Source organism: Chryseobacterium sp. MMS23-Vi53, assembly GCF_047651245.1.
In the GTDB taxonomy this organism is placed as follows: Bacteria; Bacteroidota; Bacteroidia; order Flavobacteriales; family Weeksellaceae; genus Chryseobacterium.
This window is the reverse complement of record NZ_CP180265.1, coordinates 3,327,672-3,385,342: the sequence shown is the minus strand read 5'-3', so window position 1 is coordinate 3,385,342 and position 57,671 is coordinate 3,327,672. Positions and strand designations below refer to the sequence as shown.

The window sequence follows — 57,671 nt, the reverse complement described above, 5'->3', positions numbered from 1 at the left end:
TGGACTGCTGCCACAGACAACATTGGTGTAGTTGCTTATGACATTTATAAAGATGGAGTTTTATATTCTACCGTTACAGGAACAACGGCAACTGTTTCAGGATTAAACCCTTCTACAACATACAATTTCTATATTATTGCTAAAGACGCATCGGGAAATTCTTCTGTAGCTAGTAACACAGCTCAAGGAACTACTCTTGCGGGTGGACAACCAGGTGGAAGCTGTGGAACAGAGGATTTCTCTACAATTCCAGCAGCTGCTTCTAGCTATGCAACTCAGAACTGGACAAATAACAGCATTACTTGGACAGCAACTGATTCAAGAACAGATCAAACAATCAATGGAAAAGCTATAACAGTAAGAAATGGAAATCTTACAAGTTCTAGTGTGTCAGGAGGAATTAAAAGCTTAACTGTTACTACAAAACTTCCATTTTCTGATACTGCCGGAAATCTTACTTTACAGATCAACGGAAATAATGTTGGTGTTATTCCTTTTAACAGTTCAAGTACAACAACTACTATTGACAATATAAATGTATCGGGTAATATTGTTATTAAAATCATAAATTCAGAATCAGGAAAAAGAATTTCCATTGATGATTTAAGCTGGACTTGTTACACAGGTATTTTAGCAACAACTGAAGCCACAAAAGAAAAAGCATTTGCTGTTTATCCAAACCCAATAAGAAACAACGAATTGTTTGTAAAAGGTGAAAACATCAGCAAAATTTCAAAAGCTCAGATCTATGATCTTTCTGGGAAGTTGATCGAAACGATTGAAAATCCTTTTAAAAACTCAAACAAAATTAATTTAAAAGGTTTATCAAAAGGAAATTACATCCTTAAAACAGATAGCTTCTCTACTAAATTTATTGTAGACTAAAACTTAAAAAATATTTTACATGAAAGGCCGATTTTTATCGGTCTTTTTTTTATTTTTGATAGTATGGAATCCAATAAAAAATTAGGCTTAATAGGAAGAAATATTTCATACTCTTTCTCAAAAAAATACTTTGAAGACAAGTTTCAAAAGCTCATGTTGAAAGGCTATTCTTACAATATTTTTGATCTTGGTGAAATAAATGAAGTTGAAAATCTGCTATCGACTCCGGATCTTTTAGGCTTTAACGTAACGATTCCTTACAAAGAAAAAATCATCGATTATTTGGATGAATTGAGTGATGAAGCAGAAAAAATTGGTGCTGTAAATTGTGTTTTAATTCAAAACGGGAAAAAAACCGGATACAATACAGATGCTTTCGGATTCGAAAAAACATTGCTTCTTCATAAAAAACCGCATCACACTTCTGCCCTTATCTTAGGAAACGGTGGTGCTGCAAAAGCTGTAAAATATGCTTTGGATAAAAATGGAATCGACTCAATTATTGTTTCCAGAAATTCTGAAATCAATTTTGAAAATTTAGACAAAGAAACCGTTAAAAATCATAAAATTATCATTCAATGTACGCCCGTCGGCACGTTTCCGAATGTCGAAGACTGCCTTAATTTTCCGTTCGATGGGCTTTCAAAAGATCATTTAATTATTGATTTAATTTACAATCCAAACTACACACAATTTATCATTAAAGCCTCAGAAAAAGGCGCAAAAACAGTGAACGGCTACTACATGCTTGAACAACAGGCAGAAAAAGCTTGGGAAATTTGGAATTTTCAAAAAAAATAACATAAATTAGTACTTTAATTGGCTTTTTAGCTATATTTAAAGGATAATAACGCCATTCACATAAACGATTTGCTATGACTACAGAAAACAATCTTTCTGAAAACGAAGAAAAGAAAAATCCTATCGAAGTATCTCCAGAAGAAACGTCGGAAAACATCGTGCCACACGACGAAGTTCCGCATGAAGAGGAAACTGAACATGAAGAGGAACATCACGATGCAGACATCACTTTAGCCGATGCTTTGAAGGAAATGGAAAAAATCATCAACGCACCAAATGCTGGTGAAGATTTCAAAAAATTCAATTCACTCAAAGAAAAAGCAAGTCATTATATCCACGATGAAGTGGAAGACAAAAAGCATGAATACGTAGAAGCCGGAAATGCTGCTGAAAATTTCAGTTACGAGCATCCTTCTCAGGCTAAGTTTTCTGCATTGGTGAATATCTTCCGTGAAAAGCACGACACTTTCCAGAAAGGTCAGGAAGAGGAGCAAAAGAAAAATCTTGAGCACCGCCAGAACATTATCGAAAGACTTAAAAATCTTTATACAAACTCGGAGCCGGGAACAAATCTTTTTAAATCCATCAGAGAAATTAAAGAAGAATGGTCGAAGGCAGGACAGGTTCCGAAATCTGAATTCAAAATTCTTAATAACAATTATTTCCACCATCTGAATCAGTTTTATCAGATGCTGGATCTTAACAAAGAATTTTTGGAGCAGGAATATAGCCACAATCTTGAAAAAAGACAGCACATTATCGAACGTGCGAAAGAGCTGGAAAACGAACCTGTTATTCAAAAAGCATTAAACGAGCTACAATATCTTCATAAACTTTGGAAGGAAGAAGCAGAGCCGGTTGCAGAAGAATTCCGTGAAAAAACTTGGGAAGAATTCAAAGAAATTTCCAATAAAATTCACGAAAGAAAATCTGAACTTTCTGCTGCGATCGAAGGTGAACAAAATTCAAATCTTGAAAAGAAAAACCAGATCATCGCTGAAATCAAGAAACTTTCTGAGCCAGCTGAAACGCCAAACCACAATTATTGGCAAAATGCGATCAGAAGAGTTGAAGATCTTCGTTCGGAATTCCTTAAAACTGGAAGCGTTCCAAGAAAACTATCCAACCAAAATTGGAATGAATTCAAAACAATTCTAAGAGGTTTCAATACTACAAAAAATACGTATTACAAATCTCTGAAAGGTTCTCAACAGGCGAATCTGGAGGAAAAATTGAAATTAATACAGACTGCACAGGACAACCAGAATAATGAAGAATGGGACATCGCTGTTCCATTGTTTAAAAAGCTTCAGGACGACTGGAAGAAAATCGGTCACGTTCCAAAGAGCATGACGAATAAAATCTGGGACGAGTTTCGCGATGCTTGTAACGCCTTTTTCAACAATTACAGAGAAAAAAGCAACACTTCTACTGATAACTGGAAAGAAAATTACAAGAATAAAAAAGCGATTCTTGATGAATTGAAAACCGTTACTGATGAAGACGGAAGCATCGAAAGAATCGAGGCCATTAAAACAGCATGGAACAATATTGGGAAAGTTCCGAGAGATAAAATTTCAATCAACTCTGAGTTTAATAAAACATTGAGAGAGAAATTGAAATTAAACAAAATCAATGAGTTAGAATTAAAAGAAGAAGGTCTTTCTGAAAATCAACTAACAGATAAAGCAAGAAAAATTAAGAGCCAAATCTCTGATCTTGAAGCTGAAATCGTGAAATTGGAAAACAATTTGGCATTCTTCAAAAATCCATCGAAAGACAATCCATTGTTGAAAGATACTTTCGACTCGATCGACGAGAAAAAGGCTCATTTGGAAACTTTAAAACAAAATCTACACAGCATCATCGCTGGAGAATAAAATAATTTTAAAATCTAAAAAGGCGGAGCAAAGCAATTTGACTTCGCTTTTTTCTTTCATATGCAAGACGAATTTTATATCAAAAGATGCATCGAACTGGCGCAGAAAGCCATCGGCAAAACGTATCCTAATCCGTTAGTGGGAAGTGTAATTGTACATAACGGCGAAATTATTGGTGAAGGTTATCATCACAAGGCAGGTGAAAATCATGCAGAAATCAACGCGATTAATTCAGTAAAAGATAAAAGCCTGATTCCGGAATCGACAATTTATGTTTCTTTGGAACCTTGTGCTCATTATGGAAAAACGCCACCTTGTGCTTTAAAAATTAAAGAATTAGGTTTCAAAAAAGTGGTAATCGGCGCAATGGATTCTCATGATAAAGTAAACGGAAAAGGAAAAAAAATCATTCAGGACTCTGGAATTGACGTAGTTTCAGGGATTCTGGAAAAAGAATGTATTGATTTGAATAAAAGATTTTTCACGTATCATGAAAAGAAAAGACCTTACATCATTCTAAAATGGGCAGAATCCGGCGACCAGTTTTTGGATAAAGATTTTAATCCTACTTCGATTTCAAATTCTTTAGTGAATCAATTCGTTCATCAATTAAGAGCTGATGAACATGCAATTTTGGTGGGAACTCAAACAGCCTTGAATGACAATCCGAGTTTGACGGTAAGAAATGTAAAAGGTGAAAATCCTGTAAGAATCTTAATTGATTTTGATTTAAGAGTTCCGAAAGATTTCCGTTTGTACAGTAATAAAGCAAAGACTTTAATTTTTAATTCAGTTAAAGATGAAGTTGTGGAAAATATTCACTTCATTAAAATTGGAAAAGAAAATTTTCTACAAAACCTGATGAATGCTTTATATAAAGAACAAATTCAATCATTAATTATTGAGGGCGGAAGATTTACTTTACAGGAATTCATTAATGAAGATCTTTGGGATGAAGCTATTGTCATTAAAAATGAAAATCTGAAGTTGGAAAATGGTACGAAATCACCTGAGTTTAATTTTGAACCTAACGAAACTTTAAGCTTTAGAGATAATATGATAGAAAAATATTTAAATAAAAACAAATAACCATAGAGATTCAACATGAGCAGAAAAGTATTCTACATTTTATTCTTCTTACAATCTATTTTTCCTTATTCTCAACAGATAACGATCATTAATAATATTGAAGAACCTTTTGACGTAAAATATTTTTCTAAAGTTGTAACTTTAAAAAAGAAGGAAAAGCAGATTATTTCAGGGGAAGGAAAACTCAACTCAATTATTATTAATAATCATCGTTTAAATCTTTATCTTGAACCTTCCGAAAAGCTAGATATTTCAGTCGCAAAAGATGGATTGCGCTATAAAGGAGATAAAGATTCGATTTATTCTCTTATCGCGAAAATTCATCTGATAAATTACAGCAAAATAAAAGAATACCAACAGATTATTGAAAAGAATAATCCACAACAATACATCAATAATTCTGAGCTTACCCTTTCTGATGATTTGAAAAAAGTTGATGATTTTTGGAATTTTGATAAATCTACAAAAAGTTATAAAAGACTTAGAGAATATGTTATTTATAATTGGCTTACCACTTGTACACTGGGACTCTTTCCGGGAACAACCGGTTTTCAAAAAGATGTAGTCGATAATTATTACAAAAAATATATTGAAAAAGATATACAAACTTTCCAATGTGATAGTACATTTAAATATGCTGTTATTGAGTATTTAGCACAAAATAAAAAGAAACTGGGAATCAATCTTCCGACCTATCCAATCATTATGGCAAGTCATGACGATGAAATTTTACAATATTTTCCGACAAGCTGCCAGCAGAATTATTTTGAATCTAAATATCAATTTTTAAAATCAAAAAAAGATTCCAGACAGGATATTTTCAAAAAGGCTTTAAAGGAAAAATTCCATCATAATGTCGATTAAAATTGTAAATATTATTTTTGCAGAATCAAAGCCGGAATAAATGACGTTCGAATACAAAACCATAGAAAAACCGATAGAAAACACTTTATTAAAAGAAAAAGGAAGCAAGTTCATCGGATTTGCATTCCCTGTAAATAATGAAGTTGAGCTAAAAAACGCTTTAGAAAAAATAAGGGCGGAACATCCGAAAGCAACGCATCATTGTTACGCCTTCAGAATAGGTTTGAATGGTGAAAATTATCGCGCAAATGATGATGGAGAACCCTCAGGAAGTGCCGGTTTACCCATTTACAATCAGCTTTTGGCAAATGAAATTACTAATGTTTTGGTAATTTCTGTTCGTTATTATGGCGGAACAAAATTGGGTGTTTCGGGTTTGGTGAAAACTTACAAAGAATCTGCAAAAATCACTTTGGAAGAAGCGAATATTATTACGAAAGAACTAGAAATTGAAATTGAAATTCAGTTTAATTTTAATCAGCAGAATGTAATTTTTACTTTGCTCTCAAAATTTGATGCGAAAATTATCAACTTCGATTCTCAGGAAAAAGCTTCGATTGTAGCTAAAATTAAATTAAAATATAAAGACGAAATTGTAGAATCTTTACAAAATATGCAGTTTGTGGAATATGAATTTTTAAGCTAAAATCTTATAATTCGATTCGTGTACGCGCTTGTGGATAATAAAGAAAAACTTTCACTTTGTCTTTTCCATATTTTTCTTTGAGATCAATTGCAACCTTCTTGTAAATTTCGGTTTCAGGAATTGGTGCAGATTTTATTTCTTCCAGTGCCCAGTTTTGTAAATTAACACTTGCTTTTCCTTTGCAAAAAATATTGGGTTGAGACTCAAAAAAAGGTTTAAGTTCTTTCTCATCCGGAGAAACGCAGATATACATTTGATCACCTTTTCCGGAATATAAATTGAAAGAAAAATATTGATACCAACTTCCAAAAAGACTGAAAACAGGCATCACAACCCAAAGAATCAGCCAATAAAAATTAGGTATAATAATTTTCTTATCTAAAGTTTCAACAGGTCTTGAATAGACAATAAGCAAAATAAATATCATCGTCAAATTCCACGGCCAGACTACCGAATTATATTTCAAACCAAACGGCCCGATGAAAATCAAAATCGATAAATGCATCAAAATTAACAGATAACTGATCTTCTTTTTTGATTTTGAAACCAGAAGCAATATTGCTAAAGTAACTTCGATAATTGGAATGAGTAAACCAATGAAAAAGAGTTTATACTTTAAAATAAATTCCATTGAAAGTCCGAGAAAATCTGTCAGGAACATATTAAGCCAAATTACAGAAAGAAAATCTCTGCTAAATTTGTGCAAACCACTGAATAAATAAATTGAGACTAAAAATATATGGCTTAATAATAAGATATTTTTGGGTTTGGAAAAATTAATGATTGTTATCAATAAAAAACACAAATACATATATTCCCACGGTTGCCATCTTACCGTATCGAGCGCACAGCTTATTATTTCAGTAAAAAATAAAGCAATGAGCAACCATCGATTGATTTTAAAACACAAAATCGCCAATAAAGCTAAAAGAGAAAACCCAAATAAAAATTGATGAAAAAAAGCCGGAACGTTTTTTAAAACTTCAATCGGAGGAATTATGGGATAAATTCTTTCCGTAATCCAAGTTTTGTAACTCCAAATTTTCGTCAAAAGCCAGAAAAAAGCAATGATTTTAATTAAATAATGAATTTCTTTTTCAGATAAATCTTTTTCCTGCATCGATGTTTCAAGATTATGTTTCATCAAAAATATCAAATTCAACTGAATTTTTCTCCATCATTAATTTAAATAAAAAACACCCCAGAAAATTTCCGAGATGCAATATATTTCTTTTGAATTTAAAGATTAATCTCTTCTTCCGCCCATCAATAATGATGCCCAGTAAAGAAGTTGCGCCAATGAACCGATAGCTGCTACAACATACGTTCTTGCTGCCCATTTCAAACTATCCTGAACTCCCACATATTCTTCGGAAGTCACTGTTCCTGTATCTTTCAGCCATTTCATTGCTCTGTTACTTGCGTCGTATTCTACAGGAAGCGTGATGAATGCAAACAATGTTGTGAATGCAAACATTAAAACACCGATACCCAATACCAATCTGTTCCCCGTTGGATTTTCAATGGACTGTGTCGCAGCCATAATCATAATACCCGCAATAAGAACAAATTGCATTAAATTTGAACTAATTTGTACAACAGGAACCAATTTGGATCTCAGTTGTAACATAGAATATCCCACCGCATGTTGCACGGCATGACCACATTCGTGAGCAGCAACAGCCGCAGCCGCAGCATTTCGTTGCATATAGACGCCTTCTGAAAGATTCACTGTTTTATTTTCAGGATTGTAATGATCTGTTAATTGTCCCGGAACCGAAATTACCTGAACGTCGTTAATACCATTATCCCTCAACATTTTTTCTGCCACTTCTTTCCCCGAAAGTCCGTTTCGAAGATGTACTTTGGAATAATACTCAAATTTCGATTTCAATCTGGATGAAACCCACCAGCTCACCAGCATTGATATTCCGATAATTATGTAATAACCCACCATTTTTTCTTAATTTTAATTGTATATTTTCACCCTTTAAGATGTAAAAACTGTGCCAAAGTATTGCATTTAATTATTTATATTTGTTGATTAATTACCCTCACCAAGCTATGTCAAAAGTTTCAATTATAGAAATCAAAAACGCCGATCAATTAAAGCAATTCGTAAGATTTCCGATGGATTTATATAAAAGCAATCCGCATTATGTTCCTCCGTTCATTAATGAGGAATTAAATGTTTGGAATGCAAAAGAAAATCCGGCTCTTAATTATTCTGATGCAAAACAGTTTTTAGCTTACAAAGACAATAAAATTGTAGGCAGAATTGCTGTTATTATCAATCATAAAGAGGAAAAAGAAATGGGAATCCGAAAAGTTCGTTTCGGATGGATCGACTTTATTGATGATGAGGAAGTTTCACAAGCTTTAATGCAAACTGCGATTGATTTTGCTAAAGAAAAAAACATCAACAAAGTCGAGGGACCAATGGGATTCACCAATCTCGACAAAGCAGGAATGCTGACTTTAGGCTTTGACAAACTGGCTACAATGATTGGCATTTATAATCATGCATATTATCCGAAACATCTTGAAAAATTAGGACTGGTGAAAGAAAAAGAATGGGTAGAATTCGAACTTGTCTTCCCCGAGATTTTGCCGGAAAAAATTCATAAATTCAATGAATTAATTTCTCAGAAATATAAGCTTAAAGTATTAGATTTCAAATCAAAAGATGAAATTCTGGAGTATGTTGAACCCATGTTTGATCTTTTGGATGAAACTTATAAGCATCTTTCGACATACACTCCTATTTCCGATGAGGAAAGAAAAACTTACAAGGAAAAATACTTTCCGTACATAAATAAAGATTTTATTGTTTGTGTTGCGGATGACCAAAATCAGCTGGTTGCGTTTGCAATCACAATGCCCTCATACTCAAAGGCTTTACAAAAATCTAATGGTAAATTATTTCCGTTTGGTTGGTGGCATTTTCTAAAAGCCGGAAAGAAAAATGAGAGAGCCAATTTCTATTTAATTGGAATTCACCCAGATTATCAAAGACGAGGCGTAACGTCTATTATTTTCAAGGAAATCTGGAAATTATTTAGACAAAAAGGAGTAAAATATTTGGAAACCAACCCCGAATTGGAGGAAAATAAAAGTGTTCAACTTCTTTGGCAAGATTACAATCCTGTAAATCATAAGAGAAGAAGAACGTATTCTTTGAATATTAGCAATGAGTAATGGTAATGAGTAATTTTTTAACTCAAAAAATCAAACAATAAAACTCTCAAACCCTACAACTCAATAATGAAGCCACAACTTATTATTTTCGGTATTTTGGTCGCCGGATATATTGTTTACAATCTTTTTTTTCAGATAGAAGATGATAGAACCAACACTGCATTTAACATAATTTATGCAAGTGTTGTTTTCGCATACATTTCTTACATGGCGTTTTCTCTACTAAGAAAAATGAAGAAGTAATATAAAATTCACAAATAATTAAAAGATAATCACCTTTCAATGAAATAAATATTTATTTTTACATTTACTAATAATCCTATACCATGAACAAAATATTGAAAAGCTTTTCCTTAGGAATTCTACTTATTTCAATACAATTATATTCTCAGGAGTTTTATGTAAATACAATAAATTTCCCTTCAGTTATCCCTCCTATTCCTCCATCCAATGGCGTTTACAAGTTTGATGTTTCAAGCCCTGTAGAAACTCCGGAATCCTTTTGCCTTCCGACAATGGTCACAAACGAAGCATATACAGATATTGCCATAGATAAATTTGAAAATTTTTATTACGTAACAAGTACAGGTCTGTTATATCGAAAAAACAAATTAGAATCCGGGTGCGAATTTTTAGGTGATTTTTCCAATTGGGATATAAACTCATTGGTAGCAGATTCCGAAAACTTTTTATATGCTATCGGAACGATGGGAATACTATATAGATATGATAGCAGTTCCGGCACTTTCAGTGAAATTGGAAATATCCCGACAGGACAAATTTCTGGAGGAGATCTTTTCTTTTACGAAAACCGTCTTTTCTTAACTACTGTTGGTGGAATAATGGAAATAAATATGGTAACTCCTTCACAAAGTTGCCCCTTTATGAGCATAGACATACAATACCCAAGCTTATATGCTGGTTTTTCTATAAACTATGGAACTTATTCGAAAGCATATATAATAAGTAACGTTTCTCAAAACTCTACCATGTATGAACTAGATATGATAAATAAACAAATTGGTCCACCAATAAGAACTTATAATCATCGTATTTATGGGGCTGCGACAGCGTATAGTTTAACATCCAACAATTCTACATGCTCACAAACACCCTTAGCTGTTCAGGAAAACAATACCCACGATATCTTTTTTAGTGTTATTAATCCTGCAAAGAACAATATAGTTTGTAAAACAAATATTGACAGAAAACAAATAATATCCATTCGTTTATTTGATAATTCAGCAAGGCTTATTAGAGACTTTTCAAATCAGGATAACCTAGAAAACTTGGAAATCTCTGATGTACCTTCCGGAAACTACTTATTGACGGTGACTACAAAAAAAGGTGAAACCTACACAAAAAAAATTATCATTAAAGGCTAATTTTTATTGATTCTAAATTACCGATTTTACGCATTTTCGTTCCACTTTTAAGCTGATTAATTTCATGCTTTCTTGTTTATTCTGTAAATTTGCAAATTGAGATAATAATGCAAAAATGAATTTACCTGAAAGTTATATTCCAATCCTATTACAAGCAGGTGTTGCGGTAGCATTCGTAGCCGTTTCTTTGCTTGGAGCGCATTTTTTAGGGCCAAAACAGAAAAAAGGAAATTCTGTGAAAAACCAAAGCTGGGAATGTGGTGTCCCGGTAGAAGGAAATGCAAGAACGCCGTTTTCCATCAAATACTTTTTGACAGCGGTATTATTCGTATTATTCGATATTGAAATCGTATTTTTTTATCCATATGCTGTAAACTTCAGAGAATTCGGAATGGAAGGATTCTTGGCAGTACTTACATTCGTGGCGATTTTCTTCATGGCATTTTTCTATGTCTGGAAACGTGGCGCATTAGATTGGGATAAATAAATTTTAACATTAAAAGATGAGTTTTATTTAAGCTAAATTTTAAATTTAAATCGTCTTTAAATATTTATAAAAAAATGTCAGACAACAAACCAGTAATAAGAACAGATGCACCTGCTCCGGAAGGATTTGAAGGAGAAGGGTTTTTCGCAACGAAACTGAGCAGTGTAATCGGGATGGCTAGAAAGTTTTCGCTTTGGCCGTTGCCTTTTGCAACCTCTTGTTGTGGTATCGAGTTTATGGCTACCCTGAACCCGACATATGATGCTTCAAGATTTGGTATGGAAAGAAACTCTTTCTCACCAAGACAGGCAGATATGTTGATGGTTTGCGGAACTATATCTAAGAAATTAGGACCAGTCCTAAAAGAAGTTTACACTCAGATGGCAGAGCCGAAATGGGTGGTTGCAGTGGGAGCTTGTGCTTCCAGCGGTGGTATTTTTGATACGTATTCTGTATTACAAGGTATCGATAAAATTATTCCTGTGGATGTTTACGTTCCGGGATGTCCTCCAAGACCGGAGCAGATTATCGAAGGAGTAATGCAGGTTCAGGCTTTGGCAGAAAGCGAAAGCATCAGAAGAAGAGATATGCCTGAATATCAGAAATTATTAGATTCTTACAACATAAGCAACTAACGGAAATGACAAACGAATTTGTATTAGAAGCAATCACAAGAGAATTTCCGGAGTCTGTAATCGCAAGTTCAGAACCTTATGGAATGCTTACGATTGAGGTGAAGAAAGAAGATTTGAAAAAAATTGTTCATTATCTTAAAGATTCATCGCTTGAATTTAATTTCCTTACAGATATTTGTGGAATCCATTACCCTGAGTTTCCAGAAAAAGAAATAGGCGTTGTTTATCATTTACATAATATGATGTCTAATTTCAGATTGCGACTGAAAATCTTTATGTCCAGAGAAAATATCGAGGTAGATTCTTTAGTAGAATTATATGCCGGAGCTAACTGGATGGAGAGAGAAACTTTTGATTTCTTCGGAATTAAATTTAAAGGACATCCGGATCTTAGAGCTATATTAAATATGGAAGATCTTGGATACCACCCAATGTTGAAGGAATATCGTTTGGAAGACGGAACGAGAACCGACAAGAACGATAGCATGTTCGGAAGATAAAAGCGGAAGGCAATTAGCCAAAAGCAAATAGCTAAAAGCAAACATTATGAAAGATAACTCATTATCTAATATACTAAACCAGTACGACAGTAAGGAGCAGATTGACGGTCAATTATACACCCTCAATTTAGGACCAACCCACCCTGCAACGCACGGGATTTTCCAGAATATCTTAACGATGGACGGGGAAAGAATCCTTCACGCCGAGCAAACAGTGGGATATATCCACAGAGCATTTGAAAAGATTTCTGAAAGAAGAAATTATTCTCAGATCACTACCCTTACCGATCGTATGAATTACTGTTCTGCACCAATTAATAACTTAGGTTGGCACATGACAGTTGAGAAGCTAATCGGAGTTAAAGTTCCAAAGCGTGTAGATTATATGCGTGTTATTTTAATGGAATTAGCAAGAATCGGTGACCACCTTATCTGTAATGGTGTAACCGGGATGGACTCCGGAGCAATTACTGGTCTTACATACATGTTCATCGAAAGAGAGCGTATTTATGATATGTACGAACAGATCTGTGGAGCGAGAATGACAACCAATATGGGAAGAATCGGAGGTTTTGAGAGAGATTTCACTCCAAAATTCCATGAGTTATTAAAGGATTTTCTTAAAACTTTCCCACCAAGATTTAAAGAATTCTGTACTTTATTAGAAAGAAACAGAATTTTCATGGACAGAACCATCGGCGCAGGAGCAATCTCTGCGGAGAGAGCATTAAGCTATGGCTTCACCGGTCCAAACTTACGTGCAACAGGTGTAGATTACGACGTAAGAGTTGCACAACCTTATTCTTCTTACGAGGATTTCGACTTTATTATTCCTGTGGGAACATCAGGAGATACTTACGACCGTTTCATGGTTCGTCAACAGGAAATCTGGGAATCCATTAAAATCATCAAACAAGCATACGAAAATCTTCCTGAAGGACCATTCCACGCGGATGTACCTGATTTCTATCTTCCTGAAAAGGCAGATGTTTATCAAAAAATGGAAGCTTTGATTTACCATTTCAAAATCGTAATGGGAGAAACGGATGTGCCTAAAGGTGAAGTTTACCACGCTGTAGAAGGTGGAAACGGAGAATTAGGGTTCTATTTAGTGAGTGATGGTGGAAGAAGTCCTTACAGACTGCACTTCAGAAGACCATGTTTTATCTACTACCAGGCATATCCTGAGATGATTACAGGTTCTGTAATTTCCGATGCGATCGTAACGATGTGTAGTATGAATATTATTGCAGGAGAATTGGACGCATAATTAGAATTTAGATAATAGATGAAAGATAAAAGACTTTCATCACCCAATATAAAATTGAATTTAGAACACGAATCTCAGAGTCTTTTCTCTTTTTTCTATGTTCTTTAATCTTAGATAAAAAATGAGCGAAACAATAGCTTTTAAACCGGAAAGTTTAGCACAGGTACACAAAATTATCGCAAGATATCCTGAAGGAAGACAAAAATCTGCTCTTCTTCCTGTACTGCATTTGGCACAGAAAGAATTCGGAGGATGGTTAGACGTTCCTGTGATGGATTATGTTGCGGAATTATTGAGTATTAAGCCAATTGAAGTATATGAAGTTGCAACTTTCTATACGATGTTCAATATGAAGCCGGTTGGTAAATATGTTTTGGAAGTTTGCAGAACGGGACCTTGCATGGTTTGCGGAAGTGAAAAAATCCTAGACCATATCAGAACTAAACTGAACATTAAGGACGGACAAACTACGGAAGACGGGATGTTCACATTAAAACCCGCTGAATGTCTTGGTGCTTGTGGATATGCTCCAATGATGCAGTTAGGAAAATTCTTTCACGAAAATTTAACGATAGAAAAAGTTGACGAAATCCTTGATCTTTGCAGAGAAGGACAGGTTGATTTGGGCTAAAATAAATTTAAACAAAAATAGCAAGGAGCTAAAAGCCAAAAGCAAGAAGCTAAATGCTAAAAGCATAATAAAAAATGAGTAAAAAACTTTTACTTAAAGACGCACATATAGAAGGTATTCGCTACTTTAAAACATACCGTAAACAGGGAGGTTACACAGCAGCAGAGAAAGCCTTGAAAATGACACCGGACGAAATTCTTGAAGAAGTAAAGGTTTCAGGACTTCGTGGACGTGGTGGAGCCGGATTCCCGACTGGGATGAAATGGAGCTTTTTGGCAAAACCAGAAGGTGTTCCAAGACATTTGGTCGTAAATGCCGATGAATCTGAACCGGGAACTTTCAAAGACAGATATCTGATGGAGTTTCTTCCTCATTTATTGATCGAAGGAATGTTGATTTCATCTTACTGTTTAGGCTCAAACGTTTCTTATATCTACATCCGTGGAGAATATTCTTGGATTCCTGATATTTTAGAAGAGGCGATTGAAGAAGCTAAAGCAGCAGGATTTTTAGGTAAAAATATTTTAGGAACAGGTTTCGATTGCGAAATTTACGTTCAAAGAGGAGGTGGAGCATATATCTGCGGTGAAGAAACTGCATTGCTTGAATCTCTTGAAGGTAAAAGAGGAAATCCGAGACTAAAACCGCCATTCCCTGCTGTAAAAGGACTTTGGGAAAGACCAACGGTAGTAAATAACGTTGAATCTATCGCGGCAGTCGTTCCAATTATTGATATTACAGGAGCTGAATACGCAAAAATCGGAGTGGGAAGATCTACAGGAACGAAATTAATTTCTGCTTGTGGAAACATTAACAAACCGGGAGTTTATGAAATTGACATGACAATCACTGTTGAAGAATTCATTTACTCTGAAGAATATTGCGGAGGAATTAAAGACGGAAAAAGATTAAAAGCTTGTATCCCTGGAGGAAGCTCAGTTCCGATCGTTCCTGCTAATTTATTATTAAAAACCGTAAACGGAGAACCAAGATATATGAACTACGAATCATTAGCAGATGGTGGTTTTGCTACCGGAACAATGATGGGTTCAGGAGGTTTCATCGTATTGGATGAAGATCAGTGTATTGTAGAACACACCATGACTTTGGCAAGATTCTATAATCACGAAAGTTGTGGACAATGTACGCCTTGCCGTGAGGGAACGGGCTGGATGTACAAGATTTTAAAGAAAATCGAGAAAGGAGAAGGAAAAATGGAAGATATCGATCTGCTTTGGGATATCCAGAGAAAAATCGAAGGAAATACGATTTGTCCATTGGGTGATGCAGCAGCTTGGCCTGTTGCAGCAGCTATTCGTCACTTCAGAGATGAGTTCGAATGGCACATCAAAAATCCTGAGTTGTCACAGACTCAAAACTACGGATTAGCACATTATGCAGATCCAATTCCTGCAGTTGAAAATAATGCTTAGAATGAAAAATTTATTGGTAGCCGGCCTATTGATGTCGGGGATTGCCTTTGGACAAGTCAAAAAAGATACATTAGAGAAAGAGTATAAACTGGAAGTCGCTTCTAAGCCGGAAAGGAAACAAAAGCCTTTACCTTTAAGCAAAAAAGGACAGGTTTTCGCTTTTTTTGGTTGGAACAGAGGAGCCTACAGCAATTCTGATATTCATTTTACCGGAAACGGTTATGATTTTCAGTTGAATAATGTATCATCAAGAGATAAACCTACAAAATTTGGGATCGTTTATTTTGATCCAAGTTGGTTTACCGTGACGCAATATAATTTCAGATTGGGATATTTTATTAAAGATAATTTAGCTCTTGTTCTTGGAATTGACCATATGAAATATGTGATGAAACAAAACCAAACAGTTGATTTTTCAGGATATATTTCAGATCCGAAATATGCAGGAATGGTACAGAACGGCCAGGTAAATTTAGCTGATGAACAGTTTCTTACTTTCGAGCATACGGACGGATTGAATTATGAAAATTTAGGTTTAGAAAAATATAAAAACCTTATTCATAAGAAAAATATAGATTTAGTATGGTCTTACGGAGCCGGAATCGGAGTAATGTTCCCGAAAAGTAATATTAAGCTTTTTGGAAATGAAAGAAGCGACCGTTTTCATGTGGCAGGTATGGGAACCGATCTTAGATCCAGCTTAAACATGGTTTTCTGGAAAAACTGGATGTTAAGAGCAGAAGTAAAAGCCGGATACATTAATATGTGGGATATTAAAACTACATTAAACAATAAGCCGGACAAAGCTCGTCAGGATTTTGTTTTCGGAGAGGTACTTGCTGGGATCGGATATACATTTAATACAAAAAAGTATAATTAAAATAGAGCTTAATTGCTAAGGCATAAGCGAAAAGCATAGAATATGAGCGAAGAGGTTAAAAAATTCAAAATAACTATAGACGGACAGACTACCGAAGTTTTGCCGGGTACTTCTATTTTGGAAGCTGCAAGACAAATCGGTGGAAAATCTGTACCTCCTGCAATGTGCTATTACAGCAAATTGGAAACCAGTGGAGGAAGATGCAGAACTTGTCTTGTAGAAGTTTCTAAAGGGTCGGAAGCAGATCCTCGTCCTATGCCAAAATTGGTTGCAAGTTGCAGAACCAATGTAATGGATGGTATGGAAGTAAAAAATCTTACTTCTGAAAAAACTCAGGAAGGTAGAAAAGCTGTCACTGAGTTTTTGTTGGTTAATCACCCATTAGATTGCCCTGTTTGTGATCAGGCCGGTGAATGTCACCTTCAGGATTTGGGTTATGAGCATGGAAATCTTCAGACAAGAACCGAGTTTGAAAGAAATACTTACGAAGCAGACGATCTTGGTCCTCACATCAAATTGAACATGAACCGTTGTATTCTTTGTGCAAGATGTGTATTAGCTGCCAATCAATTGACTGGTGAAAGAGAGCACGGAATTCTTTTCAGAGGAGATCACGCTGAAATTTCAACCTATTTAAATAAGGCTTTAGATAATGATTTTATCGGAAACGTAATCGACGTTTGTCCGGTTGGAGCCTTAACAGACAGAACTTCTCGTTTTGCAAGCAGAGTTTGGTTCACAAAGCCAATGAACGCTACTTGTAAGTGCGATAAATGTTCAGGAAAAGCTACCGTTTGGATGAAAGGTGACGAAATCGTGAGAGTTACTGCAAGAAAAGATCAGTGGGGTGAAGTTGAAGAATTCATCTGTGATACTTGCCGTTTCGAAAGAAAAGAACTTTCTGACTGGAACATCGAAGGTCCTAGACACATCGACAGACATTCAGTTATTTCATTGAATCACTATGAAAAACCAAAGGATGAACTAAGAGTATTGGACAATCCGATGGCGAAAGAAATCAGTGAAAAAGACGAAAAATAATTAATTAAAGACAATTAGATCTTAGACACTAGACATCAGACTTTTATCTTATATCTAGCATCTGACATCTCATATCTAAAAATCTTTACAAATAAAAATGGATTTACTTACATTTAAACTTATACTTGTACTAGCGCTTTTCCTGCTTTCGTTAACGATCGCAGCCTACTCTACCTGGGCAGAAAGAAAAGTTGCCTCTATCATGCAGGATAGAATTGGTCCCAACAGAGCAGGACCTTTCGGATTGCTGCAGCCTCTTGCTGACGGTGGAAAGTTCTTTTTTAAAGAAGATTTTACACCTGCCAACGCAGAAAAATTCCTTTTCGTATTGGGACCGGCTTTGGTAATGTTTATTTCATTAATCACGGGAGCGGTTATTCCTTGGGGTAAAAGTTTAAATATTGCAGGTACTTCTTATGATCTTCAGGTGGCTAACATCGATGTTGGTGTACTTTTCATCATCGGAATGGCTTCAATTGGTGTTTACGGAATCATGATCGGAGGTTGGGCTTCGAACAACAAATATTCATTATTAGGGGCTATCCGTGCTTCTTCTCAGATGATTTCTTACGAATTGGCAATGGGATTGGCTTTGCTTTCTATCATTATGATGACGGGAAGTTTAGATTTAAAAGAAATTACGGCAAGTCAGACCAACGGAAAACTTTGGGGATTCATTCCATGGGTTTCTGGTCTTAACTGGAATATTTTCTATCAGCCGATTGCTTTCCTTGTTTTCTTTGTAGCAGCTTTAGCAGAAACAAACAGACACCCTTTCGATTTACCTGAGTGTGAATCTGAATTGGTAACAGGATATTCTACAGAATACTCATCCATGAAATTAGGTTTATACATGTTCGGTGAATACGTGAATATGTTTATCTCTAACGCTTTCATGGTGGTTCTTTTCTTTGGAGGGTACAACTATCCTGGAATTGAATGGGTAACTCAAAACTGGGGTGAAAACACTGCAGGAATCTTGAGTATCGTAGCATTTTTAGCTAAAACAGTGATCGGAATTTTGATCTTCATGTGGATCAGATGGACGCTTCCAAGATTTAGATATGACCAATTAATGCACTTAGGTTGGAAAACGTTAATTCCAATGGCATTGGTAAACTTATTAATTACAGGTGCTGTAATTTTAGCGTTTGCAAACTAAGAGATAAGAATATATTTTTAAATGCTGAATAGAAGTTCAGCCTAAAAAATTACAATAAATGAAACTTACGAACAGATCAAAAGTTGTTTCTAACAAAGAAATGACCCTTGCTGAAAAAATCTACTTACCTGCGATTTTTACAGGAATGGGGATTACATTTAAGCATGCTGTAAGAACCGTATTGAAAGGTGCTCCCGCAGTATATTCGTATCCGGAAGTACAGAAACCGAGAGCAGATATCTGGAGAGGTCAGCACGTTTTGAAAAGAGACGAGGAAGGCAGAGAAAGATGTACCGCTTGCGGACTTTGTGCAGTGGCGTGTCCTGCAGAAGCAATTACAATGACTGCTGCTGAAAGAACTAAGGAAGAAAGAGATCTTTACAGAGAAGAAAAATACGCATCGGTATATGAAATCAATATGCTGAGATGTATTTTCTGCGGTATGTGTGAAGAAGCTTGTCCGAAATCTGCGATCTATCTTACCGACAGATTGGTAGATGTGGAAACTAACAGAGGTTCTTTCATTTACGGAAAAGATAAATTGGTTGAAAAAATAAATGAAAGGATTGATATCACTGAAAGACAATCCGAGAAACAAAAAAATGCGGTAAAATAATGGATCAGTTTTTATTTTTCTTGGTGGCGTTTTTAGCAGTGGCAAGTGCGGTTTATTTCGTATTTGCTAGAAATCCTTTATATGCTATTTTGTCATTAATTGTTACGATGTTTTCTATTGCAGGTATGTACATTCTTCTGAATGCACAATTCCTTGCGATTATCCAGATTATTGTTTACGCCGGAGCGATCATGGTATTATTCCTTTATATCCTGATGATGCTTAACCTTAATAAGCAAGACGAAAGTAAGAAGAACAATACTTTAAAATTTATTGGAGTTTTTACGGCAGGTCTTTTATTAACAGGAATTTTAGGCGTATTCAGAGGTGTTCAGCAAAACCACATTGTTGTTGAAAATGTAGACAAAGGCGTTGGTTTAACGAAAAATCTGGGTAGACTTTTGTTTAATGAATATGTTTTACCGTTTGAGCTTGCATCCATCCTTATTTTGGCAGGTATTGTAGGTGCGGTATTAATCGGTAAAAAAGATTTATAAAATTATGGGAGAAGTAAATACATTTATACAAAGCATCCCTCTGAATTATTTCATCATTCTTTCTTCTGTATTGTTCAGTTTAGGAGTGTTGGGCGTATTGTTGAGAAAAAATGCTATTGTTATTTTGGGTTGTGTTGAGCTTATGCTAAATTCTACGAACCTTTTATTAGCTGCATTTTCTGCGTACAAAGGTAACGGAGACGGACAACTTTTAGTTTTCTTCATTATGGTGGTTGCTGCTGCGGAAGTAGCGGTTGGTTTGGCAATTATTGCTATGCTATATAGAAATACCCGTTCTGTTGATGTAAGTATATTTAATAAATTAAGAGGATAAGAATGGAGAATTTAATATATGCAATAGTACTTTTACCACTTTTAGGTTTTCTTATTAACGGTCTTTTCGGGAAAAATCTTCCTAAAATTGTTGTGGGTAGCTTGGCTACAGCAATGGTTTTCGGATCTTTCTGTATTGCAGTAAGTCTTTTCATGAATTTCGATTCTGAAAGTCCTGCTGTTATCGTAAAGGCTTTCAAATGGTTCACAGTAAACGGAGTTCAGATTGATTTTGGATTCCAGATCGATCAGCTTTCATTAATGATGGTAATGATTATCACAGGAATCGGATCTTTAATTCACCTGTACTCTATCGGATACATGAGCCACGATAAAGGTTTTTATAAGTTTTTCACTTATTTAAATCTATTCATCTTCTCTATGTTATTATTGGTAATGGGATGTAACTACCTGATCTTATTCATTGGATGGGAAGGTGTAGGATTATGTTCTTATTTACTAATCGGATTCTGGTATACTAACGAAGAATACGGTAAAGCAGCGAGAAAAGCATTCATCATGAACAGAATCGGTGATCTTGCTTTATTGATCGGTATTTTCATGATTGCAGCACAGACAAATTCATTAGATTATATTTCTGTAGCGCAAAACGCTGGAAAATTTGAATTAGACGGAACAGTAATTATCTTTATTACAGCGAGTTTATTTATCGGTGCAACTGGTAAATCAGCTCAGGTTCCTTTATATACTTGGTTACCGGACGCGATGGCTGGTCCGACCCCTGTTTCTGCGTTGATTCACGCGGCGACGATGGTAACGGCGGGTATCTATTTAGTAGTAAGATCAAACTTCTTATTTACTTTAGCACCAACTGTTCAGGGAGGAATTTTATTCATCGGATTCTTGACGGCTGCTTTGGCAGGATTCTATGCATTACGTCAGAACGACATCAAAAAGGTATTAGCATATTCTACAGTTTCACAACTTGGATTTATGTTCATTGCTTTAGGTCTTGGCGCTTATACAACAGCGATGTTCCACGTAATGACACACGCTTTCTTCAAGGCATTATTGTTCTTGGGAGCAGGTTCTGTAATCCACGCAATGAGCAACGAGCAGGATATGCGTTTCATGGGAGGTTTGAAAAAATACATTCCGATTACTCACGCAACTTTCCTTATCGGAACATTAGCAATTTCAGGATTCCCTTTACTTTCAGGGATGATTTCTAAAGACGAAATTTTAGTAGCAGCTTTTGCTAAAAACCCTATTTACTGGGTAATCTTATTCATTTTAGCAGCTATTACTGCAACATATATGTTTAGATTATATTATTTGACTTTCCACGGAGAGTTCAGAGGTACTGAAGATCAAAAACATCACTTACACGAAAGCCCGTCTAATATGACATTACCATTGATCGTATTGGCTGTTCTTTCTGTCTTGGGTGGTTTAATTAATCTTCCTCACTTCATCGGTCACGGTCATTATGCAAAATTAATGGAGTGGTTGAAGCCGGTTCTTACTGAGGAAAGCTTTAAACAAATGGAAACGACTCTTTCTGGAGTTCCGTTTGGTACTGAAATGATACTTTTAGGAGCAACAGTTTTAATGTTCTTCTGTGTTTGGTTCATTGTTAAAAATACTTATGTGAATAAGAAAAAACAAGCGTTACCTGAAGAGCAGTACACAGGATGGGAAAAATTGTCTGCTAAAAAATTATATGTTGACGAACTTTACAATGCATTAATTGTAAAAACTGTTGAAGGATTAGGACGCGGAGGAAAGATGTTTGATAAAGGTATTCTTGATCGTTTTGTAGACTTCGTAGGTGAAGGTGCTGAAGACAGCGGAAAAGCGATGAAGCGTATCCAGAATGGAAATGTAGAAAACTACATTCTAATCATGTCTTTGGCTGTGGGAATTATACTGATTGTTAACTTTATATTACAATAATGTCTGGTTTATTATTAACATTATTACTATTACCTCTAGTAGGTTCGGGATTAGTTTTTGCATGGAAGAGTAATTCCAGCAAATATTTGGCACTGGGAATTGCATTGGTTCAAATGCTTGTTACCTTCTACATTACAGCGGATTTTGATTTTACTCCGACAGTAGACAGCGTATTGCAGCACGAGATCAATTACCCTTGGTCGCAATTCATGAAGAGCTCTCTTCACTTCGGTATCGATGGGATGAGCTTGCTTCTTTTATTGTTGACGAATATTTTAGCGCCAATCATTATTTTATCTTCTTTTAATGAAAATGTAAGCTACAGAAACACTTTCTACGGTTTGATTTTGCTAATGCAATTCGGTCTTATAGGAGTTTTCACATCGCTTGACGGACTATTGTTCTACATTTTCTGGGAAGTAACATTGATTCCGATTTGGTTCATTGCCGGACTTTGGGGTCAGGAGAATAAAAGATTTGAATTCACAACGAAATTCTTTGTATATACATTCGTTGGATCATTATTCATGTTAGCCGGATTGATTTATGTTTACAATCATTCTGCATCTTTTGCTCTAACAGATTTATATAATGCTCAATTAAACGAAACACAACAGACTGTGGTATTCTGGTTTATTTTCTTTGCTTTTGCAGTGAAATTACCAGTATTCCCTTTCCATACTTGGCAACCGGATACCTATACATACTCTCCTACTCAAGGATCGATGTTATTATCAGGGATCATGTTGAAGATGGCAGTGTATGGAGTTTTAAGATATTTATTACCAATTACTCCCCTTCCGATTGCAGGAATTTCGGGACAGATTGTAATTATTCTTGCGATTGTAGGAATTGTACACGGAGCATTAATTGCGATCATCCAGACTGATATGAAGAGAATCATTGCGTATTCTTCTTTCTCTCACGTAGGATTGATGGTTGCAGGTATTTTTGCTTCTGCAGTAATTACTTTAAGAGGAACTTTCAACATCGAAGGTGCTGAAGGAGCTTTGGTACAGACCTTTGCTCACGGTATCAACGTGGTAGGTTTATTCTACTGTTGTGATATTTTATACAAGAGATTTAAATCAAGAGACATCAGACAAATGGGTGGTTTGGCGAAAGTTGCTCCTAAGTTTGCCGTGTTATTCTTGATCATTATATTAGGTTCAATGGGAGTTCCATTGACTAATGGATTCATCGGAGAATTTATTTTGTTGAAATCTGTGTATGATTTTAACGGATTGGCAGCGGTAATCGCTGGTCTTACGGTAATTCTTGCTGCAGTATATTTATTGAGATTCTACGGAAAGGCAATGTTTGGACAAGGAGATGATGCTGTTTTAAGCACAGTAAAAGATTTATCTTCAGTAGAGTTTTCGGTACTGGCAAGTATAGCGGTTTTTGTGATTATATTTGGTATTTTCCCACAACCGATAATCGAAATGGTGAATAGTTCGTTGAAGTTTATCTACCAATCAATGGTAAGCTAATTTGATATTTTAAAAAATGAGTGTTTTAATTATTGTTTTCCTAACGGCAGTTGTTGCGTTATTTTCAGGAGTTTTTGAACAAGGGAAATTCGCAAGATACATTGGGATTTTGGGATTAATCATCGCATTATGGGTAAGTTTTATGCCGGAATGTGCTTTCTTCGGACAGTACAGACATATGTATGACTACACAGCCAATACTGCGTTATTCACTAAAATATCAATCGTAACTACATTATTATTATTCTTTTTGGGAGGTTTTGCGTTCAGCAATCACAGAAGCCACCAATCTGAATTATATGCATTAATGCTTTTTGCATTGTGCGGTGGAATTATCCTTTTCGGATATCAAAACTTAGTAACGTTATTCCTAGGAGTTGAAATCCTTTCTATTCCTTTATATGTAATGGCGGGAGCTAACAAAACTGATTTAAGATCAAACGAAGCTTCAATTAAATATTTCCTAATGGGTGCATTCGCGACAGGTTTCTTGTTGTTCGGTATTGCATTTATCTACGGAAGTGTTGGAAGTTTCGATTTATATAAAATCCAGGATTTTGGAGTTTCAAATCCGAAAGATGTAATGTTCATCCTAGGAGTTTTATTGATTCTTTGTGCATTGGCATTCAAAGTAGCATTAGCGCCTTTCCACATGTGGAGTCCTGATGTTTATTATGGAGCACCTTCATTGATCACCGCTTTCATGGCGAGTGTTGTAAAAATCTCAGGATTTTTCGCATTATTCAGATTAATGACGATCGGATTCGGAGGTGTTACAGAAGAATGGATCAATGTTTTTGGAGTATTCTTAATTATCACATTGCTTTTGGCAAATGTTATGGGTCTTGCTCAGACAAATGCAAAAAGAATGTTGGCATACTCTTCGGTTTCTCACGCAGGATACATCGGGTTGGTGTTCTTCGGAATGACAAGCCTTTCTACTTATAATTTAGCGTTCTATTTATTTGCTTACGCTTTATCAACAGTAGGAGTTTTTATGTGTTTGATCTATGTTGAAAAACTGAAAAGAGAAACGTCTTTCGGTGCTTTCAAAGGATTGGCTAAAACAGAACCTTTACTGGCAACAGTAGCGGCAATTTCTATGCTTTCAATGGCAGGAGTTCCGTTAACAGCTGGTTTTATGGGGAAATTTGCTTTATTCTCTCAGGCAATGAACTCAACACATGGAGTTTTCTTGGTATTGGTTGCAGTTTTAGGTTCTGCAGTATCTATCGCTTACTATTTGAGATTAATTATTTCAATGTTTTTCTATAAAGAAAGTACATTCAAATCTTCAGAAAAAGTAACGCTTACTTACAATATTGTTGGTGTAGTCGTTATCGCTTCGGTAATTATTTTAGGAGTTGCTCCTGATTTATTTGCTAAAGTGTTTGGATTATAAGATTCAACATTAAAATTTATATAGAAGCACAACTCTTTTGGGTTGTGCTTTTTTTTATGAAGTATCTTTAAATTTTTATTGTAAATTTTGTTGACTTTTTTAACTAAAATTTATATAAATGTCTGCGACCCTAGCCCCGATTGAAGCATTTGTTTGAGCTCATTTTTTTGGGTTTTGGCGCAGCAGCAAAGCTGCCGCGCCAAAACCCAAAAAAAATAGCGAGTGCGGAAAGCGGGATTAAGCTTCAAATAAAATTAAAAAAAATAAAATCTAAATATCAATTATTTTTATAAATTTGAACAAAACACAAACAAATGAAAAACATCACTTTTCAAAAGGGTCTCCTTTTGAGGATTTCCCAAACAACATTTTTTCTTTTTGATTCCAGACAAGTTTCAATTAAAAAACCTTTATTGATATGAGATTTTATTTACAAAGTCATATCGTAAAGAAAGGTGAAACTCTAGAGCAGATTGCAAACCATTATCAGATTTCTGACATTGAATTGTTGAAATATTTTCATCATCTTCATGTTCCGAGAGATAAAAACCATATCAGCTCTACTCTATTTGAGGGGCAGGAAATTTTTATTCCGGATCAAAAAGATATTGAGGAAATTTTAGATCGACGAAAACAAAATGTAAACAACAGAAAAAATCAGGCAAATCTGTCCATTCAAAATGGATTATTGCTTCCGAATTTTTCACAAATCAATCATACGTATAAAGTCTTGATAAAAGATCTTATTGATGAACAAATTCAAAATGAAACGGAGTTTGATATTTCTATTAAATATCTCGGTCAGGAAAATGGACTTTATCTTTTCCAATTCATTAAAGAATCTGTTTTATTAAATGGCAAAACCCCAGATTTAAAAACTTATGAACTTGCAGCTGAATGTTCGTCTCTTTTTTCAAATATCGAATTTGAAATCAATAGTCATGGAAAGGTTGAGAATATTAAAAATTATTATAAAATCTTGCCGAACTGGAAGAGATCCAGAGATCAGTTATTGAAAAAATACGATGACGAAAATTCCATCCAATACATTGATGAATTCGATAAAACTGTCGAAATAAAAGAATTGTTTTTGGAATATTTCCGACAGGATTTGTTTTTGCAGTTTTATTTTTCACCTTATTTTAAAACGTATTCTAAAAGTGAATTTGAAAATTCGGAGAGATTTTCATCTTATGATATTTTGTACCGCAATCATTACCTCATCGATGTATCGGAAAGCATTGAAATTACTCAAACTTCGGATTGTATTGATGAAAGAACTCAACAAAAAATTATCAATCAATTTAATGATAATAATGAAAACAATGAAGATGAATTATTGGAATCGAAAATTACAGCAACATATCATTTAAATAAAGAGAAAAAATTACTTCAAAAAGCTAATATTAAAATGGAATTACAGCTTTACATCGCGAAAGAAATCACAGAAATTCAGATAGATATAAAATAATTTCACTATTTTTGGATTAACACAAATACGACACAAATGATAGAATACCAAGTCCAAAAAGGCGACACTTTAACGTCTCTTGCCGAAAAGCTAGGCTTACCAAATGCCTACACGCTGAAAATTTTCCACAATTTTAAAGGTCCAATCGAAAGAGGAATTGGAAGCGAGATTAAAGAAGGAATGATTCTTACGATTCCCGAACCTCATGAAGTAGATGATATTAATGCTAAAATTGCAAAGAAAACCGAGGACACCGAAAAGGCAAAAGTCGAGCATGGTTTTGAAAATAATTCTTCCAGTAATTCCGAAAACTCTGAGGATAAAAACCAACAAGAAAAAGAAGAGCAAAAAGAATCTAAAGAAAAATCTGCCGGAGAACACGACGGAAAACTTTTTGTGATCCAAAAAGGAAAAGCAATTTGCGATAAGGGAACGAAATTTCCCAATTTTAAAGTAACAAGTCATCAAAAACATTACATCAATAATAAAGAAGCTTCGAATGATTTTCTTGCTGTGACTAAAGATGACACACAGTTTAATCCGCCAACGGTTCCGTTTGGAAATTGTTCACTAAAGAATAATCAGCCTTGCAGTTTTGCTCCTGCCGGAAAATGGCAGAAGTTTTATAAAGATGTTCAGGTAATAGATCATCCCTTATTGACAGAAATCTCCGAACTTCAATGCAGCATCGGCGGAAAAATAAAAGTAATGGATCACGGACAAAGAACACAACTGACCAAACAGAATTTCAAAAATGCAAATCCGAAAGTGCATGGGTATATTAATCCGTTTGTGAATTTGAGGAAGTTTATTAATCAATTGGATGAACAAGATTTAGATGCTTATTAAAAAATAAAAACACAAAAACATGGCAAAAAGAAAATACAGTTTTCTCGCCGATGAAGATGAAAAATATGAACAGGAATATCAAAGAGAAATTGCCCACGAAAACAAATTAAAAGAAAATGAAATCAAAACTCAGCTTGCCAACAAAGGTAAACAGGGAGTTTCTATGGTTTCAGGAAACATCTCTCCTATTATTGGAGAATTAAATACCTATCACATTGTAGATTGGTATCCAGACACTCCTATAAAAGATCGAAATCCTGCAAATGTGACATGGGAACTTTTCAGAGAAAGACGAGGAGGAAAATTTACAACCACGCATATTAAAAAAGTTGGAATAAGCAGTTTTACTTTTGGACAAACCGCTTTGGGAGGAACTTTCCGACTGGAAGCTTATCTTCATCATCCAGAAGGTGGTGGATTAATTATTAAACCTAAAAATTCGAAGATTCCTAAAATCGGAAAAGTTGATCTTTATTATGTTGATGATAAAAAGGGTGACACTTTTAGTTTTTATGACAGATTAAGAGCTAAAGCACATACAACATCGATGTTTGGGAAAGAAATTGTTTTTACTTTATGGGAAGATGATGTGAAAGGTGATGGTCATGATGCGAAAAACGAGGCCATTGAAATGAAAACAGCATACGTTCAAGATAACGGCCTGGCTATGGTTGAATTTACCCTTACCAAAGCTTTAATGAAAAAAGCTATGAAAGGTGAAGCTCATGCTGAAGAGTTGGAATTTTATGTAACAGCAGAATACTACAAAGGTAAAATTCATGATTCTGAAAATGTGAATGTTAAAAATCCTTTATATTGGACTCCCGGCGTTGTTCCTGCACCAATTGGAACGAAAAAACCGGAGCGAAAACCAACCATAAAAGCCAAAAATTCTCCCGCAGAACAAAAGCCTATTTCCAAAAGAGAAGAGAAAAATATTTTGCTTCCACAAGCTAAAGATTATCTTCAACATGATTGGGCTGAAATTAAAGGAAAGGCTTTGAAGAATAAGGAGATTACTGTTTTTACAGATTATGGGAATTCTTTGGTGGGGGTGGAAAAGCAAGTAAAGGCAAGAGAGAAAAAAACTGATAAAGAGAAATTAATAATTTTTCCGTTACTAGTAAAACCAGAAAATGACAGTAAAAATAAATGGGGAAAAATAAGAAATTGGACAGCAAAGCAAGGTTCAAATATGACAACCTTCAATGCAAATAGAGATAAAGGTCGGAGAAAACATGCAGCTCGTGATTTATATACTAACCCACTAGAACCTGTTGTTGCAATAGCCGATGGTGTAGTACTAGATGTAAAACTATTTTATTGTGAAACAAGTCAAGTAAGTGTAAGGCATAAACTAAAAGATGGAAGAGATTTTATAATCCGATACGGAGAGCTCGATCCTAGTAGTATAAAAGTAAAAAAGGGAGATGAAATAAAACAGAAAAAAGAATTAGGAAAAACAGGAAAACTATTGAAAATAGTTAAAGAAAAAAGAATCCCTCTAATGGTATTAAATGATGATGTTGTTTTTATGCTTCATTTTGAACATTTTTCAGGAGCTTTAGGCTTTAATCTAAATTCAAATCCTCTTTCTAATTCTTCAACACCATACAATAGAAGAAACGATCTAATTGATTCTTTAGCAATACTTCAGGAAGGTTACAATAATTCATTTGGAGAAGAACCTGAAAATATTAATACAGAGCATAGAGAGTTTACGGAACATGACGCAAGACTGGCATTAATGAAAATATATCATATATATGATTTAGAAATGGCAAAAACAATAGAAATGATGTATAGATGGGAATGCTCCCATTTTAAATCTGATCAATATAAAATTTGTGGTGCACCAGGAATGGAAGTTTCAGGTGATAAGCAAGCCCCTAATTATGGTTGGGATAGTTCTTTGTATTCTTCATATCCAGAATATAAACCTGTAGGATTATGGGAAAGTTTCGAAAACGTAGGAATGAGTGGTAAAGGTGGTAATATACAGGTTAAGGATAGAAAAAAGAAATATATAAAGTTTCCTTCTGTAGAAGCTGGTATGATGTATATTGCAAATTTTATAAAACGTCATAATGGGAATGTTGGAAGATGGCATGCATTAGACAATTATCCTGAAGTTCAAAAAGCTTACGAAAAAAATATAAAGACATGTATTCCTAGAATTGTAAACAGCTTTTAAATAATATCAAATGAAAATCTACACATTAGTTATCTTATTTTTTTTACTAGGATGTAAAAAAAGTGATTCTCAAAATTTGAAACAAACACAGACTATAAGTCTTCACAATAACAATAATCTTACTGAAGAAAAGATTACCTGCTATGATATTATAAAAAAAATAGTTGAATCCAGTGATTTAAACCTTTCAATGTATAAAGGCAACTATAACATCAGAATTGAAAATATGCAGTCTGATAGTATTATCATACAAGTATATACGGAAAATAATTTATCCAATAATCCAAATAAAAAACAACTTGTTGAAAGCACAATTGCATGGCTAGCCTTTGTTCCTAAAAATAAAAAGTTAATTAACACAACTTCCAATCCACAAAATCCAATAAACTTAAAATACAAATATCTCAAATTAGATGAGCTATATAAAGTTTGTGGTATAGAATCCAAAGAAAATATTGTGGTTGATCAAAACGTTACAGCAGAGAGCAAGAAAGAAGATTGCAGGAAAATAGAAGTTGAGATGGGAAGCGGTGAGGAATGCATTATTAAAAATACTTTAATGATTGAAGTATATGAGGATTTGATAAAAAATAAAAAAATTGATGATTCAAATTTACTTATACCCAAATTACCTAATGCAAATAAAGAATTTAAAATAGGTAAGAGTGGCTTAATTTCGATCGAATATAGAATACAGGAAAGTAAAATACAAATATCTATGTTATATGAAGGGGGACTAACAGAAATTTTAATTGAACAAGAAGGTAAAAATGTTAAAAGAACTATAATTTATAATGCAGATTAATTATAATAAGAACAAAACTTGCATAATATTTATGGCTTCTCTTATCTTTTTTATTAGCTGTAAAAAAGATCCTAGTCCTTTTGATAAAAGGATAATGATAAAACAATTTAAATCTGATACAATACAACTAGAAGATAAAGATCAAGTAATATTTATAAATCCTACAACAGCTTATATTGATAGCTTAAAAAAATCATATAAAAATAAAGATGATTTTTACACGATGGCTGATGATGCTAATTTTTATAATGCCGAAGCAGGAGATTTTATTTTAAAAAACAGAGTAGATACTATTAATATTGAAAATAAAAATATTTTGAAGCTTGGACAAAAAGTTATTTCACTTTCAATGTATAAGCCTTGGACATTACTACTTTATCATAAAGGGAAAAAGCCACTAAATATTTACCCAATAGATATTGAAAAAGAATTTTTTAATTATTTTGAAAAAGAAAATTCAGCAAGGAATAATATTAATGAAATACTTAAAAAAAATCATTTAAACTCTTCAAATATTATTTACAATAACGAAATAAAGAATGGTGATAATAATCTAAATATAATTATTATCGCAAAAGATGATAATTTTAAAAACATTGTATTTCTACAAAAAAGTAATGATAATTATTCACTTATTTTAAATAGTGATACTATTATTCCTTGTGAAGAATGTGGGAATGGTGGTGATACATTTTATGATTATAAAGTTAATAACGATATTCTTTCTTTTAGTTCTTCATATAAAACAAATGAAGATATTTATAACATAAATTTTACTTTTAAAAAACACAAAGAAAAAATTTTCTTATTAGATAATGTAACAATTTCCGAATCTAGAATAGGGGGATCAACTGGAAAGCACAGAATATTGAATAAAGATAACTTTGGAGAAATAGGTATTCAAGAATTTAATTATATGAATTTTATTTCAAATAATATTCTCAAATAGGAAATGGAAAAATAGTATCAGATGAAAAAATTATATCTATATATTTTACTGCTAATTACTTTAATTTGTTGTAATGGACAAACCAATGATTTATCAAAAAACTTCAATACCCTCTCTGAATATTATTTTGACAAAGAACAAAAAATCCCAATGAAATTTAATTTGGATAAAAAAGGTGGTGGATATTCAGTTTATTATATTCCTAAAGAGAACCAACAAAAATATTACACTAATTTTCTCAAGACAAATAACATAAATCCAATAGAAGATGAATATAATGATACCTATTCTTATTCGGAAAAAGATAGAAAGAAAATAAACTTGTTACTGAAAAATAAATTAGTAGACGAACAAAACTATGATATTATTGGTCAATATATAGCTCCACAATATTTTAAATATGAGGATAATGATAACTATACAGTAGATTTCCCTTATACTATTAAATTCTATAAAAAAGAAGATAATAAATGGCTTTTCATTAAAGAAATTAGTATAAAAAATTATAATGATGATATGGCTTATTCAAAAAAAGAATTCATCAAATCATTATTAGTTGGAACAAATATTTCAAAAAATCAGAATTTAAATAAAGAAAAAAGACAAACAGTTGACTTATTAGAAAATTGGAAAGGAAAATACTCCTTAATATTAAATGAAAATAGTGATGATTGGAGAAATATACATGAAATAAGCCTTATAATTTCAAATGATTCTATCACTTATTCGGCAGAGGGGTTTCAGTTGTATGAATATTATATGCTAAAATCATCTACAAAAGACAGTCATTCATTAATTTTAAATTATTTAAAAGCATTAGACGATACAGAAAATGAACGTCATTTACAAAAGTCTAAAGATTTTGGAGCAATAACCTTTGATGGAAAAAATTACATTTGGGAAAGTCCGTATATTGATTTGAACTTTAATGACGGTAAAAAACGGAAATATATTATTAAAAAATCTCAATGAAGCTAATAATTTCAATTCTTACAATTATTGGCTTACAAAATTGTAAAGAGCAAAATACAGACCCTCATGGAAATTGTAAAGGTAGTTTTTTAAGATTAAAGGAAGAGTCTGCCGATCCTAGAGGTTGGGCAAATGTTAATCTAAATATTAATAAAGATTCTATAAGTTTTCATATTTTTAGTTATGTTGAAGAAAAATTATTCAATTTCTCAGAAAATTCAGACTAACTGACAACAATCACCTCATCCCACACAATAAAATAAAAAACCAAAATCCTAATATCCCTCTTTTTTCATAACTTTACTTGAAATTTCACAGCTTTTGTCAAACCTCTATAAAAAGGACTCCCCGTTTCAACTTTATATTTCGTTCAAAAAATATTTGGATGTGCTCGAACATATTCGTTACAACGATCGATTGGAGTATCGTGTAAATTATGCACAATCTTTAATAGAAAAGACGAAAAATTTTCAGGAGCTTCGAGATGGATTTCAGGATACTTCCTTGTTGGAAAAACATGAAGAACTCATTAGGTTAATTTTGGCGGATCTTTTCCCTACCGGACTGACAAACAATGAAATAAAAGCTGCAAGCATCCCACTTTCCAATATTACTTTCAATTATACCGAAAGGTTTACGAGTATTTTGAAAGATGCCGGAAAAGATTTTGAAATCGAGCTCAGAAATATTAATGATGACGAGTTTTATGTGTTTTGTTGCTGCTTAATTCTACAGGCTTATTTCAAAAGAGATATTAGAAGTACAATTCCGTTTTATTATGATATTCCCAACAAACAGGGAATCATGAAGCATTATAAAATTACGGTAAATGCAGATTTTACTGAAATTTATCCGACAGAAAAAGCAAAAATCCCATCAGATGAAGTTTTGGATATGTTGCTTGAAAATCTTGATGATTTTAAATTGTGGAAGAAATATTTCCCATCAAAATCATGGATCTTAAAAGGTTTTTCCATAGTTTCTTTGGTGGATTGCACTTCTGAGGTAGCTTTATCAGATCTTAAATCGAGCATGATAAAAATTGATCCGGAAAATCTTTCGCCAGATGAGAATTTGGTAGAAATTTTTAAATCTTATTTTGATGTTGCTGAACTGAATTTCGGGTTAATGCTTTTCAATAAAAAAGATCAAAGACTTGAAAAACTTCCGATTTACGAAAACGTGTTTACCAATCATATTTTAGATTTTTGGATCAATACATTTGATGAGGAAACTAGAAAAAATACTTTCAATAATTTAAATAACAATCCCAAACCAATTGTTATTTCGAGTGTTGATAATCTGGATCATGAAATAAAATCCCAGCCGTCTTTTAATATTTTAAAAAGAAACGGAATCAATAGTTTCATGGTTATTCCGATTATGAAAGACAATGAATTACTGGCGATTATGGAATTTACTTCTCCGATTGCCAATAGTTTCAACGGATTGAAATTAAAGAAAATGGAGTTCTTTACCGATATGATTCTTTTCTCTCTCAACCGTTTTAGTTTTGAGAAAAATTATCAGATCGAAGCCATTATCCAGCGAGAATACACAACGATTCACGACAGTGTTGTCTGGAAATTCAGAAACGAAGCAGAGAAATATTTCAATGCTTCTCTGGCAAAAAAAATATACACATTAAAACAGATTTCATTTAAAAATCTTACGCCGCTTTTTGGCTTTTCAGATATTCGTTCTTCCTCGGAAAAACGGTATAATTTAATGCTTGAAGATCTCAATCAGCAAATTGATTGTCTTCACGGAATTTTTTCATTATTAGAATCCGATTCGGAAAAATATTTATTAGCATTAGATATTTTTGAAAATGAATTAAATAATGAAATTAAAGCCGACAGCGAACAGCGCTTTCAAAGGTTATTGAGAGAAGAAATTCATCCATTTTTACAGGCAAAACTGGAGATTAAATCTTCGAGCGAGGTTAAGGCGAAAATCAAAGATTATTTTACACAAGTTTTTACTCAAAATGATCTTTTTTATGGAAACAGAAAAAGCCTTGATGATTCCATCACACTAGTTAACAGAAAGTTAGCGGATTTATTGGATGAAGGACAAGTAAAGGCGCAACAGATTTTTCCACACTATTACGAAAGATTTAAGTCTGATGGCGTTGAACATAATTTATACACTGGTCAGAATATAGCTCCCGAGCTTCATTATCATTCAAAAGTAGTTCACAAATTGAGATATTGGCAATTGAAAACGATCTGTAATATGGAACAGGAATTCCAAAGTTTTAAGAAAGATCTTCCTATTAATTTGGATATTGCATCATTAATTTTCGTTTATAATGAAAAACTTGACATCCGTTTCCGAATGGATGAGAAACGTTTTGATGTGGATGGTGCATTTAATTCTTATTATGAGATTATTAAAAAACGTTTGGATAAGGCTCATGTAAAAGATTCTAATGACAGAATTACATGTCCCGGAAAAATTACGATCGTTTATTTCGGAATGGAAAATCAAAGAGAATATCTTGAATATATCAATAAACTTCAGAAAAAAGGGGTTCTTCAAAACGATACCGAATTTTTGAAAGTCGAAGATTTACAAGGAATTACAGGACTTCTTGCATTGAGGGTTTCAATTGCTCAGGCTTAATGCTTAATCAATAAAATAAGAATCAGGCTTTTTCAATTCACCTTGTGGAATTTTGGCCTGTTCGAAAATCGAAAATTCAATGGTTCTGCAGATGCTATTTAAAGCCAAATCATTTTCTTCTTCACCAAAGGGTTCACCAATTTCCTGAATAATTGCATCCAAAGCGATAAAGGTATAACTGATTAAACCAACAATCAAAGGCATCATCCAACCCAACGTATCGACCAATCCGAAAGGCAGCCAAAAGCAGTAAAAATAAACAGTTCGATGCAGCAAAACGCTGTAAGCAAAAGGCAAAGGCGTATTGTAAATCCTTTCACAACCACCCGAAATACTGGAAAACTGATTCAGTTGATGATCGATTTGAGTTAAAACAATAGTATCAATATTTCCTTTTCGGTTTTGTTCTTTCACCCAATCTGCAATAAAACCTAATATTATACTGGGAACAAATTTTTTATCCTTTAGTTCCTCGACCTGCTTCGTAGAAAGCAGTCTGGAGAGATGTTCTGTTCCGGATTTATCCCTTAACTGATAATTTAATGACCAAGAAAACGCAGAAATTATTTTTACAACCTTCTGCTTTTCTTCGTTTGAAACTCCGTCTATCAAAGAAAAAATTTGTCTTGTCAATGATCTTGTTTCGATGACTAACAATCCCCAAAGTTTCCGACCTTCCCAATAACGATCATAGCTCGCAGAATTACAAAATCCCATGAAAATCGCTAATGCCAGACCAATTAATGTAAAAATCGTAGGGTTAAGATGAACTTTATAATCGAAAATTTTCCCCTTAAAAAAGTAAATCGCCAAAGAAAACAACGTAATGGTAACAAGCTGAACAATGATTTTCTTCAACACAGAACCTCTCCATATAAAAAGCATTTTCAGCCAATTGGTACGCTGTCTTACAATCATATTTAAAATTTAAAGTGAAAGAAAAGCATAACCGAAAGATAATACCGAAATAATAATTCCAGCCATAAAAATTTGATACGTTATCGACAAAAGCCTGTATTTTCTGTCAAGCACTTTACCCAAATAATATAAATCTTTCACCATCGAATCGTAAATATAATCACGATCCTTGATTAAAATATTCATCGCACTTTGATAATCGTCGAAAATCATTCTATTAAAATTACCAAAAAACAAAAGATTTACTTTTCTGTCTTCAACATCTTTCGCCGTGAATCTTGCTTTTGTCACATTAGGTTTTGTAGATAAAATTGCAAAAATAATCGTTAAAACCGCCGATAACAAAAGAATAAAACTCGGAATAATTAAATGTGAATTTTTCGGAGTATCCAATTTAGGAACCAAAACAGAAAGGCAAACCGAAATAATAATCGCATTTACAGACAATAAGATATTCGCTTTGCTATCTGCAATATCGCTCAGTCTAGTATGATTACTCAATGTGACTCTGAACAAAGTATCGACACTTCTGTCAGATTTTGGTTCTTTTTCTTTTTTGGATTCTTTAGACTCAGAACTTTCTTTTTTATTATCCTCTTTTTCTAATTTTTTCTCGATCTTCTTAATATTTTTCTCTTTTAGAGGCTGCCAAGCTGTCTTTGCATAATCTGTATAAAATTTATGCTTATTTTTCAGCATATCAAGATTTCCGGCATTCCATTCATCGTTGGAGAAACATCTTACATTGGTCAACTCCCACTCTTTTCTCAAAGCATCGGAAATATCGTTGTAATCGTGACCCGCAAAGTGGCTGCAATCCGCATCTTTCACAATTTGTTCTAAAAGATTCTGAGGTTCATAAGTAATTTTTGTTGCTAAAATTAATTTAGAAACATCCTCAATATAATTTTCAGGGTAATTTTCTTTTTGTAGAAAATCTTTCATAATCTTCACACCCTCTTCTTCATGATCTTTGGCACACTCTATGTAGCCACTATCATGAAACCAAAGAGCCAACAACACCTTTTCCTGATCTTCTGTGGAAACGGGTGTGTTTCTCATTATTTCTTCTGCTTTATTTACAGTGTACGTAGTATGTATAAAATTATGATAAAAATATACCGAAGATAACCTATCTTTGAATAAGATTTCAACATAATCTTTGGCTTTGTGTAAAATATTCATCACCGAAATTTTGTTAATGTAAATTTATGAATTTATCCTTGAAAACTCATCTAAAAAATACTTCTGTTGTTATCAGAGTCGCATTGTCCGCTGGAGTTCTCTATTCCTGCGCAACATATAACGTAAAAAAGGGTAAAAACTTATCTGAAATAAAAAATTCTGATATAAAATCCGAAAATGACTTTAAAATTTTCTTAGTTGGTGATGCGGGAAATGCAGATGAACTTCAAGCTCAGAATACATTAAATTTATTGAAAGGGCAACTAGAAACGGCCGACAAAAATTCGATGCTGATCTTTTTAGGTGATAATATCTATCCTTCCGGAATGCCGAAAGAGTCATCAGATAAAGACTATGATTTAGCCAAACAAAAAATGGAAAATCAGTTGGCTATTGTTAAGAATTTCAAAGGAAAAACATTGGTTATTCCAGGAAATCATGATTGGTACAATGGTCTTGACGGATTGAAAGCACAAGAAGAATTTGTAAAAAATTATTTGAACGATAAAAAAGCCTTTCTACCAAAAAATTCATGTCCGATTGATGATATTAATTTGACGAAAGATGTAAAATTAATCGTTATTGATACCGAATGGGCATTGGTAAACTGGGACAAATATCCCGGAATCAATAAAAATTGTGACATCAAAACCAGAGAAGATTTTTTCGATGAATTTAAGAATTTAATTAATAAAAATCAGGACAAAAGAATCATTGTTGCATTGCATCATCCGGTGATAAGCAGCGGAGTTCATGCAGGTTACAATTCTGCAAAAGCTCATCTTTTTCCATTTAAAAGTAAAGTCCCAGTTCCGGGTGTTGCAAGTCTCTTAAATGTATTGAGAAGCTCGTCGGGAGCAAGTCCAGAAGATATTAATAATCAGCACTATGCTGATTTATCCAATAGATTAAAAAGTATTGTTCAGGAAAAAGAAAATATCATTTTTGTTTCCGGACACGACCATAATTTACAATATCACGAAGACAGAAATATTCGCCAAATCATAAGCGGAGCCGGCTCAAAAGTTGATCCTTCCACGATTGGAGAAAGAACCGATTTTTCTTTCGGAGGAAGTGGTTTTGCTGTTTTAAATATCAGAAAAGATCAAAGTTCTGACGTTGAATATTTTTCTACAAAAAACAATAATTTAGAAAAAATTTCCCAGATTCAGGTTATTGAAAAACCTAAAGAATTTGTCAACAATTATCCAAACACTTTTCCTTCAACAGTTTCATCTACAATTTATCCTAAAAAATTAACAGAAAAAGGAAAGTTTTACAGATGGCTTTGGGGAGAGCACTATAGAAAATATTATGGAATGCCGATTGAAGCTCCGACGGCCAATATTTCTACGCTTGATGGAGGTTACACTCCGTTTAGAGAAGGCGGTGGAAATCAATCGAATAGTTTAAGATTGAAAGCTCAGGACGGACAGGAATTTGTAATGCGTGGTGTGAAAAAAAGTGCAGTTCGCTTTTTGAATAATATGGCTTTCAAAAAAAGCACTTTCGGAAATGAATTAAACAACACTTTCCCGGAAAAATTCCTTCTTGATTTTTATACTACAAATCATCCTTTTACGCCGTTTTCTGTTGGAAATATGGCAGATAAACTTAATCTTTTTCATAGTAATCCAAGATTGTATTACATTCCTAAACAACAGGCTTTGGGAGAATACAACATCAATTATGGTGATGAAATGTATATGATTGAGGAACGCTTTTCTTCTGATCCAAAAACCTTGGCTTCACTTGATAACGCAAAAGATATAGTTTCAACAGATGATGTTCTGAAAAATTTTAATAAAAATTATAAATATTCGGTAGATCAGGAAACTTATATCAGAGCAAGGATTTTTGATATGCTGATTGGCGACTGGGACAGACACTCCGATCAATGGAAATGGGCTGAATATAAGGATGGTGACAAGGTAACTTACAAACCGATTCCGAGAGACAGAGATCAGGCTTTTAGTAAATATGACGGTGCTGCTTTCAAAATTATCATGAATATTCCGGCAATTCGTCATATGAAGACTTTTAAAGATGATATTAAAAGTGTAAAATGGTTGGCAATGGAGCCTTATCCTCTAGATTTGGTTTTCCTAAAAGGCTCTACGGAAGCGGAATGGATTGCCCAGGCAAAATATATTCAGGAACATTTGACGGATAAAGATATTGATGAAGCTTTTGCCAATTTACCAAAAGAAGTAAAGGATGAAACAATTGTTGATATTCAGCGAAAATTAAAATTAAGAAAGACAAAATTAGAAATTTACGCTTCGCAATATTATAATGTTTTACAGAAAAAAGTTCCGTTGGCTGGAACCGTAAATCCTGATAAATTTGTGATTACAAAAACAGGAAATACAGTCAATGTAAAGCAATATAAATTAGACAAAAAACAAGAAAATCCTGAACTGGTTTTTGAAAAAACATACGATGATTCAAAAACAAAAGAACTTTGGATCTATGGACTTGAAGATGATGATATTTATGAAGTTTCCGGTGATGGAAAACCTAAAATGAATATTCGTCTAATTGGTGGCTACAATAATGACACCTATAATGTTGCCAATGGAAGCAAAGTAAAAATTTACGATTTTAAATCTCAAAAAAATACATACAATACCCACGGAGCGACGAAAAATATTTCTGATGACTATGACATCAATACCTATAATTATAAGCATCCGAAATACAATTTTTTTGCCGGTTATCCGAATGCAGATTACAATCCGGATGATGGATTAATCCTTGGCGTTTTGACAAATTACACGCTGAATAATTTCATCCGTTCGCCTTACACCCAAAAACACAGCCTAAAGGTAAATTTTTATACCGCAACAGGAGGTTTTAATGCTGTTTATAAAGGAATTTTCAAGAAAGCGATTTCAAGTTGGGATTTCAATATTGATGCCGGATTTACGACTCCGAGATTTGCCGAAAACTTTTTCGGATTATCCAATGAAAGTGATTACGACAAAGAAGCTGTTGATAGAAAATTTAACCGAGCAAGAATTTCAAAAGTGAATTTTGCACCTTCAATTTCGAAGAAAAGCTGGTCGAATATTTTTAACCAATTTCAACTAACTTTTGAAAATAATAAAGTTCAGAGAAATGGAGATCGTTTTGTAGATCTTTCTCCGGATGTAAGACCTGAAGTTTTCGAAAATCAACAATTTACAGGAGCTAATTATACTTTTAGTTATAAAAATTTAGACAATGCAGCCTTCCCTACCTTGGGGATGGAATTTACTATAAATGCTGACTGGAAGACCAATCTTTCCAATTTTAACAGAAATTTTCTGATTTTAAGTGGAACTTTATCTTTAGACCACAGAATCGACAGCCGCGGAAATTTCGTTTTTGCTAATTCCAGCAACGGAATGTGGATCAGCAATAATAATTTTGAGTTCTATCAAGCAGCAGCAATCGGTGGAAACAATGGGATGAGAGCGTTCAGAAACGATAGATTTTCAGGAAGATCTTATTTTACCAACAACTCAGAAATTCGTTGGGATTTCGGAAGAGTTCGTAACAATATTATTCCTGCCAACATGGGAATTTTGATTGGCTATGATATCGGAAGAGTATGGAACGATCATGAAGATTCCAGAAAATGGCATCAGTCTGTTGGTGGTGGATTTTGGCTAAGTATCGTTGAAATGTTCTCTGCAAGACTGAATTATTTCTACGGAACAGACGGGGGAAGAATTTCCGGAGGTGTGGGAATGACTTTTTAATTTAATCGAAAAAAAATATTTAAACTGATTATAAAAAACCGCAGAAAATTTTCTCTGCGGTTTTTGTTTATAGAGGATGATATAATAACACCTGTCCGTTTGAATCATATTGATAGGTCCATTCTGACTTAAAATTCCCATTGGGAAAAGGATGTTGAGTATTCAACAACTCTGTAGTTCCTTCTATTTTTCTATAATTATTAGCTGATAAGCTCTTCTCATAAAAAGTCTCATTTATCAAGCTTAACTTTTTGAATGGGTTCTTTGCGTTATCGAAATTTGAATAATTGGTAATTGTTAATTTAGTTTCAACTCCACCAGATTTTTCCAATCTTTCGCTTTTAGTTAAATTTTTATTAGAATCAAAAAAATACTTAATAAGCTCTTCTCGATTCTTATTGTATATATCTTTGTAAATAGTTATTTTATCGGCTTCATAAGTATATTTTATTGAAGTAACAAGCTCATCATAAATATATAATTCTGATTTCTTAGGCCTGTTATTTTCAATTGTATAAATAATAACCTCGTGAGGATTATCCGAATATTCTAGTTTTACCTGATCATTGTTATAAGTTAATCCAGTAAATGTATCTGAATTAAATGTATCTGGAACCAGTACTGTTTGTGACTTCACATATTTACCATAAATTTTAATTAACCTACCATTATCATATAGACATCTAAAATAACCTCCTACAAGAAAGTTAGCATTAGTATAAGCATAAAAAGGTAATATTTTTTCAGGCTGCAAATCTTCCTGTTGTATATTATTTTGCTCCTCTAAAACATCATTAGAAGTACTACATGAAATTATAACTAAAGCAAAAAAAAGGTAAAATAGTTTTTTTATCATCATTATTGATTTTAAATTTCCGTAAAAATAATATTTATAAGGCTAAAACGAAAACTTGTAAACATTTCCTCCATTTTTTCCATCTTTTTCATCGGCAATCAGCAATGTTTTATCATCCACAAAAACAATCGCTTCTTTTTGAGAGTTGTGGTTTAACGGTATTTTCTGAATTTTTGTTTTACTAAAATCATTTGCTGCAAATCCAGTTAAAATCTGAATATTTTTATGATTTAATAAAATAATTTTATCTTTCGTACTGTTGATCGTTGCAGACGTTATCGCAGCATCGCTGTAACCACCCGAAAGCTTCAATTTACCTATTAATTTTGCTTCAAAATCCCCTTCTTTATTTGGAACCTGGAAAACCAGGAAAGTTCCGTCAAAACCTTTACTTCTGTTTTTCGTAAACAAATAAAAATTTCCATCAAATTCTACAAAAGCCTCACAATCGTACAACCAATTTGATTTTTTTGGAGGAAATTCAGTTTGCCCTTCATAATGAAATTTAGTCGTTTGAATTGCCTTTGTTGTTTTTTGAGAAGCGTCTTTTAAATCCAATTTTAAAATCGAAAGATTCTGCCTATTGTTATCATTATTCCCAAAATCTCCAATATAAATATTTCCCTGAGAATCTGCTGTAATGTCTTCCCAGTCGCTGTTTTCCGCGTTATCCACCAAAATATCCGCAATTTGCTTTCCTTGCAGATCTAAACCATAAACAACATTTTTGTTGCCCTGATCTTCAATTGCCCAGATCGTTTTTTTATCTTTAGACATGGCAATTCCGGAAACTTCCTTCAGTTTTTTGGGCAAAGAAAATTCCACTTTCAAATCATCTGTTTTCGATGAATCCTGAGCTTTTGGATTACAGCTCAACAAAAAAGCCGATAAAATAACAATGCGCAACATATTTATTTTTTTAATTTTTTAAACTGAAAATAAGAGAATCTTATATTCTTCTCTAATTTATTAATAATCTGCTGATGATGAAGGAAAAATCCGGCTGCCAAGCCGATTAAACTCCCGATTATGGTGTCAATCAGTCTTGCATGCATCAGATTTTCAACATTATGATGAATTTCGCTCCCTGTTTCCGCGAGAAGCAGGGTTAATGGTGTAATAAAAACGACAGCAAGACCATAGTTTCTCACGACCAGCAATTCTACAATAAACTGTAAAATCGTGATAATAATGATCATGACAATTTTTTCCGGTTCAAATAAAAGAATCAGCCACGCAAAGCCAATTCCGATAAAGGTTCCTAAAATTCTGTGCATATTTCTTTGTCTCACATGCTCGAAATTCCGTCCCTGAATAATGGCAACAGCAGCAATGGAAATCCAATAGGTATTTTCAAATTGTAGAAGATGACCGATAATTAAAGTCAATGCCATAAAAAACCCGATAATTGTACTTTCAACAAATTTCGTATATCTTCTTTTGTTAAACGTCCTTCTAGGAATAGTCACCACTTCACTTTTCTCGATAAAAACAGAATAAAGGAAAGCAAATGAACATGATAAAATAGCACCCATTGCTACAAGCCCGACTCTGGTGGGAATGAGTTCCAGCTCAAATTTATAGGTGCTTGCCATTGCTGCAACCATAATAAAAAAGAAATTTCCTGGTGGCAGAATTTTAAAGTAAGATGAAATGAAATGAGCTAAAAATGAGATTATTCCAACTGAAAAAGCTGCAAAATAAATATTAAATCCAAAAAATGAGCTTATTGTAAACGAAAAAACAATTCCGAAAGCACAAATTGCTAAATGAATCATTCGCTGGGTAATGGGAGCAGATGTAAAATATAAGATTGTCAACGCTCCCAAGCTGGAAAGTGCCCCATAATTGGGTTTTCCCAAAAAATATCCGATGAAAAGACAGCTTCCGATGCATAGTGCCGCAAGAAAAGGAAAATGCCATTTCCTTTCCGTCTGTTTGAATTCCAATAAATATTGAAACCTTTGCTGTGCCGGATTTTGTACTTTCATTTACTGTAGAAGTTTAGCTTTTTCCCACAAAATATCCATTTCTTCCAAAGTCATGTCACCTAATTTTAAATCTGCCTCAGCTGCAAGCTGTTCCATTTTCTGGAATCTGGATATGAATTTTAAGTTGGTTCTTTCCAACGCCGAATCCGGATTAATCCCTGAAATTCTCGCATAATTTATCAATGAAAAAAATACATCGCCCAATTCCTGCTCCTTTTTATCCAGATCCGTTTCTGCATGAAATTCCTGAATTTCTTCATCCACTTTTTTCCAGGCATCTTCTGCATTATGAAATTCAAAACCAATTCCTTTTACTTTATCCTGAATTCTGTATGCCTTTACCAAACTTGGTAGACTTTTAGGCACACCACCCAAAATGGATTTATTTCCTTCTTTTAATTTTAATTTTTCCCAGTTCTGCTTTACTTCTTCTTCATCTTTCACGGTTGTGTCTCCATAAATATGAGGATGGCGGAAAATTAATTTTTCATTTAAAGAATTGATGACATCTGCAATATCAAAACTTTCTTTTTCTGAACCAATTTTCGCATAAAAAACCAAATGCAGTAAAACATCACCCAATTCTTTCTTGATTTCCTGTAAATCATTCTGCAAAATCGCATCTGAAAGTTCATAAGTTTCTTCCAAAGTTAAATGGCGCAACGATTCTAAAGTCTGCTTTTGATCCCACGGACATTTTTCGCGCAGATCGTCCATAATATCTAATAATCTTCCGAAAGCTTCTAGTTTTTCCTGTTTGGTATTCATAGTTTGAAAATTCAAAGTGATACAAATTTACGGGAAATGTTTTTGAATGTCTTTTGTCTTTAAACATTTTATTTTTGTTGGTCATTTGCAAAGACGCAAAGTTTAATCTTGCCTGATGTTTTAAGACACAAGGATTTTCTCTTCGATAAAATTTTATAGCGTTGAACCTTGCTGAAATTATTTGACATCTATTTAAAAATTATTTAATACAAACAGATGAAGGAAAAGGTTTCGTAGATATTCCAGGTATTATTCTTACATTTAGCAAGGTCAGTAAATTATTGATTTTTAATAGCCAAAATCTCAAAAAAATAAAAAAATCCCAGAAAAAATGAAAAACAGTATTTATACTTTGTTATTATTATTTTTATTCACAAGCTTTAATGCTCAAGAATATTCAAAATTAATAATTGAAGCTAATAAATTATATGAAACAAAAGATTATAAAATGTCTACTGATTTATATAGTAAAGCTTTTAAAATTGAAAGCAAAAATCCCAATGACTTATACAATGGTGCATGCGCTTCTTCTTTAGCAGGAGACACAAAAAAGGCATTTAAATGGCTGGACTTATCAATAGAAAATGGCTGGACAAACCTAAAGCACTTAAAATCTGACACTGACTTAGAAAATTTACATCCCCAAAAGGAATGGGGGAAAACAATTGAAAAGTTAGAAAAAAAATTAGCGGCAATAGAAGCAAACTATGATAAACCATTGCAGGCTGAATTATTGGCAATTTATGATGAAGACCAAAAATATAGAATTCAAATGGATGATGTTCAAAAAAAATATGGTCAAGATTCTAAAGAAATGCGAGATCTTTGGAAAATTACAAATCAAAAAGATTCGATCAACTTAATAAAAGTAAAAAAAATACTAGATGAGAAAGGTTGGGTTGGTAAAGATAAAGTAGGCGCACAAGCCAATAGTACATTATTTCTTGTCATTCAACATTCGGATCTGGAAACGCAAAAAAAATATTTACCCATGATGAAAGAAGCTGTGAAAAAAGGAAATGCAAGTTCTGCTTCTTTAGCTTTGTTAATTGACAGAATAGAAATTCGAGAAGGTAGGAAACAAATATACGGAAGTCAAATAGGAATTAATAAGAATAATAGTACTTACTATGTTTTACCTTTAATTGATCCTGACAATGTAGATAAAAGAAGAGCAGAAGTTGGCTTAGATCCAATCTCCGACTATGTTAAAAATTGGAATTTAATTTGGAACGTTGAAAAGTATAAAAGTGAATTACCCGAATTAGAAAAATTAAATAAATAGCATAACTCTACATCTCAAAAAAGATCATATTAAAGAAAACTTTGCGTCTTTGCAAATTACCAACGGAAAAACAAAAAACCTCGCCATTTCGGACGAGGTTTTGTATTTTAAATTCAAATAAATGAATTATCCTTTTTTAGACTGAGTCGTTTTTGGAGCAGATTTAGGAGCTGAAGTTGCTTTTACTTTTGGTGTTGCAGGCTTTTCAGCTTTCGGAGCTGCTTTTTTCGGAGCCTCTGTTTCTAAGCTTACTTCTGCTGCAGGCTCGCCGTCTAAAGTCTCAGCTTCTGCTTTTACGAAGCTTTCCGGAGTGATATATCCCGCTTTTTGAAGAATGTTGTACCACTGAGCCAATTTCTTGATATCAGAAGCATAAACTCTTTCTGTATCATAGTTTGGAAGAGAAGCCGTCATGAATTCTTTCAATTCAGCATCAGAAGATTTATGAGGAATCGCTTCTTTATAATCGTTGTTTTTAGCAATATTTTCAAAAACTTCGAACAATGGAACTTCTTTATCAAATGTAAACATCGCGATGTTATCCAATAAGCTCACTTGGCTGGAATTACCAATGCTTACTTTTTTCTTCGTTGTAACATCTTCAATAATAAATCCGTTTCTTAATTGAGAAACTAATTTAAAAAGTCCTGGCTTTCCAGAGATTGAAATTATTTTTTCTAACAGCATAATTTTATTTTTTGTAAATCTTGCAATCGGCTGTGACCGCTTTGCGCTTTATTATTTTTTATTTAATCCTAATTTAATTACTTCGGAAATCTCATCTTATAGCTGATACTCACATCACCCTGAGAGATTTTCGTCAATTTACCTTTCACCAATTTCTTCTTCAAAGCACTTAAATGATCGGTAAAAAGCGTACCTTCAATATGATCATACTCATGCTGAATTACGCGGGCTCTAATATCGGAAAAAGTTTCCGTATGCTTAACGAAATTTTCATCATAATATTCGATAAGAATTGTACTTTTTCTCTTCACATCTTCTCTTACATCAGGAATTGAAAGACAACCTTCATTAAACTTCCATTCTTCGCCGGATTCTTCAAGAATTTTGGCATTGATGAAAACTTTTTTGAAGTCTTTTAATTCGTCCTTAATACCCTCATAATCTTCATCTTCCGCAAGAGGAGATACATCAATTACAAAAAGACGGATATCCAAACCGATTTGTGGTGCAGCCAATCCTATGCCATTTGCACTGTTCATCGTTTCGAACATATTTTCTATCAACTCCTGTAACTCGGGATAATCTTTATCTATATCCTTTCCTACTTTTCTTAAAACAGGATCCCCAAAGGCTCTTATCGGTAATATCATCTTGTTCTTTGTTCTAAAAAATTCTGCAATATGATGGTTGCACTTACTTTATCTATTAATCCTTTTTCCTGTCTCTGTTTTTTACTTTTTCCACTTTGGGAAATAAAAAACGAAGCCATTTTGGACGTAAATCTTTCATCGAGGCGGTTGACTTTTATTGTTGGAAATTCTTTTTCAAAAATTTCTATAAATTTTAATATGTCAGTTTCCACTTCGGAAATATTTCCTTTCAAATCTACCGGAAGTCCGATTACCACTTCATCTACTTTATTTTCACTGAAATATTTTTTCAAAAATTCAATTAAAAATGAAGTTTGTACCGTATCCAAACCACTCGCAATGATCTGCATATCATCCGTCGCAGCAATACCGCAACGAGCCTTTCCATAGTCTATTGCAATGATTTGTCCCATAGGTTTGCAAATTTAGTAAATTTTAATGATTTTATTCCAAACACAGTTTTTTTTATAAATCATGTTTTATTCCATTATTTTTTTTATAATTTTAATTTTCCAAAAACGAAATTATGAAGAAACTCATCCTCGTAAGACATGCAAAAAGCGACTGGCCGGAAGAAACGGAGGACTTCGACAGACCATTGGCAGACAAAGGGTTAGAAGAAGCCATGCACATGTCCAGATTTATGAAGACCAATAATATTGCGATCGATTATTTTGTCTCGAGCCCGGCAGTTCGTGCGCTGAATACGTGCAAAATTTTCAATCAGTCTTATAATTTGAATATTTTAACGGATGAGAAACTTTATAATCCCTCGGAAAGTAATTTTGAATCAGTGATTTATGATTTAGATGACAGTCACGAATCGGTTGCTTTTTTCTCTCACAACAATGGAATTTCCAATTTTGCGAATTCCATATCTGAAGATATTTTCCACTTCCCGACTTGCGGTGTTGCCGGTTTTGAAATCGACTGCAATTCGTGGTCTGAATTTGATGGTGCTAAAAAGAAATTACTGTTCTTTTATGATCCGGGAAAAATTTAATTTTAGTTTAAAACTTTTATTTTTATCGGCTTTATTATTCCTCTTTTCATGTGAGAAGAAGGAAAAAACATATTTTGAAACCATCGCTTTAAATGATATTAAATTATCCGATCCGCAACCCGGAACTTGGAGATATAATCGAACAGAAAAGTTTCAGACTTTCGAAAATTTTCAAAAATCAAAAAAGATTATTCCTGAAGCTGGAAAAAATACGATTTACCTTCAACCTATCGGAGGTTTTAATGATTTACAGAAAAAGCAAATTGAGCTTACACAAGAATATTTAAAAGACTACTTTCAGTTGGAAACAAAAGTTCTTCCTGCTTTATACAATTCAATTTTTCCTAGATCTGTCCAAAGAATTAAAGACGGCAACGAACAAATTTTGGCAGGTTATGTTTTGGATAGTGTTTTAATGAAAAGAAAACCGAAGGACGCACTTATTTTAATGGGAATCACAGAAAGAGATCTTTTCCCAAAACCTGAATGGAATTATGTTTTCGGATTCGCTTCTTATGAAAATGGTGTTGGTGTGACTTCGATGTTTAGATTTTATAATGGAAATTTAACGGAATCTAATTTTAACGAAAGTTTGGAAAGATTATTAAAAATCAGTTCGCATGAAATCGGACATATGTTTGGAATCGGTCATTGTCTAAATGCAAATTGCGTGATGAACGGAACAAATCATCTTCCGGAAACTGATTCTCACTTTGCTCGTGCATGCTCACTTTGTCAACAAAAATTAAATTCAAGCATCAAATATGATAATAAAAAACGCTTGATTGCATTAAAAAATTTCTTCGAAAAGCAGCATTTGAATTCTGAAATTACAAGAGCAGAAGAAGATTTGAAATTGATAAAATGAAGATTGTGAATTTTAAAAGTGAATGGTTAATTGTGAATTTTTTAGATTTTGGCTAAAGCCTTTTTTCCCATTCAAAGCAAAAAGACGGGCTAAAGCCCGTCCCTATTGATAATCGATGTATCTAACAATCTTATCTATTACTTTCTTCTTAAATCCAAATCATCAAAATCAAAACTAAAATCTGTAACATCAGAAATCGCCTTTAACCTTGCCGATTGAGCTTTTCCTGTTTCATCATAATCAAAAATAATGTAGGCATCAGCATCATAGCTTCTATCGTCCCATTTGATAATGAAAGAATTGTTTGAGAAGGGCAGCAATTCACCTTTTAGCCTTGGGGAATTTTTACAAAGAATTTTGTATGTATTTCCTTGCTGAGAAATTTCCACATCTCCAAACCATTTATCATTGTAAGTTCCGACAAACTGTTCGGCTTTTGGCTGTAGATTTTTATCTTTTTTAAACGCTTCAGATTTTGCGAAAGCATCTTTCTTTTCTTTGTTGAAGCCTTCTTCCATCTTTTTCATTCTGTCGCCATATGTTTTCAGCCAGTTTCTGTCTGCAATTCCCAGATAGGAATCTTTTACGGTATTGGTAATCGTATTGAAAGCTGCTCCAGACTGTTGATTTGTTAAAACTACAATCCCCAGCTTCATATCAGGAATCAATGTAAACTGAGTTACAGTTCCGATCAATCCGCCTGTGTGCTGAATTTGTTTGTGACCTTTAACATCACTTAAAAACCAACCCATTCCGTACCCATAAAAACTCGTGTCGTAAGGATTTTTCGCAGCAACTCCGCTCGGAATCTGTAAACTCCAAAGCTGTTGAACATTTTTATCTGAAACTAATTTTTTACCGTCTTTAGTAGTGAAATTATTCATTAGGCATTCCGCCCAAGTGGTCATATCTTTGATGTTACTCATAATTCCACCCGCTGCGTTTGCTGTCTCGTTCCAGTCGTGGGGAACTGCAATTGCTTTTCCGTCAACCGGAGCATGTGCATCGATTTTATTAGCAACCGCTTTCGCTCTATTATAACTTCCGAAACTTGAAGTCATTCCGACAGGTTTCATGATTCTTTGCTCGATAAATTCAGCCCAGCTTAATCCCGAAACTCTGTGGATAACTTCTCCGGCAACGATAAACATAATATTATTGTAATCCAAAGTCGTTCTGAAAGGATTTTCAGGCTTTAAATATCTTACGTTGTGAACAATATCATTCACTGTAAGATTTCCGCCTTCCGGAAAAAACATCAAATCTCCTTGTCCTAAACCTAATCCTGCTCTGTGCGTCACTAAATCTTTAATCGTAACATTTTGAGAAACATAGGGATCGTACATTTGAAATTCGGGAATGTATTTGGAAACTTTATCATCCCAATTCAATTTTCCTTCGTCTGCCAAAATCGCAAGAGCTGTACATGTAAAACCTTTAGAATTCGATGCAATTCCGACCAAAGTATTGTCATCCATTGGTTGTTTTGTCGTCAAAGAACGTACTCCAAATCCTTTTGAATAAATGATTTTTCCATCTTTGATAATTCCGACAGACATACCGGGAACGTCGAAGGTTTTTAATGTGTTCTGGACTAATTCATCCAGCTTTTTCTCCTCAACCTGCGCATTGAAAATACCCGCAGCCAAAAGAAGAAGGAAAAAAGAAATTTTCTGCTTCATTTTTTTAATTTTTTCAAAGTTAATCAATTCAATATTTTATTAAGTAATTTTGAGTTTTAATAAAAAAAAACCAAAGGCTACATAAGATTAATACCATCATATTTAAAACTAATAAATCTCAACAGCTATATTTGCAAAAAAATTTAAACGCTAAAAAATGATTACAAAAAAACTACTGACCACCTTTTTATTACTATTAAACTTCAGTCTATATTTTTCTCAGGAAGTTGTGATTAAAGATGATAAAGTCTTGCTTGACGGAAAACAAATTTTAAAAGCTGAAAAAATAAACGTTGCCCAATATTCTTTCTACACCATGAAAGATGATGAAGAAATCCTGATGTACAGATACATGGACAACGAAACTCCAAGATATCAGGAAGATGATTTTTATGTTCTAAATTTCATTACTGAAAAAACTAAAGTAGAATCAACAGATTTTACGAAAATTTTAAATTTCATGAACTCAAGAAAGGGAATGGAAAAACTAATCAAGTGGTTATTAAAAGAAAGAGTAATCAACAGTGATGGCGAACTAAATCCTGAAAGAGTACAGGTTTTTAAAGACAAATACGACGAAAATATTACTGAAAGAACCTTTAGATAATGACAAAAATCCTGCTACTTTCCGATTCGCATTCCTATATCGACGACCGAATTTTAGAATATGCTCAACAGGCTGATGAAATTTGGCATGGCGGAGATTTCGGAAGCATGGATGTCATCGAACAACTCGAAAAAATTAAACCATTAAAAGGAGTTTACGGAAATATAGACAACGCAAAAATCCGTTCGGAATTTCCTGAAGTAAATCGTTTTGTCTGTGAAAATGTAGAAGTTTTGATGATTCACATCGGAGGTTATCCCGGAAAATATACTCCGTTGGCGAAACAAGAAATTTCTGAAAAAGCACCAAAGTTATTTATTTCAGGGCACTCACATATTTTGAAAGCAATGTTCGATGAAAAAAATAATCTGCTACATCTGAATCCGGGAGCCTGTGGAAAACAGGGTTGGCATAAAATAAGAACGATGATGCGTTTTACGATTGATGGAAGCGAAATTAAGGACTTGGAAATTATTGAATTGGGCCCAAAGTTTTAATTATGAAAATAGGCGATAAAGTTTCTGTGGTAGATGAAGATTTGGGCGGAGTTGTAACTTCGGTCAAGGGGAATATTGTCGTTTTTAAAGATGAATACGGATTTACTTACCAATATCCGAAAGAGAAACTTGTTCCGAAAAACACCGAGTTCTACGAAAATATTAAAGTTGTAAAAAAAGCAGAGCCCCAAAAAACAATTTCCAAAAAACATCAGAGAAATCATTTGGTTTTAGACCTTCATTTTCCTAATTTAGTCAAAAATCCAAATGACTACGACAGTTTTGAAAGACTGTTTATTCAGAAGGAAAAATTGTTGGAAACTTTGGAATTCTGCAGGAAACATAATCTGAAAAGGCTCGAAATCGTGCACGGAATTGGAGACGGTGTTTTGCAGAAGCTGGTTTTTGATACTCTGGAAAGCCAGACGAATATTGATTTCTACAACAAGGAAATACTTCACCATCAATCGGGTGCGGTAATGGTAGAATTTCACTAAATTTGCAGGAATTGAAATATGAACGCACTTAATTTACTTTTTACAAAAGACGGATTAATCTACCAGATCGCGAAAAACAAAAGCATTTTGGAGGAAAAATCGTATTTCGTGGATGAAGAATCTCCGGAAAATTTTATTGCAGATGCATTGGATCAGGTTTTATTGAAGCAAAGATTTGACGAAATTCATGTGATCTCTGCACTGAATCATTTCACTCTGATGCCTGAAGGTTTTTCCGAACACGAAACAGGTTTTGAATTAATTGCTTTCAATGCGCCTGTGGATAAGGAAAAAGAGGAATTAATGCTTTCCATTAATGAAAAGTTTAAAATTCAGTTTTATTACACTTTTCCGAAAAATTTCTACAAAAAAATAAAAGAACTGGCGATTCCTGTTTACTTTAATTTTTCCGGTGAGAAGTTTTTAAATTCAATTAATAGTAAAAATAATAAGGAAATTCACATCAACCTTTATCATAATCAATGTGAATTTTTCGCCATAGACAACAAGAAAATTATTTTATACAATAATCTGGATGTAAATTCTGATGTTGATTTCCTTTACTTTGTGATGTTTACTTTAAGCAAAATCGGATTCGGAATCAATGAAACTACGTTTTTCGCATATGGGGAAACCACTGAAAATGAAACATTTATTTCAGAATTACAGAAATTCGTAAAGAATTTAAGAATTGTATATGATAATGTTCCTACTAAAAATTTTATTTTAAACTAGGTCGCAGGTAACAGATGATAGGTCTTAGTTCCTAACCTGCAACCTATTGCCTACAATCTAACAACTAAAAAACATGTACAGAATAATCTCAGGCAAGTGGAAAGCCAAAAAAATAGCAGCTCCGAAAAATTTTGATGTAAGACCTACGACGGATTTTGCAAAAGAAGCTCTTTTCAGCATTTTGGAAAATACATATGATATGCAGTCGGTTTCTGTGCTGGATCTTTTTGCGGGAATTGGCTCGATCAGCTTTGAATTTGCTTCAAGAGGAACTCAGGATATTACCTCTGTAGAAATGAACCCAAAGCATACTGCTTTTTTAAATACAACCGCTTCTGAGCTTGGCTTTAACTTACAGGTAAATGTTCAGCGAGGTGATGTTTTCGATTGGCTTAAAAAATTCAGAAATAAAAAATCCTTTGAAATTGTCTTTTCTGATGCCCCTTTCGAAATGGAAGAAAAGAAATATCACGAACTGATCTCTTTGGTTTTAAACAATAAATATTTAAAAGAAAACGGAATATTAGTGGTAGAACATCAAAGCCGAATGAAATTTGATCATCCGAATTTAATTGATACCAGAAAATACGGAAATGTAAGTTTCAGCTTTTTTGAACCTAACAAAGAAGAAACTGCAGAAACAACAGAATAAAAAAAGACTCAAAATGAGTCTTTTTTTGTTTTTATAATACTTTTAGTTCTAAATCAATTGATTTACCAAAGAATTTCTTTGAGATTTTTTCGAAGTTTTTCGTAAGATCCGAAAGGTAGAAATGATAATTCGGTTTCGGATTTTGATCGTGAAGCAAATTATATTTATCTAAAATAATTTTCAAATGATTGGCTACAATGTTTGGAGAATCGATCACACGAACACGGTTTCCGTAATATTGCTTGATTTCATCGATTAATAAAGGATAATGAGTGCATCCTAAAATCAATGTTTCAATGTTTTTTAATTTACTATTACTCAAATAATTATAAATAATCGCATGAGTAATCGGGTGATTTTTAAAACCTTCTTCTATCGCAGGAACCAGCAATGGCGTTGCCAATTCATCCACTTTAATCCACTTATTGTGCTTTCTGATGCTTTTCTTATAAAGTCCCGAGTTTACGGTTGCTTTTGTCGCAATCACTCCAACGTTGTTGTGAATCTCATAAGACACTTTTTCCGCAACAGGATTGATTACGTCGATCACAGGAACTTTCCCCGCAACAGACTGCATCACTTCATTCAAAGCATTTGCGGTTGCCGTATTACAGGCAATTACGATCGCTTTACAATTCTGTTCTAATAAAAAATTGGTGATTTTTGTAGAATATTCTATGATTGCCTCTTTTGATTTTTCCCCGTACGGTAGGTGTTTTGTATCTCCAAAATAAATAAGATCTTCGTTGGGAAGAAGTCTCTTTATCTCTTTGGCAACCGTCAATCCGCCAACTCCACTATCAAAAATTCCTATGGGTTGCTTTGGTGAAAGATGCGAATAATCTTGCTTTTTAGTTTTCAAAATTGAGTTGAAATTTTATACAAAAATAGTGAAATTGTTGGATGCTTGAAGATGGATGTCGGAAGTTTTTTACAAACCGTTCTTCCAGCTTCAATCTTCAGACTTCCAGTCTAGACGATAAATAAATCCGAAGCAATCCCGTCGGCCATAAACCAGTGCTTTTCAGGAATTTTTAAATGGTTGCTTTCTATAACTAAAATTTCATTTTCAAGTTTCGATTTAATTTCTCGTTGAAAATGTTCAAGAAACCTGTCATTAAATTTTTCTTTTAAGCTATTTAAATCAACGCCCCAAATGGTTCTTAAACCAATCATAATCATCTCATTAAACTGATCTTCCTGAGAAAGAATTTCCTCTTCTTTTGCCAAAAGATTTGAATTTAATTTTTTAATATATTGCTGATTATTTGCAATATTCCAACTTCTGACATCAAAACCATTGTAAGAATGTGCAGAAGGACCGATGCCCAAATACTCTTTATATTTCCAATAAGAAGAATTGTGTCTTGAGTAAAAACCGGGTTTTGCAAAGTTGGAAACTTCGTAATGTTCAAAACCATTGTCTTTCAGAAAATCTGATAAATAGTAGAACTCTTTATTCTGCTCCTCTTCTCTTGGGCTTTTTACTTTTCCTTTGGAAATCCAGTTTTCTAACGCAGTTTTTGGTTCAACCGTTAAAGCATAAGAAGAAATATGTGGTACTTCAAGCGCAATTGTTTTATTTAAATTTTCTTTCCAGATTTCTAAATTGGAAGTGGGCGAACCGTAAATTAAATCAATACTTAAATTTTCAAAGCCAAAATCTTGCGCTCTTTTAATAGAATCTTCTGCTTCATTTGCTGTATGTGCACGATTCATTAACTTTAAATCTTCCTCAAAAAAGCTTTGAGTACCGATTGACAAACGATTGATTGGAGAATCTGATAAACCTTTCAGAAAGTTTTTATCTAAATCGTCCGGATTGGCTTCTAATGTAATTTCGATATCTTTTTCAAAACTGAAATGTTTTAAAACCTCATCAATTAAAGCTTTAATTTCATCAGGAGAAAGAATGGACGGAGTTCCGCCACCAAAATAAAGGGACTGTAAGTTTTTATTTTGTAATTCATCTTTTCTTAAAAAGATTTCCTTCTTCATCGCAGCCAACATTTCATCTTTAAAATTTAAAGATGTTGAAAAATGAAAGTTGCAATAACTGCACTTTTGCTTACAAAACGGAATGTGAATATAGATCATAAAAAAAGCTCTGAAAAAATTCAGAGCTCAAATTTATTTAAATTAAATCAATTAATATCTATAACCTCTGTGGTTAATGAAGTTATCGAAGTTATATCCTAATCCGATCATGAAGCTGTTTCCTCCATATTCCTGAATATCAGATAATCCCAAGTTGTAAGTAGCTCCAATCATGAATTTGTTGAATCTTACCTTTACAACTGGTGCAATTTGTAATTGCTGACTATCAAATCTATTTTGAACAGATCTGTAGCTAACCCCGAAAGAGAATGAATTAATATCATTAAAGAACGTACCCATTAAGTTATAATCAATCGTTCTTGTAGAGTTTGTATTAAGGTTGATTAAAGCTGACGGAGTGAAATAGATATTGTCACCCACATGCCAGTCATATCCTAAGTTTAAGAAGAATTTGATAGGAGAAGGCTCACGTCCGTTTACGATAGCTTCATCGTTTGTTAATGCAATATCATTTACAGAAACTCCAGCGAAGATATTTTTAAAAGTTGCCTGCGCTCCAAAGTTTGCATAAGCCATGAAAATGTTACTTTCACTTCCCTGTAATAATGGATCTGAAGCGTCTTGAGTATTAATTTTTGAATAATCAAAATTCATATTATAGAAACTCACACTTGTACCGAAAGAGAACTGATCTTTTCTATCTCCTTCACTGCTAAGAGGAATAAAATATGAAGCACCCGCCGTAATACCGCCTGCAGAAATAGGACCATTGCTGTCTCTGAATACAGACAAACCTGCTCCTACTCTATCAAAGATGTTCGCGTTGATCCCAACCGATTGCACGTTTGGAGACTCACTGAACTTCGAAAATTGCTGCTGATAGTTAAGATTAAGCTGCACATAGTCGGTTTTTCCGTATTGTGCCGGGTTGAACAGAAACTCACCATCTAAAAGGTATTGTTGATAGTACGGTAAAGTTTCTTGTGCTTTGTATGCATTTGACAAAAGAGCTAAACATACGATAGCATATAGTTTTCTCATAACAAATCTTGATTTCAATTCAACAAATATAAAAAAATTCTCAATATATTTTTAGTTTTCTAAATAATTTCTCCATTTTTTTACAGCATCCGTCATATCTTTCGGCATTGGACTCTCAAAATATAATTCTTTCTTCGTAGTTGGATGTATAAATCCTAAAGTATGAGCATGAAGTGCGTGTCTAGGCAAAACCTCAAAGACATTTTTTATAAACTGCTTATACTTAGGAAGATTCACTCCTCTGAGAGGTGTATGACCTTCATATCTTTCATCATTAAATAAGGTATGACCGATGTGTTTGAAGTGTGCGCGGATTTGGTGGGTTCTTCCTGTTTCCAATTTACACTCTACCCAGGTCATGTATTTAAATCTTTCTAAAACTTTATAATGCGTCACGGCATGCTTTCCTTGGCTTCCGTCTTCATACGTGTGCATTTGCATTCTGTTTTTCGGGTGACGACCGATATGCCCTCTGATAGTTCCTGTATCGTCCTGAACATTACCCCAAACAAAAGCCCAATATAGTCTTTTTGTTTTTCTGTCGAAGAATTGTTTTGCTAAAAAGCTTAAAGCATATTCATTTTTAGCGATAACTAAAAGTCCGGAAGTATCTTTATCAATTCTATGAACCAATCCTACTCTGTCCAAATCGGATTTATCACCATTTTGCTCGAAATGGTAAGCCAAAGCATTCACTAAGGTTCCGTCCCAGTTTCCGAATCCCGGATGAACGACCATCCCCGGTTCTTTATCTACAACGATAAGGTCGTCGTCTTCGTATACAATATTAATAGGAATATTTTGAGGAATTATCACATTCTCTCTAGGCGGATGAGCCAGGAGTACAGAAATCTGGTCTCCCGGTTTTACACGATAGTTTTGTTTTACGGCTACACCGTTTACAATAACATTTCCGGCTCTGCAGGTTTGAGAGATTTTATTCCGTGAAGAATTCTGACGGAAAATCAATAAAAACTTATCAATTCTTAAAGGCTCCTGACTTTTATCAACAGTGATATTAAGATGTTCGTA

General features: G+C 33.6%; 57 protein-coding genes (2 of these 57 cut by a window edge). 41 read left to right on the top strand and 16 right to left on the bottom strand.

Going from position 1 to position 57,671, the window contains the following annotated elements; genetic code table 11:
• From ACKX2A_RS15195 to ACKX2A_RS15170, 6 genes are all read left to right on the top strand, one after another.
• Positions 1–885, top strand: partial view of an endonuclease gene (locus tag ACKX2A_RS15195; RefSeq protein ID WP_415325583.1) — the 3' portion only. It extends 867 nt beyond the left edge of the window; only the last 885 of its 1,752 coding nucleotides appear in the window; its start codon lies off the left edge, out of view; it ends in the stop codon at positions 883–885.
• A 63-nt stretch (positions 886–948) separates the two neighbouring features.
• Positions 949–1,686, top strand: a complete 738-nt coding sequence (locus tag ACKX2A_RS15190) for a shikimate dehydrogenase family protein (protein WP_415325581.1) — start codon at positions 949–951, stop codon at positions 1,684–1,686.
• A gap of 74 nt (positions 1,687–1,760) precedes the next feature.
• The gene (locus ACKX2A_RS15185; protein WP_415325580.1) at positions 1,761–3,566 is read left to right on the top strand and encodes a DUF349 domain-containing protein; all 1,806 of its coding nucleotides are present in this window, start codon (positions 1,761–1,763) and stop codon (positions 3,564–3,566) included.
• Between the two features lie 60 nt (positions 3,567–3,626).
• Positions 3,627–4,655: a bifunctional diaminohydroxyphosphoribosylaminopyrimidine deaminase/5-amino-6-(5-phosphoribosylamino)uracil reductase RibD gene (gene ribD, locus ACKX2A_RS15180; RefSeq protein ID WP_415325579.1), complete on the top strand. Its 1,029-nt coding sequence runs from the start codon at positions 3,627–3,629 to the stop codon at positions 4,653–4,655.
• A 15-nt stretch (positions 4,656–4,670) separates the two neighbouring features.
• Positions 4,671–5,519 carry a hypothetical protein gene (locus tag ACKX2A_RS15175; RefSeq protein WP_415325577.1) on the top strand — a complete coding sequence of 283 codons (849 nt, stop codon included), beginning with the start codon at positions 4,671–4,673 and terminating at the stop codon, positions 5,517–5,519.
• A 40-nt stretch (positions 5,520–5,559) separates the two neighbouring features.
• The gene (locus ACKX2A_RS15170; RefSeq protein ID WP_415325575.1) at positions 5,560–6,165 is read left to right on the top strand and encodes an IMPACT family protein; all 606 of its coding nucleotides are present in this window, start codon (positions 5,560–5,562) and stop codon (positions 6,163–6,165) included.
• A 4-nt stretch (positions 6,166–6,169) separates the two neighbouring features.
• Here ACKX2A_RS15170 and ACKX2A_RS15165 read toward each other — a convergent pair whose 3' ends face one another.
• Both ACKX2A_RS15165 and ACKX2A_RS15160 read right to left on the bottom strand, forming a co-directional pair.
• On the bottom strand, positions 6,170–7,309 hold the full coding sequence (locus ACKX2A_RS15165) for a hypothetical protein (protein WP_415325573.1): 1,140 nt from the start codon (positions 7,307–7,309) through the stop codon (positions 6,170–6,172).
• 102 nt (positions 7,310–7,411) lie between these two features.
• A complete protein-coding gene (locus ACKX2A_RS15160; RefSeq protein ID WP_415325571.1) occupies positions 7,412–8,122 on the bottom strand; it encodes a zinc metallopeptidase in 711 nt (236 codons plus the stop codon).
• Positions 8,123–8,229: 107 nt separating this feature from the next.
• On the opposite strand from ACKX2A_RS15160, the gene ACKX2A_RS15155 reads away from it, so the two are divergent.
• The 26 genes from ACKX2A_RS15155 (at position 8,230) to ACKX2A_RS15030 (ending at position 34,913) form a co-directional block, all read left to right on the top strand.
• Positions 8,230–9,363 (top strand): GNAT family N-acetyltransferase, encoded by a 1,134-nt coding sequence (locus ACKX2A_RS15155; RefSeq protein WP_415325570.1) that lies wholly within the window; start codon positions 8,230–8,232, stop codon positions 9,361–9,363.
• A 66-nt stretch (positions 9,364–9,429) separates the two neighbouring features.
• A complete protein-coding gene (locus ACKX2A_RS15150) occupies positions 9,430–9,606 on the top strand; it encodes a hypothetical protein (protein WP_415325569.1) in 177 nt (58 codons plus the stop codon).
• Positions 9,607–9,689: 83 nt separating this feature from the next.
• A complete protein-coding gene (locus ACKX2A_RS15145; protein WP_415325568.1) occupies positions 9,690–10,748 on the top strand; it encodes a T9SS type A sorting domain-containing protein in 1,059 nt (352 codons plus the stop codon).
• A 115-nt stretch (positions 10,749–10,863) separates the two neighbouring features.
• Entirely contained in the window at positions 10,864–11,235 is a 372-nt protein-coding gene (locus tag ACKX2A_RS15140) for an NADH-quinone oxidoreductase subunit A (RefSeq protein WP_089796243.1), read from the top strand.
• Positions 11,236–11,309: 74 nt separating this feature from the next.
• Complete coding sequence (locus ACKX2A_RS15135; protein WP_047397471.1) at positions 11,310–11,870, top strand: NADH-quinone oxidoreductase subunit B; 561 nt, start codon at positions 11,310–11,312, stop codon at positions 11,868–11,870.
• Between the two features lie 5 nt (positions 11,871–11,875).
• The gene (locus ACKX2A_RS15130; protein WP_415325567.1) at positions 11,876–12,370 is read left to right on the top strand and encodes an NADH-quinone oxidoreductase subunit C; all 495 of its coding nucleotides are present in this window, start codon (positions 11,876–11,878) and stop codon (positions 12,368–12,370) included.
• 46 nt (positions 12,371–12,416) lie between these two features.
• Positions 12,417–13,640: an NADH dehydrogenase (quinone) subunit D gene (gene nuoD, locus ACKX2A_RS15125; protein WP_076445851.1), complete on the top strand. Its 1,224-nt coding sequence runs from the start codon at positions 12,417–12,419 to the stop codon at positions 13,638–13,640.
• Between the two features lie 121 nt (positions 13,641–13,761).
• On the top strand, positions 13,762–14,271 hold the full coding sequence (nuoE, locus tag ACKX2A_RS15120; RefSeq protein ID WP_047397467.1) for a complex I 24 kDa subunit family protein: 510 nt from the start codon (positions 13,762–13,764) through the stop codon (positions 14,269–14,271).
• A gap of 74 nt (positions 14,272–14,345) precedes the next feature.
• Positions 14,346–15,704 carry an NADH-quinone oxidoreductase subunit NuoF gene (gene nuoF, locus ACKX2A_RS15115; protein WP_415325566.1) on the top strand — a complete coding sequence of 453 codons (1,359 nt, stop codon included), beginning with the start codon at positions 14,346–14,348 and terminating at the stop codon, positions 15,702–15,704.
• A 1-nt stretch (position 15,705) separates the two neighbouring features.
• Positions 15,706–16,584 (top strand): hypothetical protein, encoded by an 879-nt coding sequence (locus ACKX2A_RS15110; RefSeq protein ID WP_415325565.1) that lies wholly within the window; start codon positions 15,706–15,708, stop codon positions 16,582–16,584.
• Positions 16,585–16,626: 42 nt separating this feature from the next.
• A complete protein-coding gene (locus tag ACKX2A_RS15105; RefSeq protein ID WP_415325564.1) occupies positions 16,627–17,625 on the top strand; it encodes a 2Fe-2S iron-sulfur cluster-binding protein in 999 nt (332 codons plus the stop codon).
• Positions 17,626–17,722: 97 nt separating this feature from the next.
• A complete protein-coding gene (gene nuoH / locus ACKX2A_RS15100; RefSeq protein WP_312391226.1) occupies positions 17,723–18,787 on the top strand; it encodes an NADH-quinone oxidoreductase subunit NuoH in 1,065 nt (354 codons plus the stop codon).
• 58 nt (positions 18,788–18,845) lie between these two features.
• Positions 18,846–19,403 (top strand): NuoI/complex I 23 kDa subunit family protein, encoded by a 558-nt coding sequence (locus ACKX2A_RS15095; protein ID WP_089856697.1) that lies wholly within the window; start codon positions 18,846–18,848, stop codon positions 19,401–19,403.
• Complete coding sequence (locus ACKX2A_RS15090; protein WP_415325563.1) at positions 19,403–19,900, top strand: NADH-quinone oxidoreductase subunit J; 498 nt, start codon at positions 19,403–19,405, stop codon at positions 19,898–19,900. Before ACKX2A_RS15095 ends, ACKX2A_RS15090 begins: the two co-directional genes overlap by 1 nt.
• A gap of 4 nt (positions 19,901–19,904) precedes the next feature.
• The gene (gene nuoK, locus ACKX2A_RS15085; protein WP_062652978.1) at positions 19,905–20,234 is read left to right on the top strand and encodes an NADH-quinone oxidoreductase subunit NuoK; all 330 of its coding nucleotides are present in this window, start codon (positions 19,905–19,907) and stop codon (positions 20,232–20,234) included.
• 2 nt (positions 20,235–20,236) lie between these two features.
• Complete coding sequence (gene nuoL / locus ACKX2A_RS15080) at positions 20,237–22,150, top strand: NADH-quinone oxidoreductase subunit L (RefSeq protein ID WP_415325562.1); 1,914 nt, start codon at positions 20,237–20,239, stop codon at positions 22,148–22,150.
• Positions 22,150–23,643, top strand: coding sequence for a complex I subunit 4 family protein (locus ACKX2A_RS15075; protein WP_415325561.1), 1,494 nt, complete (start codon positions 22,150–22,152; stop codon positions 23,641–23,643). Before nuoL ends, ACKX2A_RS15075 begins: the two co-directional genes overlap by 1 nt.
• 16 nt (positions 23,644–23,659) lie before the next feature.
• Positions 23,660–25,045 carry an NADH-quinone oxidoreductase subunit N gene (locus ACKX2A_RS15070; RefSeq protein ID WP_415325560.1) on the top strand — a complete coding sequence of 462 codons (1,386 nt, stop codon included), beginning with the start codon at positions 23,660–23,662 and terminating at the stop codon, positions 25,043–25,045.
• 418 nt (positions 25,046–25,463) lie between these two features.
• Positions 25,464–26,516, top strand: coding sequence for a LysM peptidoglycan-binding domain-containing protein (locus ACKX2A_RS15065; RefSeq protein ID WP_415325559.1), 1,053 nt, complete (start codon positions 25,464–25,466; stop codon positions 26,514–26,516).
• 36 nt (positions 26,517–26,552) lie between these two features.
• Positions 26,553–27,365, top strand: coding sequence for a PAAR-like protein (locus ACKX2A_RS15060; RefSeq protein WP_415325558.1), 813 nt, complete (start codon positions 26,553–26,555; stop codon positions 27,363–27,365).
• A gap of 19 nt (positions 27,366–27,384) precedes the next feature.
• Entirely contained in the window at positions 27,385–29,559 is a 2,175-nt protein-coding gene (locus tag ACKX2A_RS15055; protein WP_415325557.1) for a M23 family metallopeptidase, read from the top strand.
• Positions 29,560–29,569: 10 nt separating this feature from the next.
• The gene (locus ACKX2A_RS15050) at positions 29,570–30,364 is read left to right on the top strand and encodes a hypothetical protein (protein ID WP_415325556.1); all 795 of its coding nucleotides are present in this window, start codon (positions 29,570–29,572) and stop codon (positions 30,362–30,364) included.
• Between the two features lie 31 nt (positions 30,365–30,395).
• Positions 30,396–31,313, top strand: a complete 918-nt coding sequence (locus ACKX2A_RS15045; protein WP_415325555.1) for a hypothetical protein — start codon at positions 30,396–30,398, stop codon at positions 31,311–31,313.
• A 21-nt stretch (positions 31,314–31,334) separates the two neighbouring features.
• Complete coding sequence (locus ACKX2A_RS15040) at positions 31,335–32,285, top strand: hypothetical protein (protein ID WP_415325554.1); 951 nt, start codon at positions 31,335–31,337, stop codon at positions 32,283–32,285.
• The gene (locus tag ACKX2A_RS15035; RefSeq protein ID WP_415325553.1) at positions 32,282–32,512 is read left to right on the top strand and encodes a hypothetical protein; all 231 of its coding nucleotides are present in this window, start codon (positions 32,282–32,284) and stop codon (positions 32,510–32,512) included. The genes ACKX2A_RS15040 and ACKX2A_RS15035 overlap by 4 nt, the downstream gene beginning before the upstream one ends.
• Before the next feature lie 160 nt (positions 32,513–32,672).
• Positions 32,673–34,913, top strand: coding sequence for a GAF domain-containing protein (locus tag ACKX2A_RS15030; protein WP_415325552.1), 2,241 nt, complete (start codon positions 32,673–32,675; stop codon positions 34,911–34,913).
• Between the two features lie 3 nt (positions 34,914–34,916).
• Here ACKX2A_RS15030 and ACKX2A_RS15025 read toward each other — a convergent pair whose 3' ends face one another.
• Both ACKX2A_RS15025 and ACKX2A_RS15020 read right to left on the bottom strand, forming a co-directional pair.
• Positions 34,917–35,831, bottom strand: a complete 915-nt coding sequence (locus ACKX2A_RS15025) for a bestrophin family protein (protein ID WP_415325551.1) — start codon at positions 35,829–35,831, stop codon at positions 34,917–34,919.
• A 9-nt stretch (positions 35,832–35,840) separates the two neighbouring features.
• The gene (locus ACKX2A_RS15020; protein ID WP_415325550.1) at positions 35,841–37,016 is read right to left on the bottom strand and encodes a Pycsar system effector family protein; all 1,176 of its coding nucleotides are present in this window, start codon (positions 37,014–37,016) and stop codon (positions 35,841–35,843) included.
• 38 nt (positions 37,017–37,054) lie between these two features.
• Between ACKX2A_RS15020 and ACKX2A_RS15015 the strand changes: the two genes are divergently transcribed.
• Entirely contained in the window at positions 37,055–40,762 is a 3,708-nt protein-coding gene (locus ACKX2A_RS15015) for a metallophosphoesterase (protein ID WP_415325549.1), read from the top strand.
• Between the two features lie 67 nt (positions 40,763–40,829).
• Here the strand turns inward: ACKX2A_RS15015 and ACKX2A_RS15010 are convergent, their stop codons facing one another.
• From ACKX2A_RS15010 to mazG, 4 genes are read right to left on the bottom strand one after another with little or no spacing between them, the layout of a single operon-like run.
• The gene (locus tag ACKX2A_RS15010; RefSeq protein WP_415325548.1) at positions 40,830–41,618 is read right to left on the bottom strand and encodes a hypothetical protein; all 789 of its coding nucleotides are present in this window, start codon (positions 41,616–41,618) and stop codon (positions 40,830–40,832) included.
• Between the two features lie 42 nt (positions 41,619–41,660).
• Positions 41,661–42,527, bottom strand: coding sequence for a hypothetical protein (locus ACKX2A_RS15005; protein WP_415325547.1), 867 nt, complete (start codon positions 42,525–42,527; stop codon positions 41,661–41,663).
• A gap of 2 nt (positions 42,528–42,529) precedes the next feature.
• Positions 42,530–43,609 carry an FUSC family protein gene (locus ACKX2A_RS15000; protein ID WP_415325546.1) on the bottom strand — a complete coding sequence of 360 codons (1,080 nt, stop codon included), beginning with the start codon at positions 43,607–43,609 and terminating at the stop codon, positions 42,530–42,532.
• Positions 43,610–44,377, bottom strand: a complete 768-nt coding sequence (gene mazG, locus ACKX2A_RS14995; protein WP_415325545.1) for a nucleoside triphosphate pyrophosphohydrolase — start codon at positions 44,375–44,377, stop codon at positions 43,610–43,612.
• Between the two features lie 331 nt (positions 44,378–44,708).
• Between mazG and ACKX2A_RS14990 the strand changes: the two genes are divergently transcribed.
• Complete coding sequence (locus tag ACKX2A_RS14990; RefSeq protein WP_415325544.1) at positions 44,709–45,662, top strand: DUF6624 domain-containing protein; 954 nt, start codon at positions 44,709–44,711, stop codon at positions 45,660–45,662.
• 126 nt (positions 45,663–45,788) lie between these two features.
• Here the strand turns inward: ACKX2A_RS14990 and ACKX2A_RS14985 are convergent, their stop codons facing one another.
• The 3 genes from ACKX2A_RS14985 to ruvX form a co-directional block, all read right to left on the bottom strand.
• A complete protein-coding gene (locus ACKX2A_RS14985; protein ID WP_415325543.1) occupies positions 45,789–46,349 on the bottom strand; it encodes a DUF5606 domain-containing protein in 561 nt (186 codons plus the stop codon).
• A gap of 77 nt (positions 46,350–46,426) precedes the next feature.
• A complete protein-coding gene (gene def / locus ACKX2A_RS14980; protein ID WP_415325542.1) occupies positions 46,427–46,999 on the bottom strand; it encodes a peptide deformylase in 573 nt (190 codons plus the stop codon).
• Positions 46,996–47,412, bottom strand: coding sequence for a Holliday junction resolvase RuvX (ruvX, locus tag ACKX2A_RS14975; RefSeq protein WP_415325541.1), 417 nt, complete (start codon positions 47,410–47,412; stop codon positions 46,996–46,998). The genes def and ruvX overlap by 4 nt, the downstream gene beginning before the upstream one ends.
• 113 nt (positions 47,413–47,525) lie before the next feature.
• Here ruvX and ACKX2A_RS14970 point away from each other — a divergent pair, with 113 nt between their 5' ends.
• Positions 47,526–48,002, top strand: coding sequence for a SixA phosphatase family protein (locus tag ACKX2A_RS14970; RefSeq protein ID WP_415325540.1), 477 nt, complete (start codon positions 47,526–47,528; stop codon positions 48,000–48,002).
• Positions 47,983–48,870, top strand: coding sequence for an archaemetzincin (locus tag ACKX2A_RS14965; protein WP_415325539.1), 888 nt, complete (start codon positions 47,983–47,985; stop codon positions 48,868–48,870). The genes ACKX2A_RS14970 and ACKX2A_RS14965 overlap by 20 nt, the downstream gene beginning before the upstream one ends.
• 137 nt (positions 48,871–49,007) lie before the next feature.
• Here ACKX2A_RS14965 and ACKX2A_RS14960 read toward each other — a convergent pair whose 3' ends face one another.
• Positions 49,008–50,552: a serine hydrolase gene (locus ACKX2A_RS14960; protein WP_415325538.1), complete on the bottom strand. Its 1,545-nt coding sequence runs from the start codon at positions 50,550–50,552 to the stop codon at positions 49,008–49,010.
• A gap of 157 nt (positions 50,553–50,709) precedes the next feature.
• On the opposite strand from ACKX2A_RS14960, the gene ACKX2A_RS14955 reads away from it, so the two are divergent.
• From ACKX2A_RS14955 to ACKX2A_RS14935, 5 genes are all read left to right on the top strand, one after another.
• On the top strand, positions 50,710–51,159 hold the full coding sequence (locus ACKX2A_RS14955; RefSeq protein ID WP_415325537.1) for a hypothetical protein: 450 nt from the start codon (positions 50,710–50,712) through the stop codon (positions 51,157–51,159).
• Entirely contained in the window at positions 51,159–51,656 is a 498-nt protein-coding gene (locus ACKX2A_RS14950) for a metallophosphoesterase family protein (protein ID WP_415325536.1), read from the top strand. The genes ACKX2A_RS14955 and ACKX2A_RS14950 overlap by 1 nt, the downstream gene beginning before the upstream one ends.
• A gap of 2 nt (positions 51,657–51,658) precedes the next feature.
• Positions 51,659–52,153: a Smr/MutS family protein gene (locus ACKX2A_RS14945; RefSeq protein ID WP_415325535.1), complete on the top strand. Its 495-nt coding sequence runs from the start codon at positions 51,659–51,661 to the stop codon at positions 52,151–52,153.
• Positions 52,154–52,171: 18 nt separating this feature from the next.
• Positions 52,172–52,888: a DUF3822 family protein gene (locus tag ACKX2A_RS14940; RefSeq protein ID WP_415325534.1), complete on the top strand. Its 717-nt coding sequence runs from the start codon at positions 52,172–52,174 to the stop codon at positions 52,886–52,888.
• 73 nt (positions 52,889–52,961) lie between these two features.
• Positions 52,962–53,540, top strand: coding sequence for an RsmD family RNA methyltransferase (locus ACKX2A_RS14935; RefSeq protein WP_415325533.1), 579 nt, complete (start codon positions 52,962–52,964; stop codon positions 53,538–53,540).
• A gap of 31 nt (positions 53,541–53,571) precedes the next feature.
• Here the strand turns inward: ACKX2A_RS14935 and murI are convergent, their stop codons facing one another.
• The 4 genes from murI to ACKX2A_RS14915 all read right to left on the bottom strand — a co-directional run.
• The gene (gene murI, locus ACKX2A_RS14930; RefSeq protein WP_415325532.1) at positions 53,572–54,402 is read right to left on the bottom strand and encodes a glutamate racemase; all 831 of its coding nucleotides are present in this window, start codon (positions 54,400–54,402) and stop codon (positions 53,572–53,574) included.
• Between the two features lie 110 nt (positions 54,403–54,512).
• Positions 54,513–55,637 carry a radical SAM family heme chaperone HemW gene (gene hemW, locus ACKX2A_RS14925; RefSeq protein ID WP_415325531.1) on the bottom strand — a complete coding sequence of 375 codons (1,125 nt, stop codon included), beginning with the start codon at positions 55,635–55,637 and terminating at the stop codon, positions 54,513–54,515.
• 51 nt (positions 55,638–55,688) lie between these two features.
• Complete coding sequence (locus tag ACKX2A_RS14920) at positions 55,689–56,639, bottom strand: type IX secretion system membrane protein PorP/SprF (protein WP_415325530.1); 951 nt, start codon at positions 56,637–56,639, stop codon at positions 55,689–55,691.
• Between the two features lie 51 nt (positions 56,640–56,690).
• Positions 56,691–57,671 carry the 3' portion of an RluA family pseudouridine synthase gene (locus tag ACKX2A_RS14915; protein ID WP_415325529.1) on the bottom strand. It continues 93 nt past the right edge of the window, so the window shows 981 of its 1,074 coding nt (coding positions 94–1,074); its start codon lies off the right edge, out of view — the gene reads right to left on this strand; its stop codon occupies positions 56,691–56,693.

Coding starts and splice junctions, on each gene's coding strand:
- ACKX2A_RS14920 (WP_415325530.1), bottom strand. CDS start 56,639: ATGAGAAAACTATATGCTATCGTATGTTTAGCTCTTTTGTCAAATGCA.
- ACKX2A_RS15135 (WP_047397471.1), top strand. CDS start 11,310: ATGTCAGACAACAAACCAGTAATAAGAACAGATGCACCTGCTCCGGAA.
- nuoE (WP_047397467.1), top strand. CDS start 13,762: ATGAGCGAAACAATAGCTTTTAAACCGGAAAGTTTAGCACAGGTACAC.
- ACKX2A_RS15010 (WP_415325548.1), bottom strand. CDS start 41,618: ATGATAAAAAAACTATTTTACCTTTTTTTTGCTTTAGTTATAATTTCA.
- ACKX2A_RS15040 (WP_415325554.1), top strand. CDS start 31,335: ATGAAAAAATTATATCTATATATTTTACTGCTAATTACTTTAATTTGT.
- ACKX2A_RS15145 (WP_415325568.1), top strand. CDS start 9,690: ATGAACAAAATATTGAAAAGCTTTTCCTTAGGAATTCTACTTATTTCA.
- mazG (WP_415325545.1), bottom strand. CDS start 44,377: ATGAATACCAAACAGGAAAAACTAGAAGCTTTCGGAAGATTATTAGAT.
- ACKX2A_RS14955 (WP_415325537.1), top strand. CDS start 50,710: ATGATTACAAAAAAACTACTGACCACCTTTTTATTACTATTAAACTTC.
- ACKX2A_RS15105 (WP_415325564.1), top strand. CDS start 16,627: ATGAGCGAAGAGGTTAAAAAATTCAAAATAACTATAGACGGACAGACT.
- ACKX2A_RS15035 (WP_415325553.1), top strand. CDS start 32,282: ATGAAGCTAATAATTTCAATTCTTACAATTATTGGCTTACAAAATTGT.
- ACKX2A_RS14940 (WP_415325534.1), top strand. CDS start 52,172: ATGAACGCACTTAATTTACTTTTTACAAAAGACGGATTAATCTACCAG.
- ACKX2A_RS15005 (WP_415325547.1), bottom strand. CDS start 42,527: ATGTTGCGCATTGTTATTTTATCGGCTTTTTTGTTGAGCTGTAATCCA.
- nuoK (WP_062652978.1), top strand. CDS start 19,905: ATGGGAGAAGTAAATACATTTATACAAAGCATCCCTCTGAATTATTTC.
- ACKX2A_RS15070 (WP_415325560.1), top strand. CDS start 23,660: ATGAGTGTTTTAATTATTGTTTTCCTAACGGCAGTTGTTGCGTTATTT.
- ACKX2A_RS15165 (WP_415325573.1), bottom strand. CDS start 7,309: ATGAAACATAATCTTGAAACATCGATGCAGGAAAAAGATTTATCTGAA.
- ACKX2A_RS14960 (WP_415325538.1), bottom strand. CDS start 50,552: ATGAAGCAGAAAATTTCTTTTTTCCTTCTTCTTTTGGCTGCGGGTATT.
- def (WP_415325542.1), bottom strand. CDS start 46,999: ATGATATTACCGATAAGAGCCTTTGGGGATCCTGTTTTAAGAAAAGTA.
- ribD (WP_415325579.1), top strand. CDS start 3,627: ATGCAAGACGAATTTTATATCAAAAGATGCATCGAACTGGCGCAGAAA.
- ACKX2A_RS15170 (WP_415325575.1), top strand. CDS start 5,560: ATGACGTTCGAATACAAAACCATAGAAAAACCGATAGAAAACACTTTA.
- nuoH (WP_312391226.1), top strand. CDS start 17,723: ATGGATTTACTTACATTTAAACTTATACTTGTACTAGCGCTTTTCCTG.
- nuoF (WP_415325566.1), top strand. CDS start 14,346: ATGAGTAAAAAACTTTTACTTAAAGACGCACATATAGAAGGTATTCGC.
- nuoD (WP_076445851.1), top strand. CDS start 12,417: ATGAAAGATAACTCATTATCTAATATACTAAACCAGTACGACAGTAAG.
- ACKX2A_RS15025 (WP_415325551.1), bottom strand. CDS start 35,831: ATGATTGTAAGACAGCGTACCAATTGGCTGAAAATGCTTTTTATATGG.
- ACKX2A_RS15045 (WP_415325555.1), top strand. CDS start 30,396: ATGGCTTCTCTTATCTTTTTTATTAGCTGTAAAAAAGATCCTAGTCCT.
- ACKX2A_RS15130 (WP_415325567.1), top strand. CDS start 11,876: ATGACAAACGAATTTGTATTAGAAGCAATCACAAGAGAATTTCCGGAG.
- ACKX2A_RS14985 (WP_415325543.1), bottom strand. CDS start 46,349: ATGCTGTTAGAAAAAATAATTTCAATCTCTGGAAAGCCAGGACTTTTT.
- ACKX2A_RS15050 (WP_415325556.1), top strand. CDS start 29,570: ATGAAAATCTACACATTAGTTATCTTATTTTTTTTACTAGGATGTAAA.
- ACKX2A_RS15185 (WP_415325580.1), top strand. CDS start 1,761: ATGACTACAGAAAACAATCTTTCTGAAAACGAAGAAAAGAAAAATCCT.
- ACKX2A_RS15150 (WP_415325569.1), top strand. CDS start 9,430: ATGAAGCCACAACTTATTATTTTCGGTATTTTGGTCGCCGGATATATT.
- ACKX2A_RS14990 (WP_415325544.1), top strand. CDS start 44,709: ATGAAAAACAGTATTTATACTTTGTTATTATTATTTTTATTCACAAGC.
- ruvX (WP_415325541.1), bottom strand. CDS start 47,412: ATGGGACAAATCATTGCAATAGACTATGGAAAGGCTCGTTGCGGTATT.
- ACKX2A_RS15175 (WP_415325577.1), top strand. CDS start 4,671: ATGAGCAGAAAAGTATTCTACATTTTATTCTTCTTACAATCTATTTTT.
- ACKX2A_RS15000 (WP_415325546.1), bottom strand. CDS start 43,609: ATGAAAGTACAAAATCCGGCACAGCAAAGGTTTCAATATTTATTGGAA.
- ACKX2A_RS15190 (WP_415325581.1), top strand. CDS start 949: ATGGAATCCAATAAAAAATTAGGCTTAATAGGAAGAAATATTTCATAC.
- ACKX2A_RS14935 (WP_415325533.1), top strand. CDS start 52,962: ATGTACAGAATAATCTCAGGCAAGTGGAAAGCCAAAAAAATAGCAGCT.
- nuoL (WP_415325562.1), top strand. CDS start 20,237: ATGGAGAATTTAATATATGCAATAGTACTTTTACCACTTTTAGGTTTT.
- ACKX2A_RS15140 (WP_089796243.1), top strand. CDS start 10,864: ATGAATTTACCTGAAAGTTATATTCCAATCCTATTACAAGCAGGTGTT.
- ACKX2A_RS15155 (WP_415325570.1), top strand. CDS start 8,230: ATGTCAAAAGTTTCAATTATAGAAATCAAAAACGCCGATCAATTAAAG.
- ACKX2A_RS15110 (WP_415325565.1), top strand. CDS start 15,706: ATGAAAAATTTATTGGTAGCCGGCCTATTGATGTCGGGGATTGCCTTT.
- ACKX2A_RS14970 (WP_415325540.1), top strand. CDS start 47,526: ATGAAGAAACTCATCCTCGTAAGACATGCAAAAAGCGACTGGCCGGAA.
- ACKX2A_RS14950 (WP_415325536.1), top strand. CDS start 51,159: ATGACAAAAATCCTGCTACTTTCCGATTCGCATTCCTATATCGACGAC.
- hemW (WP_415325531.1), bottom strand. CDS start 55,637: ATGATCTATATTCACATTCCGTTTTGTAAGCAAAAGTGCAGTTATTGC.
- ACKX2A_RS14945 (WP_415325535.1), top strand. CDS start 51,659: ATGAAAATAGGCGATAAAGTTTCTGTGGTAGATGAAGATTTGGGCGGA.
- ACKX2A_RS15065 (WP_415325559.1), top strand. CDS start 25,464: ATGAGATTTTATTTACAAAGTCATATCGTAAAGAAAGGTGAAACTCTA.
- ACKX2A_RS15095 (WP_089856697.1), top strand. CDS start 18,846: ATGAAACTTACGAACAGATCAAAAGTTGTTTCTAACAAAGAAATGACC.
- ACKX2A_RS14965 (WP_415325539.1), top strand. CDS start 47,983: ATGATCCGGGAAAAATTTAATTTTAGTTTAAAACTTTTATTTTTATCG.
- ACKX2A_RS15075 (WP_415325561.1), top strand. CDS start 22,150: ATGTCTGGTTTATTATTAACATTATTACTATTACCTCTAGTAGGTTCG.
- ACKX2A_RS15160 (WP_415325571.1), bottom strand. CDS start 8,122: ATGGTGGGTTATTACATAATTATCGGAATATCAATGCTGGTGAGCTGG.
- ACKX2A_RS15060 (WP_415325558.1), top strand. CDS start 26,553: ATGATAGAATACCAAGTCCAAAAAGGCGACACTTTAACGTCTCTTGCC.
- ACKX2A_RS15055 (WP_415325557.1), top strand. CDS start 27,385: ATGGCAAAAAGAAAATACAGTTTTCTCGCCGATGAAGATGAAAAATAT.
- ACKX2A_RS15020 (WP_415325550.1), bottom strand. CDS start 37,016: ATGAATATTTTACACAAAGCCAAAGATTATGTTGAAATCTTATTCAAA.
- ACKX2A_RS15090 (WP_415325563.1), top strand. CDS start 19,403: ATGGATCAGTTTTTATTTTTCTTGGTGGCGTTTTTAGCAGTGGCAAGT.